This window comes from Arthrobacter sp. MDT1-49-2 (assembly GCF_059090185.1).
The window spans coordinates 1-57671 of sequence record NZ_JBNHFK010000011.1; the positions used below are offsets into that span (position 1 = coordinate 1).

The window sequence follows — 57671 nt, forward strand, 5'->3', positions numbered from 1 at the left end:
CCGGGAGGATGTGGGAGAGTAGGTCACCGCCGGACAAAATTTGATGGTTGAGGGCCCCGCATGGTTGCGGGGCCCTCACCTGTTTAACCCGCGAACCCAGCCCCGCCAGGACCGGAAAACGGCCCGGGCTTGCCTGGCTTATTTCGGCTCCGGGCAGCGTGCCGGCACCCTTGGGTGCTGAGTATCACCTCGATTGGACCGGCGTCGGTGGCCGGGGAATCGGTGGCGGAGGGTGCGCTGCACTAGAATTACTCTGAGGCGTTAAGCGCCTCCCTAAACTTTTACATCTCCATTACAGGTACATAGTGACGAGCGACTGCAGTAAATTCCGTTGGTCGGCTCACGACGAGAGGAACTAGCCAGCATGTCAGAGCAGAACAACAGGGACCAGAACCGAAGCGGCGCTCCGCGCCGGGACGCCCAGGGCCGCCCCGCCACCAATGACCGTAATGCGCCCAAGCGCTGGGAAGACCGGAAGCCGGCTGGCGGCGGCCAGCGCTCCGGCTCCAACGAGCGTAAGCCGTTCTCGCGTGATGATCGTCCGCAGCGGGATAGCCGTCCGTCCCGTGACGGTGAGCGTAAGCCGTTTGGTGACCGCGGTGCATCTGCCGGCCGTAAGCCGTTTAGCCGTGATGAGCGCCCGGCTCGCGACGGCGAGCGTAAACCGTTCAACCGCGACGAGCGTAAGCCGTTCAGCCGTGATGGTCGCCCTCAGCGTGATGGTGAGCGTAAGCCTTTTAACCGCGATGAGCGTAAGCCGTTCTCGCGTGATGATCGTCCGCAGCGGGATAGCCGTCCGTCCCGTGACGGTGAGCGTAAGCCGTTTGGTGACCGCGGTGCATCTGCCGGCCGTAAGCCGTTTAGCCGTGATGAGCGCCCGGCTCGCGACGGGGAGCGTAAACCGTTCAACCGCGATGAGCGTAAGCCGTTCTCGCGTGATGACCGCTCCCAGCGCGATGGTGAGCGTAAACCGTTTGGTGACCGCGGTGCATCCGCTGGCCGTAAGCCGTTTAGCCGTGATGAGCGCCCGGCTCGCGACGGGGAGCGTAAACCGTTCAACCGCGACGAGCGTAAGCCGTTCTCGCGTGACGACCGCCCGCAGCGGGACGGTGAGCGTAAGCCTTTCAATCGTGATGACCGTCCGCAGCGGGATAGCCGTCCGTCCCGTGACGGTGAGCGTAAGCCGTTTGGTGACCGCGGTGCATCCGCTGGCCGTAAGCCGTTTAGCCGTGATGACCGTCCCCAGCGGGACAGCCGTCCGCCGCGTGGAGACCGCCCTTCGCAGGGCTCGGCCCGTCCCGCATTTGGCCGGGACGATGCCCCGGCTGCGCCGCGGCCCCGTAACGCCAAGGATCTGCGCAGCGCCAACCGGCCGGACCGGGAGCGTTCGCCGGAAATCGATGAGGACGTTACCGGACAGGAACTGGACAAGGTGACTCGCGCCCAGCTTCGCAACCTCGAAGAGGTCAACGGTGAATGGGTTTCCAAGCACCTGGTGATGGCCGGACGCCTGATCGACGACGAGCCGGAGCTCGCGTTCCAGCACGCCCTCGCCGCCAGCCGGCGCGGCGGACGTATGGCCGTTGTCCGCGAGGCAGTGGGCCTGACCGCTTACGCAGCCGGGCACTTTGGTGAAGCCCTCCGTGAGTTCCGTACCTACCGCCGCATCAGCGGGTCCAACGACTACCTGCCGATGATGGCCGACTGCGAACGCGGTTTGGGCCATCCGGAGCGGGCGCTGGACCTTGTCCGGTCCGAGGACGCCAAGGGTCTGGATACTGCAGGCCAGGTGGACCTGGCTATTGTTGCCTCCGGTGCACGCATGGACATGGAGCAGTACGAGGCCGCTGTGACTGCCTTGGAGATTCCGCAGCTGGACCGTAACCGGGCCTTCTCATTCAGCCCCCGCCTGTTCCGCGCCTACGCAGACGCCCTGGAGCTGGCAGGCCGCAATGAGGAAGCCGAGATCTGGCGCAAGCAGGCACTGCGTGCCGACAGCGCCCTGGGCATGGGAGACTTCGCCGAACCGGAGATCTTCGATCTGGCTCCGGAGGAGGAACGCAAGGAGCAGCGCTCCGAGCGCCGTGAGGACCGCTCCGGTGCCTACTTCGCCGCGGACGAGGACTCTGCCCCTAAGGACAACTCCGTCGTTGAACCCGCGGATGACGCCGATGCGCTGCCCAGTGATGAGCAGGAAGGCCTGTTGACCGAGGACGGTGACATCGACGATGACGTGGAGGTTGTTGTGAGCGACTTCTCCATGGATGACGACGACGACGAGGACACCGCCCGCGAAGACGCCGACGAGACGGAACAGTCGCGTATCGATGACTGATTCCTCGCTGGTCTCGGGTTACGACGCGGTCTTCTCCGACCTGGACGGCGTGGTCTACGCCGGCCCGCACGCCATCCCCGGCGCCGTAGAGGCGCTAACCAGGGTGGCGGACTCCCCGGTCCGGCTTGCCTACATCACCAACAACGCCTCGCGCTCCTCGGAGACCGTGGCGGCACACCTGCGCGAACTCGGAGCGCCCGCCACGGCGGAAAACGTCTTCGGGTCCGCGCAGGCCGGAGCCGAACTGCTCGCAGCCAAGGTGCACGCCGGTGCCAGGGTCCTGGTTACGGGCAGTGCCACCCTGCGCGCGGCCGTGGAAGCCCAAGGGCTGGTGTGTGTTGACTCGGCCGACGACGAACCGGACGCCGTCATCCAGGGGTTCGACCCCGGGCTGGGATGGAAGGATTTGGCGGAGGCCGCCTTCGCCGTCGGCAGGGGCGCCGTCTGGGTGGCGACCAACACCGATATGTCCATTCCGCAGGCCCGCGGCATTGCTCCCGGCAACGGCACCCTGGTGGCCGCAGTCGGCGCCGCGACGGGACGCGTTCCCTTCGTAGCCGGCAAACCGGAGGCGCCTCTCTTTACGACGGCGGCGCACCACATGGGCGTTGAACGCCCGCTGGTGGTGGGGGACCGGCTGGATACCGACATCCTGGGCGGGACCAACGCCGGCTTTGACACCGCGCTGGTGCTGACCGGCGTCGATACGCCCATGACCGCCCTTGCAGCGCGCACTCCGGAACGCCCGGTGTACATCGTGGAGAACCTCTCAGCGCTTTTCGAGCCGTACCGGCAACCGGTACGGGACGGCGACAGGTACAGCTGCGGAGACGCCAGCGCCCGGGTGGAGGGGACGGCAGTGCTGATCACCGGCGACTCCTCCGATCTGGACAGCTGGCGTGCTGCCTGCGCGGCATGGTGGGCCGCCTACCCGGACGCCGAAGCAGCCCTGGCTCCGGAGATCCGCTGGAGTGTCACACCCCGCAGCTAGGCTTGTGCCAGCAGTCCCACCCGTTCTACCGCAGCCGCAGGAGGAAGTCCGTTGTTTGAATCGGCGCAGCCTGAATCGGCGCAGCCTGAATCAGTGCAGTTTGAATCAGTGCAGCCTGCATCAGGGATACCTGCAGCATCGGATCCACGGCTGCAGCCTCCGGTCCCCACCGGCGACGCTGCCGTGGATTCCCTGCTGGATGAACTGTCGGCGCTGGACGACGCCCCGGTCTCCACGCACGGGCAGATGTACTCAGACCTGCATGACGGGCTGCTGGCCGCATTAAACGATGAAGGGGACACACCGCCGGAGTCACCGGTGCCTGGACCAGCAAAGGACGCGCGCTGAGCATGCCCAGATTGGATCAGGAGCTGGTGACCCGCGGCCTCGCACGGTCGCGGACCCAGGCCGCCAAGCTCATCGCCGCGGGCCGGGTACTGCGTGCGGGCCGGCCGGCCAACAAGGCCTCTGCGCCGGTAAGTCCGGAGGACCAACTCTCCGTGCTCGATGACGGCCAGCCGGACTATGTCAGCCGTGCCGGACACAAGCTGGCAGGCGCCCTGGCAGCCTTTCCGGCCGTCCGGGCCTCCGGGGCGCGCTGCCTCGATGCCGGCGCCTCCACCGGGGGATTCACTGACGTACTGCTGCGTTCGGGTGCGGCCCATGTTGCCGCCGTGGATGTTGGCCACGGCCAGTTGGTGGACCAGCTCCGGCAGGATCCGCGGGTCAGCGTCTACGAGGGCATGAACGTGCGCTACCTGGACCCCGGGGATATCGGCGGCACGGTAGACCTGACAGTAGGTGACCTGTCCTTCATTTCCCTCACCATGGTGGTGGGTCCGCTGGCAGCGGCCACCCGCCCCGGCGGGAACCTGCTGCTGATGGTCAAACCGCAGTTCGAAGTCGGACGGGAGAACCTGAACCGCACCGGCGTGGTCACTGACCCCGTCAGGCACCGGCAGGCCGTGACCCGGGTGGCGGCCGCTGCCATGGCGGCGGGGTTGCGAATCGGCGGCATAGCACCCAGTCCGCTGCCCGGCCAGGACGGGAACGTTGAGTTCTTTATGTGGCTGCAGGTTCCGGAGCCCGCCGAAGCCCGGCCCGATACCGGTTCGGCGGATACAGCCGCGGCACAGGTGGTTGGTGAGGCGTTCGCTGGGTTCAGCGGGTTTGCGGTGGAGGAGTCTGCCGTAGAAGACTGACGGATGGACGCGTCACAGGACACCGACAAACGACGAGGATGAAGGCGCAGATGAGCAGACGGATATTGGTTTTGGCCCACACGGGACGGCGGGCCGCCATGACCGCTGCCCAGGAGGCCTGCACCCAGCTGCATTCGTCGGGCCTGATCCCGGTTATGCGCCGCCGCGATTTGGAGGATATCCAGGCCGAATACGGCGTCCTCACCGCACCTACCGAAATCCTCGACGAAGACGTAGCCCTGACCGACGTTGACCTGGGCATGGTGCTCGGTGGCGACGGCACGATCCTCCGCGCTGCGGAACTGGTCCGCGGCACCAGCGTTCCGCTGCTGGGCGTGAACCTGGGCCACGTGGGTTTCCTGGCGGAAAGCGAACGCGCGGATCTGGCCCAGACCGTCCACTGGGTGGTGGAACGGGCCTACACAGTCGAAGAACGTATGACCATTGACGTCAAGGTCTGGCACAGCAACAACCTCATCGCCCACACGTGGGCGCTCAATGAGGCCGCCGTGGAGAAAGCCGATCGGCAGCGCATGCTCGAGGTGGTTATCGAAGTAGATGCCCGCCCCATCAGCTCCTTCGGATGCGACGGGGTGGTGCTGGCAACTCCCACCGGCTCCACGGCGTACGCCTTTTCCGCCGGCGGCCCCGTGGTGTGGCCCGAAGTCGAGGCATTGCTCCTGGCACCCATCAGCGCCCATGCCCTCTTCGCCAAGCCGCTGGTGGTGGCACCCACCTCCGTGCTCGCCGTGGAAATCCTGACCCGTACGGACGCCTCCGGTGTGCTCTGGTGCGACGGCAGGCGCAGCCTCGACCTTCCCCCGGGCTCCCGGGTGGAGGTGACACGTTCCCAAACGCCGGTGCGGCTGGCCCGCACCCACCTCACCCCGTTCTCCGAACGCCTGGTCCGCAAATTCCAGCTGCCGACCCACGGCTGGCGCGGGCCGGCAGCGGCCCCGGCGGCGGGAACCGACCTGAGCCCAGGCCGCCCTGATGCAGCCCGCAGGGATGGAAGCCGTGAGGAGACGGCCGGAGCGGGAGCCGGAAGCCCCGAGAGTGCAGCTACCGATAACGCAGTGACGGACCGCGGAGGCTTTGTCGAATGATTGAGGAAATCCGGATCAGGGACCTGGGCGTCATTACCGACGCCACCCTGAACCTGGGGCCCGGCTTTACCGTGGTGACCGGCGAGACCGGTGCCGGTAAGACCATGGTCATCACCGCCCTGGGGCTGCTGCTCGGCGCCCGCTCCGATGCCGGGGCGGTACGCATCGGTGCCAAATCCGCCGTCGCCGAAGCGCTGGTCCATGTGGACCCGCAGAGCCCGGCAGCCCTGCGCGCTGCCGAGGCAGGCGCCGAACTTGAGGACTACGACGGCGCCGCGGAACTTACCCTGGTCCGCACCGTCAACGCCGACGGACGCAGCCGGGCCCACGTGGGCGGGAGGTCCGCGCCGGTGGGCGTGCTCGCCCAGGTGGGGGAGCACCTTGTGGTGGTTCACGGGCAGACGGACCAGCTGCGGCTGAAGAGCGCTGCAGCGCAGCGGGAAGCCCTGGACAAGTACGCCGGAGCGCCGCTGGCCGCAGAGCTCGGATCCTACCGGGAGGCCTATGCCCGCTGGCGTGCCGCCGCCAAGGAACTGGCCGACCTCCGGGACCAGGCACGGGACCGGCTCCGCGAGGCCGAATACCTGACGGCTTCGCTGGAGGAAATTGAAGCGGTGGACCCGCAGCCCGGGGAGGATGAAAGCCTCAAATCCGAGGCCATGCGCCTGGGCAATCTGGAGGAACTGCGGACCGCGGCAGCAGGTGCGCATGCCGCCCTGATTGCAGACGACTTCGCGGACGGTGGTGATGCCACCTCACTGGTGGACGCCGCCAAGCGCCAGCTTGAATCCGCCGGCGAGCATGACCCGGCCCTGGCCTCGGCAGCCCAGCGGCTGGCGGAAGTCGGCTACATCCTCGCGGACATTGCCACTGAACTGGCCAGCTACGGTGCATCGCTGGATTCCGAGGGGCCTGAACGGCTGGCAGAGGTGGAGTCCCGCCGTGCCGACCTGGCCGGCCTGGTCCGCAAGTACGCGCCCTCCATCGACGGTGTGCTCGAATGGGGCGCCGAAAGCGCCAAACGGCTGGCCGAGCTCAGCTCCGACGACACCCGGATCGAAGCCCTCGAGGCGGAAATAACGGCACTCGGCGAACAGCTGGACACCAGCGGTGCGGCCCTCACCAAATTGCGCACCGACGCGGCAGCGGAGCTGTCCCGGCGGGTCAGTGACGAACTCACAGCCCTCGCCATGAAGGACGCCAACCTGGTCATTGAGGTTGAGCCCGCGGGGGAGCCCGGGCCGTACGGCGCGGACACCATCGCCTTCCTGCTGGCCCCGCACCCCGGCGCACCCGCCCGCCCGCTGGGCAAGGGAGCCTCCGGCGGCGAGCTCTCCCGGGTGATGCTTGCCATCGAAGTGGTCCTGGCGGCCGTGGACCCGGTGCCCACCTTCATCTTCGACGAGGTTGACGCCGGCGTGGGCGGTAAAGCCGCCGTCGAAATCGGACGGCGCCTGGCCATGCTGGCCAAGCACGTCCAGGTGATCGTGGTGACCCACCTTCCGCAGGTGGCAGCCTTCGCCGATCACCACATCCGCGTGATTAAGACCTCAACCGCTGCCGACGACGGCTCAGGTGTCACCGCGAGCGATGTGCGGGTACTGGGCCAGGAGGAGCGGATCAAGGAACTGGCCCGCATGCTTGCCGGCCAGGAAGACTCGGCATCGGCCCGTGCCCATGCCGAGGAGCTGCTGGGCTCAGCGGGGCATCTCCAATGACCCGGCCAACTCCCGCCCGAACCCCGCCGGGCAGCGGCAGCGGTCAGAATTCCAGTCCAGGTCAAACCCGAAACGACAAAAGGTGATAGGCTCGAACTCCGTGGTGCAGCGATCAAATTCCAGGTTTCCCAAGTCGTCTTCTACGACCAAACACATCTTCGTCACCGGTGGCGTGGCGTCCTCACTCGGTAAGGGACTGACAGCGTCAAGTCTCGGCCATCTGTTGAGGTCGCGCGGCATAGCGGTGACCATGCAGAAGCTCGATCCCTACTTGAATGTGGATCCGGGCACAATGAACCCCTTCCAGCACGGTGAGGTCTTCGTGACCGACGACGGTGCCGAGACTGACCTCGACATCGGACACTACGAGCGGTTCCTTGACGAGAGCCTCGACGGCTCCGCCAACGTAACCACCGGCCAGGTGTACTCCACGGTCATCGCCAAGGAACGCCGCGGCGAATACCTCGGTGACACGGTCCAGGTCATTCCGCACATCACCGACGAGATCAAGCGCCGGATGCGCCTGCCCTCCGAGGCGAAGAAGACCCCCGATGTCATCATCACCGAAATCGGCGGCACGGTCGGCGACATCGAGTCCCAGCCGTTCCTCGAGGCAGCCCGCCAGGTCCGCCAGGACATCGGCCGCAACAACGTCTTCTTCCTCCACGTCTCCCTGGTCCCGTACATCGGTCCGTCGCAGGAACTGAAGACCAAGCCCACCCAGCACTCCGTGGCTGCCCTGCGCTCCATCGGCATCCAGCCGGACGCCATCGTCATCCGCTCGGACCGCCCGGTGCCGGATGCCATGCGCAACAAGATCGGCCGCATGTGCGACGTCGACGTTGATGCAGTGATCGGTTGCCCGGATGCCCCGAGCATCTACGACATCCCCAAGACCCTTCACTCCCAGGGCCTGGACGCGTACATCGTCCAGCACCTGGACCTGAAGTTCAAGGACGTCAACTGGACCAAGTGGGACCGCCTGCTTGAAGCCGTGCACAACCCGAAGCACCACGTGGACATTGCCCTGGTGGGCAAGTACGTGGACCTGCCCGATGCCTACCTGTCCGTGACCGAGGCCCTGCGGGCCGGCGGCTTCGCGAACAAGGCCAAGGTCAAAATCCGCTGGGTTCCCTCCGATGACTGCGCCACGCCCGAAGGCGCCGCGCAGGCACTGGCCGGCGCGGACGCCATCTGCGTTCCCGGCGGTTTCGGTATCCGCGGCCTTGAAGGCAAACTCGGCGCCCTGACCTACGCCCGGGAAAATAAGCTCCCGACGCTGGGCCTGTGCCTGGGCCTGCAGTGCATGGTCATTGAATACGCCCGCAACGTGGTGGGCCTGGAAGGCGCGTCCTCCTCGGAGTTCGAGCCGGATACCCAGTACCCCGTCATCGCCACCATGGCCGAGCAGAAGGACATTGTCGCCGGCAGCGGCGATATGGGCGGCACCATGCGCCTGGGCCTCTGGGACGCCAAGCTGGAACCGGAATCCGTGGTTGCCAAGACCTACGGCAAGACCGAGGTGGCGGAACGTCACCGCCACCGCTACGAGGTCAACAACCAGTACCGCGACCAGATCGCCGACGCCGGCCTGGTGTTCTCCGGAACCACCACCGACGGCGGCCTGGTGGAGTTCGTCGAGCTTCCCGCCGACGTGCACCCGTACTACGTTTCCACGCAGGCACATCCGGAGCTCAGCTCCCGCCCGACGCGTCCGCACCCGCTCTTCGCCGGACTCGTCAAGGCTGCCCTGGCCCACCAGAAGGCCAAGGCCTAGCACCATGGCAGGGACGCAGGGGTTCGCTGACGAACAAAGCCCGCGGCGGCTGCTGGCATCGGAAACGGTGTACAGCGGTCCGGTGTGGGACGTGGTCAAGGAGAAGTTCACCCTGACCGACGACGGCGAGCCCCTCGTCCGTGACTACATCACCCACCCCGGTGCCGTGGCCATCCTGGCCATGAACGACGCCGGTCGGGTGCTGCTGATCAACCAGTACCGGCACCCGGTGCGGATGACCCTGTGGGAAATCCCGGCCGGCCTGCTGGATGTGGACGGCGAGGACTTCCAAGTCGGCGCCGCCCGCGAACTGGCGGAGGAAGCAGACCTCGTGGCTTCGGAATGGCAGGTCCTGACCGATCTGTTCCTGTCGCCGGGATCCTCCCGCGAAGCCCTGCGGATTTATCTGGCCCGCGGCATCTCCGAAGTCCCCGTCCCGGAGCGTCACACCAGGACCCATGAAGAAGCCGAGATCAAGGTCGAGTGGGTGGACCTGGATGATGCCGTGCAGGCAGCACTGCAGGGGAGGATGCACAGCCCCTCCGCCGTGGCTGCGGTCCTCGCGGCCGCCGTCGCACGTAGCAACGGCTTCCGGGACCTGCGTCCGGCCGACGCCCCGTGGCCCGAGCACCATTCGCAGCATTCCACCTGGGCCAACGGCCCGGTGCGCTAGCTAGGAACCAGGCATGACCACCGCTGACGCCTCACCGGGGAACAGCAACGACACCGTCGCCATCGATCTGAGCGGGTCCCTGAACCCCACCCTCAAACTGGATCTGGACTCCGAAGCTGCCCGGCGGCTGCGGGACGCCGACCTGGCCGAGCTGGACCGGACCGGCCCCTCCCACACACCCCGCACGGCGGACCCCGCACCCGAGGGGGCGCCGGCAACCGAACCCAGGACCCGGACCGCCGCCAAGCAGGCGGCCAAGGCCCCGGCCAGGTCCCGTGCCGCGACGTCCCACGCGGCCGCCGAAGAGCTCCGCTCCACCCCCGCAGGCCGGGCCATCGGCGCCTACCTGCAGCACATGGCCGTGGAACGCGGCCTGGCCGTCAATACGCTGGATGCCTACCGCCGCGACCTGCTGCGCTACGCCCGCTTCCTGGCGGCCAGGGGAGTGGAGGACATTACCCGCATCTCCCGGCACGATGTCACCGCCTTCGCCCAGTCGATTTCCGAAGGATCCGACGGTGCGTCTGCGCTGAGCGTGCGCTCGGCGGCCCGGACCATCGTCGCGGTGCGCGGGCTGCACCGCTTCTGGGCGCTGGAAGGAATGACCGCCGCCGATCCGGCGTCCGACGTGCATCCGCCGATGCCGGGCAAACGCCTGCCCAAGGCCATCAGCGTCAGTGAAGTCACCCGCATCCTCGAAGCCGTGTCCCTGGATACCCCGTCCGGGCTGCGCGACCGTGCCCTGCTGGAGTTCCTGTACTCGACCGGGGCCCGCATCAGTGAGGCCGTGGGCCTGGATGTGGATGACCTGTCCCTGGAACGCATTCCGGCGAAGGGCCCGGACGTCGTGCGGCTTTTCGGCAAGGGCTCCAAGGAACGCCTGGTCCCGCTGGGCTCCTATGCCGCCCGGGCACTGGATGACTATCTGGTGCGCGGCCGGCCTGCGGCTTCGGCCAAGGGCAAGGGCACACCGGCGCTGTTCCTGAATGCCAGAGGCGGCAGGCTGTCCCGGCAGAGTGCCTGGACCATCCTCAAGAACGCCGCGGAGAAGGCAGACATCGGCCGCGACGTGTCGCCGCACACCCTCCGCCACTCCTTTGCGACGCACCTGCTCGAAGGCGGTGCCGATGTCCGCGTGGTCCAGGAACTGCTCGGCCATGCCTCGGTCACCACCACGCAGGTCTACACCCTGGTCACGGCCGAGACCCTGCGCGAGGTCTACGCCGCAGCCCACCCCCGGGCCCTGTAATGCCTGCCGGCGAAGTGCAGGCCTTTCGGGCGTCCCCCGTCGTCCTGTGCTTCCTGTTCCGTGAGGGGGAGCAGGGCATGTCGCAGGTCCTGATGGGCCTGAAAAAGACCGGCTTCGGCCTCGGCCGGGTGGTCACCCTCGGCGGACACATCGAAGCGGGGGAAACCCCCGAGCAGGCAGCCGTCCGCGAGGTGGAGGAAGAGTCCGGCGTCGTCGTCGCCGAACAGGACCTGCTCCGGGCCGGGACCATCGAATGGATCTTCCCCGCCGCCCCCGCCCTGGACATGTCCACCGTGCTGTTCCGGACGCACCGCTGGGACGGCGAACCCGTGGAGACCGACGAGATCCTTCCGGCCTGGTATCCGGCCGCCGGGATGCCCTACGAGCGGATGTGGCCCGACTCGGCCCTCTGGATGCCCCGTCTGCTGGCCGGGGACTATTTCAATGCAGTGGTCACCATCGCGGACGACAACGTGAACGTGGCAAACATCGTTTTTTCCTAAACCGCGGCTGCTTTCCCAGACGGCGTTTCCGGCGGCGTTGCTCCGGGCCGGAAGGAGGGCGGTTCCGGTTGCACGGGCCCGCCGGTAGGCGGCACCTTCTGAGCCTGAAGTTCCTGACGGCACGCCGGCGTGGGGTATTCCTTGGCCATGGCCATGGCCATGGCCACCCTTTCCCCGGCCGTGGACGGATGGCTACCGGCAGCGGACAGGATCGACCCTGTGCGCCCTGTGCCCTGTGCCCGCCGGGACGCAGAGGGGACCCCGGATAAGGCGGCTTTAATATTCCCTGCGAGCTCTGCGAGCGGGGAATTTCGTTGCCGCCGTTCCGGGGCCCCGTAGGTGCCAGTCGGGAGGGCGTGAACCCTACGGCAGGTGCCGCTCCTCCGGGCCGTTGTACTCGCTCAGCGGCCGGATCAGGGAGTTGGCTTCGAGCTGCTCCATGATGTGCGCCGTCCACCCGGTAATCCGCGCCGCAACAAACAGCGGCGTGAACGTGGGCGTATCAAAGCCCATCAGGTGGTAGGCCGGTCCTGCCGGGTAATCCAGGTTCGGCAGGATGTTCTTGCGCTCACCCATGGCCGATTCCAGCGCCGTATACAGGTCGCCCAGGTCCGGCCGGTCGTAGTACTTGACCATGTTGTCCAGGGACGCCTTCATGGTCGGCACCCGGGAATCGCCGTTCTTGTAGACCCGGTGGCCGAAGCCCATGATCTTCTTCTTCTGTTCCAGCGCATCATCGAGCCACGCGGCAGCGTGGGCTGCGACGTCGCCGTCGGCCGCGCTCTGCGTGATCTCTTCGAACGTGTGCATGACCGCCTCGTTGGCGCCGCCGTGCAGTGGGCCCTTGAGCGCACCGATGGCACCGGTGACTGCCGAGTGCAGGTCCGAGAGCGTGGAGGTGATCACGCGGCCGGTGAAGGTGGACGCGTTGAAGGAGTGCTCCGCGTACAGGATCATCGAGACGTTGAACGCCTCCACCACCTCGGGGGCGGCTTCCTCGCCGAACGTCATCCAGAGGAAGTTGGCCGAGTAGCCCAGGTCCTCGCGGGGCTCCACGAGGTCCTGGCCGCGGCGGCGGCGCTGGTCGTAGGCGACGACGGCGGGCATGGCGGCGAACAGGCCGACTGCCTTGTCCATGTTGGCCTGGACCGATGAATCCTCAGCCAGCTCATGCGAGGCGCCCAGGACGGACGCCGCGGTGCGGCAGACGTCCATGGGGTGGCAGGTCACCGGCAGTGCGTCGATGACGGCCTTCAGCTCGGGGGTGAGGGCACGCTGGGCACGTTCCCCTTCGCTGAACTCGGCCAGCTCTGCCTCGGTGGGCAGCTCGCCGTTCCAGAGCAGGTAGGCCACTTCTTCGAAGCTGCACCGGGCGGCGAGTTCCTGCACCGGATAGCCGCGGTAGAGCAGGGAGTTGGTCTCCGGGTTGACCTTGGATATGCGGGTGGTGTCTACGAGTACCCCCGCCAGGCCCTTATGGATCTGGGGTTCTGTCATTGGTGCTGACTCCTTCGTCGTGCGGTTAATGCCTGGCCGGTTCTAGTGGGTGCCCGGAACCTGGAAGTTGAAAACGGACGTGTCGAAGTGGTTGTACGCCTCATAATCCACCAGATCGTACAAACGTGCACGTGTGAGCATGTTGGGCACATCGGACTCCTGCGTGCCGTGCGCCTTGATGGTTTCCAGTGTCCGCTCGGCTGCACCCATGGCGCTGCGGAGCAGGGTGACCGGGTAGATCACCATGTTGACGCCCACCGAGGCGAGCTCTTCATAGGTGAACAGCTCGCTCTTGCCGAACTCGGTCATGTTGGCCAGGATCGGTACGTCGACGGCGGCGCGGATCGCTGCGAATTCCTCCAGCGATTTCATCGCTTCGGGGAAGATCGCATCGGCGCCGGCCTCCACCAGCGCCCGGGCGCGGTCCTGGGCGGCTTCGAGCCCGTCCACGGCGCGGATGTCGGTGCGGGCCATGATCAGGAAATTCGGGTCGCGACGGGCGTCCGCAGCGGCACGGATGCGCTTGACCGCGGTCTCGGTGTCCACCACGTTCTTGCCGTCCAGGTGGCCGCAGCGCTTGGGGTTGAACTGGTCCTCGATGTGGCAGCCCGCCAGGCCGGCGTTCTCGAGTTCCTGGATGGTCCGGGCCACGTTCATCGGCTCACCGAAGCCGGTGTCGGCGTCGACAATGGCGGGCAGATCGGTCATCCGCGCAATCTGCCCGGCACGGGTGGCCACCTCGGTGAGGGTGGTCAGCCCGATGTCCGGCAGGCCCAGGTCATTGGCCAGGACGGCGCCGGAGATGTAGACGCCGTCGAAGCCCTTTTCCTCGATGAGGCGGGCCGAGAGCGGGTTGAAGGCGCCCGGGAACTGCTGCAGGGTGCCGGAGGCCAGTCCTTCGCGGAAGGCGATCCGCTTGGCTTCGGGGGTTACGGAGGAGTACAGCATTTAGAAGAGTCCCTTCGGTGCAGCGGCCGGGTTGATAACGCCGTCGGCGGCCGTGATGTTCAGCTGGTCCAGTTCGCCGGCAGCCAGTTCGGGCAGGCGCTGCACGGTGGCCAGGAAGCGCTCGATCTCCTCCTCGGAGACCAGCCCCTGGGCCAGGGTGCGGAACTTGTTGATGTACTGCTCGCGGGCAAACGGCTTGGCGCCGAGCGGGTGCGCGTCGGCGACGGCAATTTCATCGGTGATCACGGTGCCGTCGGTCAGCACAATGGTGACCTTGCCGCCGAAGGCCTTCTCGCTGATGTCCAGCGAGTGGTAGCGGCGGGTCCATTCCGGATCCTCCACCGTGCTGACCTTGTGCCACAGTTCCACCGTGTCGGGCTGGCCGGCGCGTTCGGGGGAGTAGGAATCCACATGGTGCCAGGATCCGTCCTGCAGGGCGACGGTGAAGATGTACGGGATGGAGTGGTCCAGGGTTTCGCGTGAGGCGGTGGGATCGTACTTCTGCGGATCGTTGGCGCCGGAACCGATCACGTAGTGGGTGTGGTGCGAGGTGGCGATCAGGACGCTTTCCACGTTGGCCGGGTCCGCGGCTTCGGGGTGCTCGCCGTGGATCTTGCGGGCCAGGTCGATCCAGGCCTGGGCCTGGTACTCGGCGGAGTGTTCCTTGGTGTAGGTGTCCAGGATGGCGCGCTTGGCTTCGCCTTCCCCGGGCAGCGGCACTTCGTAGGCGGCGTCGGGGCCGTCCAGCATCCAGGCGATCACACCGTCTTCGCCTTCGTAGATGGGGGTGGGGGAGGTCTGGCCGCGCATGGCACGGTCCACGGCCTCGACGGCCATCTTGCCGGCAAACGCCGGAGCGTGGGCCTTCCAGGTGGAGATCTCACCCTTGCGCGACTGGCGGGTGGCGGTGGTGGTGTGCAGGGCCTGGCCAACTGCCTGGAAGATGGTGTCGACGTCGAGGCCCAGCAGGGTGCCGATGCCGGCGGCGGCGGACGGGCCGAGGTGGGCGACGTGGTCGATCTTGTGCTTGTGCAGGCAGATGGCCTTTGCCAGGTTGACCTGGATTTCGTAGCCGGTGGCGATGCCGCGGATCAGGTCCTTGCCGGAGGCGCCGGTGTGCTGGGCGACGGCGAGAACCGGCGGGATGTTGTCGCCGGGGTGGGAGTACTCGGCGGCCAGGAAGGTGTCGTGGTAGTCGAGTTCACGTACCGCCACGCCGTTGGCCCAGGCGGCCCACTCGGGGCTGGTCTTGGCCAGCACACCGAAGACGGAGGCGCCCTTGCCGTGGGCGGAGGGCGAGAAGGAGAGGGCCTGGGCGCGGGCGGCGACAATGGGTCCGCGGTTCAGGGATGCGACGGCCACGGAGGCGTTGTCGATGATGCGGTTGATGACCATGTCCGTGACGTCTTCGGTGACGTCAACGGGATCGGCGGCCACCTGGGCGATCTTGTAGGCCAGCTGGTCTTCGCGGCCCAGCTTTTCGTCGCTGCGGTAGACGCGCACTTTATGCAGGTTCACTGTGTGTCCTTATCTCAGGGGTGGTGATCTCAGGGGAACCGGTCCGGGCGGACCGAAGATGGTTGAGGCTTTTATGCAGGTGGACGGCGACGGCGGCGGCCGCCAGCTCCGGGTCGCCGGACGCCACGGCGTCGGCGATGGTGGCATGCTCGCTGACGGTTTCAAGCAGGCGGCGGGGATTATCCTTGGCCAGCCGCCGGACGCGCGCCAGATGGAGGCGCACGTTGCCCAGCGCCTGGGTGAGGTAGGAGTTCGCCGCAGCGCAGTCGATGGCCGCGTCCAGTTCGGCCACCAGGGCGTAATAGCCGGCGGGGTCCGCGCCGGGGGCGCCGATCAGTTCACCGGCAGAACGGAACCGGGCGGCCAGCGTCCGGAAGTCGGCGTCGCTTCCCCGCGTGGCCGCGAGCGCCGCTGCTTTGCACTCGAGGGCCTGGCGCAGTTCGAAAAGCTCGGCCACGGTATCCAGCGAAATGCCGGTGACGACGACGCCGCGTCCGCTGTGCGGTGCGGCCAATCCGTCCGCGGTGAGGCGGCTGAGTGCTTCGCGCAGGGGAGTGCGTGAGACCCCGAGCCGGGCCGACTGTTCGACCTCCCCCAAAACGGTGCCGGGCGGCAGCTCCCAGTCCACGATGTCCTGGCGCAAGGCGGCATAGGCGCGGTCGCTTGCCCGCATGGTGCGCCTCCTCACGTCTGATACCTGCGTTACGTTCACCACAGTGTATACACGATCGGGCGAAACGGTGTATCCCGGACCACATTTTCAAAGAAGAATCGATGGTCTGTATACATTTGCCGTCCTGGTTGGCCGCCTGCGAGCGCCGGATCGCCGCGACCCGGCTCCGCTAGTAGCATGGCGCGTACCGCACCGGATCGAGGAGGATTCATGGCACAGCGCAATACCTACGCCGGGGCCTATGCCCGCAGCACGGCAGACCCGGAGGGGTTCTGGCTTGAGGCAGCAGCCCTGGTGGACTGGGACGTGCGGCCTGCGCTCGCACTCGATTCTTCCGCGGCACCGCTGTATGCCTGGTTCCCGGATGGCCGGCTGAATACCAGCTACAACGCGCTGGACCGGCACGTTGCGGCCGGCCGCGGCGATGCCGATGCGCTGATTTACGATTCGGCCATGCTGGGCGTGCAGCGGACCTATTCCTACCGCGAGCTGCTCACCGAGGTGGAAACCTTCGCCGGGGTGCTGCGCGGACTGGGGGTTGAAGCCGGAGACCGGGTCATCATTTACCTGCCCATGATTCCCGAAGCCGTGATCGCCATGCTGGCCACCGCCCGCCTCGGCGCGGTGCACTCGGTGGTGTTCGGCGGCTTTGCGCCCCGTGAGCTGGCAGCGCGGATCGACGACGCCGGGCCCAAAGTCATCGTCACCGCCAGCGGCGGCGTGGAGCCGAAGCGCCGGGTGGACTACCTGCCGGCCGTGGCGGAAGCGCTGGAGACGGCAACCCACCGGGTGGACGCCGTCGTCGTTGCCGAGCGCAAGGGCTTCACCTCCTCCCTGGCTGACTTCGCCGGCGCGGGCGGAGCCTCGTGGCAGGACTGGGCGGAACTGGCTGCTGCCGCCGAACCGGCCGGGACGGTCTCCGTGGCGGCCGGCGACCCGCTGTACATCCTCTACACCTCCGGCACCACCGGTTCACCGAAGGGCGTGGTGCGGGACAACGGTTCCCACGCCGTGGCCATGGCGTGGTCCATGCAGAACATCTACGGCGTCGGTCCGGGACAGGTGATGTGGACCGCCTCGGATGTCGGCTGGGTGGTGGGCCACTCCTACATCGTCTACGCACCCCTGATCGCCGGAGCCGCCACCGTTCTGTTCGAGGGCAAACCGGTGGGGACTCCGGATGCGGGCGCGTTCTGGCGGGTGGCGGCAGAGCACGGCGTGGACGTGTTGTTCACCGCGCCCACCGCGCTGCGCGCCATCCGGAAGGCTGACCCGGAGGCCGCGGAACCGGTCAAGTACGACCTTTCCCGGCTGCGGCACCTGTTTGCTGCCGGCGAGCGCCTGGACCCGGCAACGCTGGAGTGGGCTGCGGCCGCACTGGATGTCCCGGTGATCGACCACTGGTGGCAGACCGAGACCGGATGGGCCATCTGCGCCAATCCCGTGGGGTTGGAGGAACTGCCGGTCAAACCCGGCTCGCCCACCGTCCCGGTGCCTGGATTCGCCGTGCGCATCCTGGATGGAAGCGGTGCCGAGGTGCCTGCCGGAACGGAGGGCAACATAGCGCTGGAACTGCCCCTGCCGCCGGGCACCCTGCGCACCCTGTGGGGGAATGACGAGCGGTACCGCAGCGCCTATCTGGAGGTCTTCGAGGGGTACTACGCCACGGGGGACTCCGGCTACCTGGACGAGGACGGCTACCTGTACGTGATGGGCCGCACGGACGACGTCATCAACGTCTCCGGGCACCGGCTGTCCACCGGCTCCATGGAGGAAGCGGTGGGCTCCCATCCCGCGGTCGCCGAATGTGCGGTGATCGGCGTCGCGGACCCGCTCAAGGGCCAGCGTCCGTGTGCTTACGTGGTTCTCAAGGCCGGCACCGAGATGGACGCGGCGCAGCTGCAGCAGGAACTGGTGGAGCGTGTGCGCTCGCGGATCGGCGCGGTGGCGGACTTCAAGGACGTGCAGCTGGTGGATGCCCTGCCAAAGACCCGCTCCGGGAAGGTGCTGCGCAAGACCTTGCGCCAGATTGCCGACGGAGTGCCGCACACCGTGCCCTCCACCATTGAGGATCCGGCTGTGATCGAGGCCCTGACGCCACTGCTGCGGCCGAACGGGTAGCCGGGGCAGCCTCCCCGGCTACCGCCGCCAGCTGTATTCCAGCTCCGGCCGGCCCCGCGTGCCGTACCTCGGGGCCCGCAGCACTGCACCCTGGTCTGCCAGGTGCTCCAGGTAGCGGCGGGCGGTAATCCGGGACATCTCCAGTTCCACGGCGACCTCCGTGGCGGACAGCGGGGACGGAGCGCGCTTCAGCAGGTCGCCCACGGCGGCCAGGGTTTCCCCGGAGAGGCCCTTGGGCAGCGCGGCGGCAACGGCCGGCCGGAGTGCGGCGAAGGCGCTGTCCACTTCGCTTTGCGTGGTTGCGGTTGCCTGGTCACCCATCCGGCGCCGGTACTCGGCATAGGTGGCGAGCTTCGCGCTGAATGCGGAGAAGGTGAAGGGCTTGATCAGGTAGCCGACGATGCCGCCGGACATGGCGCTGCGGACCACCGCGAGGTCCCTGACGGCGGTGATGGCGATGACGTCGACGGGCAGCCCCGCGCCCCGGATCCGCCGCAGCAGGTCCAACCCGTGCAGATCCGGCAGGTTCATGTCCAGCAGCACCAGGTCGATACCGGGTTCGTCCGCCGTCCGTCCGGCGTCCTTGAGCATAGTGAGCGCTTCCGTGCCGGTCCGCGCGATCCCGGCGAGCCGGAATCCGGGGGTCCGCCGGACGTACTCGGCATGGGCCTCGGCCGGGATCTGCTCGTCTTCCACTACCAGGACGCCGATTCCCGAAGACTGCAGCACCGTCACGGGGCCACATCCGTGAGGCCGGCGGTTTCCCGGGGAGCGGGGGCAGGCAGTTCCACGCTGAAACATGCTCCGTGTCCCGCCAGGACGCGAATACTTCCGCCCAGGCGGGTCACCGCCTGCCGGACGAGTGCCAGTCCTATGCCGCGTCCGGCCAGGGTGCGGCCGTCGTCCGGCTCCTTGGTACTGAACCCCTGTTCGAATATATGTTCGATCATTGTGGGCGGAACACCGGGCCCGTCATCCTGCACTTCAATCAACAGATGCGCTTCCCCGGTATCCAGAAGCAACGAAACGGTCTCATCGGCGGCATCGAAGGCGTTATCCAGCAGGTTTCCGATAATGGTCACCAGCTCCACGGGTTCCACGCCGCCCCCGCTAAACCGGCCGCAGGTCTGCGCCACCTCGATGTGCAGGTCAATGCCGCGCTCGCGGGCCTGGGCGGCCTTGCCCATCAGCAGGGCCGTGACCGCCGGCTCTTCGACCGCCGCCAGGACCTCGTCATTGAGCTGCTGGGACTGCTCCAGATCGGCAGTCGCAAACCGGACGGCATCCCCGGACCGGCCCAGCTCAATGAGTGAGACAAGGGTGTGCACCCGGTTGGCATGTTCGTGGGCCTGTGCGCTCAGCGCATCCGCCAGGGTGCGCAGGGAGGCCAGCTCGCCGGTCAGTGATTCGACGTCGGTATGGTCACGCAGTGTGGTGACCGTCCCGAAGCGGCGGCGCAGCGGAGCGGCAGAGACGGCAGCTGACTGGTTGACCACCAGGACGCGCTCGCCGGTGAGGTGGATTTCCTCCCGGGCGTCCCGCCCTGAATGCAACAGCTCCGACAACGGGCCGGGGAGGTCGGGCAGCTGCTGCGGCCCGGATGCGCCGGGCGGCAGGCCCAGGAGCTTGGCGGCCTCATCGTTGTACAGCACCAGCTGGCCCCGGTTGTTGTGCAGCAGGAGTCCGTCCCGAACCGAGTGCAGGGCGGAATCGTAAAAGGTGAACATGTGTGCCAGTTCGCCGGGTCGCAGGTCATGGGTGACGCGGCGCAGGTAACGGCTGAGCAGATACGCGGCCAGTGCCCCTACCGCCAGGGCCACGGCATCGATGGCGAACAGTTCGGGCAGGCGGGCATCTCGGGCAATTCCCACGCGGTCCACGGTGATCCCGGCAGCCACGAGCGCGATGATGTTCCCGGCGTCGTCCCGTACCGGGGTAATGGCGCGAACCGACGGTCCCAGGGTGCCGGTGTAGGTTTCGGTGAAGCTCTCGCCGGCCAGCGCCTGCTCCACGGACCCGATGTAGGGCTTGCCTATCTGGTCGGGGTTCCGGTGGGTAAGCCGGGTGCGGTCTGTGTCCATGATGGTCACGAAGTCCACCCCGACACGGTCCATGACATCCCGGGCGTACTCCTGCAGGACCTCCGGTTCCGAGGATTCGACGGCGGTGCGCACGGTGTTGCTCGCGGCAACAGTGCCTGCAACCGCCAGCATCCGCTGCGCGGTTTCCTCATACGTGTTGTCTTCAGCCTGGTGGTACAGCCCCCAGCCGATACCGCCGGAGACGCAGAGGATGAATGCCAGCTGTGCCAGGAGGAAGCGGCGGGCCAGGCTCCACTGATGCACGTTCATCCTTTGCGTCGGCCGACAACGGGTCTGTGTCGGGTAATTGATCGAGAACAGTATGAACACAAGGGTGACTGTGATCACACGGAGGCAGAAGATGGGAGCCGATCAAAGCAACTAGGAGTACCGCCATGGCAGCTGCCGCTTCCCCGGCCGCCGGTTCACAGAAGAGCCGCCGGCCGGACAGAACACATTTCCTTTACATCGCCGTTATCGCGGCAGTGGTGCTCGGTGCCGTCATCGGCCTGGCCGCACCCGAGTTCGCCAAATCCCTGAAACCGCTCGGGACCGGCTTCATCAGCCTCATCAAAATGATGATCGCCCCGGTCATCTTCTGCACCATTGTCCTAGGCATCGGTTCAATCGCCAAAGCAGCAACGGTCGGCAAGGTCGGCGGCCTGGCGCTGGGCTACTTCATCATCATGTCCACGTTCGCCCTGGCCATCGGCCTTGTTGTGGGCAACTTCATCCACCCGGGTGAGGGCCTGGATATCCAGGCGTCCTCGGATGCTGCGCCCGCCGCAGCCGAAGACGACGAGGGGATGACGGGCTTCCTGCTCAGCATCATTCCCACCACGCTGCTGGCGTCCCTGACCGGCGAGAGCATCCTGCAGACCCTGTTCGTTGCCCTGCTGGTTGGTTTTGCGCTGCAGAAGATGGGCACCGCCGGCGCCCCCGTCCTTAAGGGCATCGGCTACATCCAGGCCCTGGTGTTCCGCATCCTCATGATGATCATGTGGCTGGCGCCGATCGGTGCGTTCGGTGCCATTGCCGCCGTCGTCGGCGAGACCGGCATCCAGGCGATCGTCAGCATGGCCACCCTGATGGTTGCCTTCTACCTCACCTGCGTCCTCTTCATCGTGGTGATCCTGGGCGGGCTGCTGAAGCTGGTCACCGGTGTGAACATCTTCAAGCTCATGCGTTACCTGGGCCGTGAATACCTGCTCATCTTCTCCACCTCCTCATCCGAAGTGGCACTGCCGCGGCTGATCGCCAAGATGGAGCACCTGGGTGTCTCCAAGCCCGTTGTCGGCGTGACCGTGCCGACCGGCTATTCCTTCAACCTGGACGGCACTGCCATCTACCTGACCATGGCGGCACTGTTTGTTGCCTCGGCCATGGGCAAGCCGCTGGAGCTGGGTGAGCAGATCTCACTGTTGGTCTTTATGATCATTGCGTCCAAGGGCGCCGCCGGAGTTACCGGCGCAGGCCTGGCCACGCTGGCCGGCGGACTGCAGTCCCACCGCCCCGACCTGCTGGACGGCGTCGGCCTGATCGTGGGCATCGACCGGTTTATGTCCGAGGCCCGCGCGCTGACCAACTTCACCGGTAACGCCGTTGCCACCGTGCTGATTGGCACCTGGACCAAGGAAATCGACAAGGAACAGGTCACCGCCGTACTGGACCGCGAGCGTCCCTTCGACGAGGCCAGCATGAACATCGATGCAGGCAGCGACGAGCCGCGCGGGACCGAAGAGTCCCGCGAACTGGCCGAGACTGTTCCCGGCCCCGCCGGAAACACGCCCGCTGCCCCCCGGCACTGACGCCGAACCGCAGAGGAACGCCCCGCCCCGGTACATCCGGGGCGGGGCGTTTTGCATTGCCGGCGCTTTGCCCTGCGCGCCCCCGGCCGCAGTTGCCGGCGCGCAGGGCATAATGGGCGCGGTCCGGCACGGCAGGGGAGGAAGATCATGGCGGCTCTGGGTCCCTATCTGCGGCGTGGCTCGCTCAATGCCTCCCCGCAGCCGTTTCTGCCCGCCGACGGGCTGCTCCTGCGGCCCTGGACCGCGGACGACGCCGCGGTGCTGGTCACTGCCTACAGCCAGCCGGAGATAGCCCGCTACAACCGGCGCACGATGGATGACGAAGCCGAAGCACGCCGATGGGTTACCAGCTGGTCCGCCCGCTGGCAGGAGGAATCCGGCGCCAACTGGGCTGTGTGCAACGGCGGCGGAGACATTCTGGGCCGCGTGGCGCTGAGCCGCCTCAACCTGTATGAAGGCGAGGGGGAGCTCGGGTACTGGGTGCTGGAAGCACGGCGGGGACAAGGCGTGGCGTCCCGAGCCGTTCAGGCGCTCGAGGGATGGAGTTTCGGCGTCCTGGGGCTGAAGCGGCTTCAGCTGTCCCACTCGGTCCGTAACGAGGCGTCCTGCCGGGTGGCCGGGAAGGCCGGTTTTGTCCTGGAAGGGACCCGGCGCAGCGGGCTGCGGCACGGGGACGGCTGGCATGACATGCACCTTCACGCTGCAGTGAATCCGCAAGGTTCGAGTTCTACTTGAGCGTCAAGGCTCGCCGGTGTTCCGGGCGAGGATTCACGGTATGGCGGCGGCCCGGCTGTAACCTTGACACAGACAGCCCGCAGGACAGCTAGATACGGAAGCGTGGATTTATACGTGAGCAGCGATCAGAGTTCGGCGACTCTGCAGGACGCAACCGCAACCGAAACGGCGATGGGTCCCACCGGACGTCCCGTGACGCAATTCCCGGAACCTCCCGTCCTCACCTCACATGGCCCTGCGCGGATCATTGCGATGGTGAACCAGAAGGGCGGGGTCGGCAAGACCACGTCCACCATCAACCTCGGGGCTGCGCTGGCCGAGGCCGGCCGCCGCGTGCTCCTGGTGGACTTTGATCCGCAGGGCGCACTGTCCGCCGGTCTCGGAGCCAACCCCCACGAACTGGACCTCACCGTCTACAACGTGCTGATGGACCGCAAGGTGGACATCCGCGAGGCAATCCATGAAACCGCCATCGAGAACATCCACCTGCTGCCGGCCAACATTGACCTCTCCGCAGCGGAGGTCCAGCTGGTCAACGAAGTGGCACGCGAGCAGGTGCTTGAGCGTGCGCTGCGCCGGGTGAGCGACGAATACGACGTCATCCTCATTGACTGCCAGCCCTCCCTGGGCCTGCTGACCGTCAACGCACTGACCGCAGCCCACGGCGTGATCATTCCGCTGATCTGCGAGTTCTTTGCCCTCCGCGCCGTGGCGCTGCTGGTGGAAACCATCGAAAAGGTACAGGACCGGCTTAACCCGGGCCTGCAGGTGGACGGTGTCCTGGCGACCATGTACGACGCCCGGACCCTGCACAGCCGCGAGGTCATTTCCCGGCTGGTGGAAGCCTTTGGGGACAAGGTCTTCGAAACGGTTATCAAGCGGACCATCAAGTTCGCCGACGCCACCGTGGCTGCCGAACCGATCACGTCCTACGCCGGGAACCACCCGGGTGCCGACTCGTACCGCCGCCTGGCCAAGGAACTGATTGCCCGCGGCGGCGCGCCCTAAGCCGGCCGAGCCTGCCGCCGTGCCCGACGCCGCACTGCCGGCAGCGGAGGAGCGGACCGGTTTCGAAGTACGCCTGACGAACTTCACCGGGCCTTTCGACGTCCTGCTGGGGCTGATCTCCAAGCACGAGCTGGACATCACCGAAATCGCCCTGGCCGCAGTAACGGATGAGTTCCTTGGGTATATCCGCGAGCTGTTCGGAACCGGCCCGGAGGTCGCCTTGGACGAGGCGAGCGAATTCCTGGTCATCGCAGCCACCCTCCTGGACCTCAAGGCGGCACGCCTGCTGCCGGCCGGAGATGTCGAAGACGAAGAAGACGTTGCCCTGCTCGAGGCCCGCGACCTGCTCTTCGCCCGCCTGCTGCAGTACAAGGCATTCCGGGAAATGGCCTGGCTGATGGGGGAGCGGCTGACGGAGGAAGCCCGGCGCTTTCCCCGCCAGGTGAGCCTGGAACCCCGCTTCGCCGCGATGCTGCCCGAACTCATCTGGCGCACCACCCCGCAGCAGTTCGCCGAGCTCGCCGCGCATGCCCTCCAGCCGCGGGATGAGCAACCTCCGACGGTGGGCCTGGATCATCTGCACGCACCCAAAACCAGTGTCCGCGAGCAGGGCCGTATCCTGGCGGACAGGCTGTTCAGCCAGGGCTCGGCCACGTTTGCCGAGCTGGTGTCCGACGCCGACGGACCCGTGGCGGTGGCACGGTTCCTGGCGTTGCTGGAACTGTTCCGGGACGGAGCGGTCAGCTTCGACCAGGAGGCTCCGCTGGGCGAGCTGCGGATCACCTGGACCGGGGGAGATCCGGAATCCGCGGCGGCCATGGTTCCGGCTGACGAATACGGCGGCGCCGGCGACACCGGTACCGGCAGTGAAAGGAGCCCGATATGACGGCAGAGCAGCATGAATCCGCGGCACGCTCCGTTCCCGCAGAGGCCCCGGAGGGGACCGCCCTGTCCGGCGGCGTGAAGCCGGCCGTGGAGGCGGTGCTGATGGTGGTGGACGAGCCGGTGGCGCCTGCCGAACTGGCTGCGGTGCTCCAGGTGCCGGAGGCTGAGGTGCTCCGGGCACTCACGGAACTGCGCCGTGAGTATGACGGCTATACTGGGGATGGACCCGAGGGCGCACCGCGTGGTTTTGAACTCCGCGATGTTGCAGGCGGATGGCGGATTTTTTCCCGCGCTGACTATGCGCCCGTTGTGTCGAAGTTTGTACTGGAAGGCCAGAGTGCACGGCTGTCGCAGGCCGCACTGGAAACATTGGCGGTTATTGCCTATCGGCAGCCCGTCTCCCGGGCCCGGGTCTCCGCGATCCGGGGAGTAAACGTCGATTCGGTGGTCCGCACGCTGGTGCAGCGTGGATTGATCGTCGACGCCGGCACCGAACCGGAAACCGGTTCGCTGCTGTACCGGACTACGCCGTACTTCCTGGAACGGCTCGGTCTGGGCAGCCTCGATGAACTTCCGCAGATTGCACCGCACCTGCCCGGGCTGGAAAACCTGGCCGAATATGAAGACACTACTTATTAACCGCTACACCCAAAGGACTTACTCATGACACCAGCACCCCGTTCCGGATCCGGCCGCAATACCCCGCGCGGCGGCGGACGCAGTGCCGGTGGTCCCGCCGGCGGCAAGGGCTTCGGCCGTGGCTCCAAGCCCTCCTCGCCACGTGCCGGCGGCCCCCGCTCAGCCTCGGGCCTGAAGAAGGGCGAGGAGCGCGCCAACGGCTACCGCCCCGCCCCCGAGGCACGCCCCGAAAAGTTCAAGTCCGACGCCGTGAAGGCCTTCGGTCCGACGCCCGGCAAGTCCGGCGCTCCGAAATCCGGTGCTCCCAAGTCCGGTGCGGGCGCCCGCAGCGGCGGCTCCAAGTCCGGTGCCGGCAAGTTCGGCGGCCCCCAGGCGGGCCAGCGCAAGAGCGGCGACCGCGCGTTCCGCAATGAGCGTTTCGGCCAGAACCTGGGCCCGGTCCGCCGTTCCGCGACCCGGCGCCCGGCGGCCCCGGTCATCTCCGAGCACCACGACCCCGAAGGCATCCGCCTGCAGAAGGTCATGGCCAGTGCCGGTGTCGCTTCCCGCCGTGTCTGCGAGGAAATGATTGCCGACGGCCGTGTGGAGGTCGACGGCGAGGTTGTCACCGAACTAGGTGTCCGCGTTGATCCGGCCACGGTTGCCATCCACGTGGACGGCATGCGCCTGCAGCTGGACGAAAACCAGAAATACTACGTGTTCAACAAGCCCCGCGGCGTCATCTCCACCATGGAGGATCCCGAAGGCCGTCCCTGCATCAGCGATTACCTGAAGCCCAGCAGCAAGCATGAGCGCCTGTTCCATGTGGGCCGCCTGGACAACGAGACCGAGGGCCTGCTGCTGCTGACCAACGACGGCGAGCTCACCAACCGCCTGACCCACCCCTCCTTCGAGGTGCCCAAGACCTACCTGGTCCAGGTCCGCGGCCCGATGGGCCAGGGCGTGGGAGCCCAGATGCGCGAAGGCCTGGAACTTGAGGACGGCTTCCAGAAGGTGGACTCCTTCAAGCTCGTGGATTCCACCCCCGGGCACGTCCTGGTGGAGGTAGTTCTGCACTCCGGCCGCAACCGTATTGTCCGGCGCCTGTTTGATGCCGTCGGCCACCCCGTGGAGCGCCTGGTGCGCACCAAGATCGGCCCGATCAGCCTGGGCGACCAGCGCCAGGGCAGCATCCGTGTCCTCGGCCGCGGCGAGGTGGGACACCTGCTCGCTTCCGTAGGGCTCTAGGGACATGGCTGAAGCCGCCGACGGGGGCACACATCTGTCCGGATCCGTGCTGATCATCGGCACGGGTCTGCTGGGCACGAGCATCGGCCTGGGGCTCCGCGCCCGGGGCATCGACGTTGTGCTCTCGGACCTCTCTCCCTCCACCGAAGCCGTTGCCCGGGACATTGGTGCCGGGCGGCTGCTGCGTGCCGTTGACGCCGGCTTCGCCCCCTCGCTTGTGGTGGTCGCCGCGCCGCCGGACGTTACCGCCTCGCTGGCTGCTGCCGCGCTGAAGGACTGGCCGGACGCCGTCGTCGTTGATATTGCCAGTGTGAAGTCGGCCGTGCTGGCCGATCTGCGCGCCTGCGGTGCGGACCTGAGCCGTTACGTGGGCACGCATCCCATGGCGGGCCGGGAGAAATCCGGACCGGTGGCTGCCCGTGCGGAACTGTTCAACGGCATGCCGTGGGTGATCTGCGCACCGGAGGAAGCAACCCCCGACGCCGTTCGCCGGGCCGAGGCCATGGCCTATGACCTGGGCGCCGTGGTGTCGCGGATGTCTGCGGAAGACCACGATGCGTCAGTGGCGCTGACCTCGCACCTGCCCCAGGTGATGGCCTCCCTGGTGGCCAGCAGGCTGCAGGAGACCCCGGCGCAGTCCCTGGCACTGTCCGGCAACGGGCTACGGGACGTGACGCGGATAGCGGCCAGCGATCCGAACCTGTGGGTGCAGATCCTCAGCGGCAACGCCGGCCGGCTGGTGCCGATCCTGCACGGCGTGCGGGAAGACCTGAACCGGCTGATCCGCACACTGGAGGATCCGGTGGCTGACGGTGCCCGGCTGGACATGGCGCAGCTCATCGCCGAAGGCAATGTGGGCCAGGCCCGGATTCCCGGCAAGCACGGCGGCCCTGCCCAGTCCTTTGTCTCCTTTACCGTCCTGGTGGATGACACGCCGGGGCAGATTGCCCGCCTGCTCACTGAAATCGGTGAGATAGGCGTCAACCTGGAGGATCTGCGCCTGGAGCATTCCTCGGGACGGCAGGTAGGGCGGGCGGAAATTTCCGTGCTCCCCGGCCGGGTAAATGATCTGGTTTCTGAATTAAGCGCCCGCGGGTGGAAGGTAGTGCAGTGAGTTCCAATATTGATCCGGCCCTGTTCCGGCAGGGCAAGCCGCTGGTGGTGGCCATTGACGGGCCGTCCGGTTCGGGCAAGTCCAGCATCAGCCGCGAAGTGGCCCGCCGGCTGCACGCCGCCTACCTGGATACCGGTGCCATGTACCGTGCCGTCACGCTCTCCTGCATGGAAGCGGGCATTGACCTGACCGACTCGGTGGCTGTGGAGGCCGCGGCGGAAGCAGCCGACATTGCCCTCAGCATGTCTCCGAACGAGGAATGGGTCCGGGTCAGCGGCCGCGACGTCACCGATGCCATCCGTGAGCCTTCGGTCTCTTCCTCCGTCAGCGCCGTGGCCACCACGCTGGGCGCCCGCGCCGAGCTGGTCCGCCGCCAGCAGCAGCTGATTCGGGATTCCGGGCTGCGGATCGTGGCCGAAGGACGCGACATTACCACCGTTGTTGCGCCCCACGCCGAGGTGCGCATCCTCCTCACCGCCAGCGAGGAAGCCCGGCTTCGCCGCCGCGGAATCCAGCTCGGCGGGACCCAGAGCGCGGCAGCACTGAAGGAACAGGTGCTGGTCCGCGATGCGAAGGATTCCACGGTGGTGGATTTCCAGCAGGCCGCCGACGGGGTTACCACCATTGACTCCTCCGACCTGGACTTTGAAGAGACCGTCGCAGCCGTGCTCGACGTCGTTTTCGCCAGCACACACTGACACCTGCCGGGGACCCCGGCACCACCCGCGGGCATCCGCCCGTGTTTCAATGGGAGGAGGGCCCCTGCGGCAATGCCGCATGGATCTTCCCTCACACTTACCGGGCTGAACGTCCGGAGACGGCCTGTATGCGCAGTGCTGCAGACCTCAACGGAAAGAAAGCAATTCTATGAACGGCAAACCTCTCAACGACGACACCGCCGGTGACGGGACCTCGACGGAGGAATACATCCCCGTCGGAGAAGATTCGATCAACGAGCGCCTGGCGGCAATGGGCGACGACGAGGCAGAGATCCGTGCCCGCTCGCTTCGCGCCGGGCTCGATGATTACGAACTCGACGAAGAAGACGCCGCGCTGCTCGCCGGCGGGTTCGATGAATTCGATGAAGACGCACCCCTGCGCCAGGACCCCGTCGTTGCCATCGTGGGCCGTCCCAACGTCGGCAAGTCCACCCTGGTCAACCGTATTCTCGGCCGCCGTGAAGCCGTGGTGGAGGATACCCCCGGCGTGACCCGTGACCGGGTGTCCTACCCGGCCACCTGGAACGGCGTGAACTTCACCCTGGTGGACACCGGCGGGTGGGAGCACGATGCCCGCGGCATCCACGCCCGGGTGGCGGACCAGGCCGAGATCGCCGTCGACCACGCAGACGCCGTCATGCTGGTGGTGGATGCCACCGTCGGCATCACCGCCACCGACGAAGCCGTGGTGCGGATGCTGCGCGGCAAGAAGAAGCCGGTCATTGTTGTGGCCAACAAGGTCGATGACATCCAGAACGAAGCCGACGCGTCGGCCCTCTGGGGTCTGGGCTTCGGCGAACCGTACCCGGTCTCCGCCCTGCACGGCCGCGGCACGGCCGACATGCTCGATGCCGTTATGGACGTCCTGCCCGAATACTCAGCCTATGGCGGACTGGACCGCTCCGGCGGCCCGCGCCGCATCGCCCTCATCGGCCGCCCCAACGTGGGCAAGTCCTCGCTGTTGAACAAGCTGGCCGGCTCCGAGCGCGTAGTGGTTGACGACCTTGCCGGCACCACCCGCGACCCGGTGGACGAGATGGTCGAACTGGGCGGGCGCACCTGGCGTTTCGTGGACACCGCCGGTATCCGCCGCCGCCAGCACATGGCCCAGGGCGCGGACTTCTACGCTTCCCTGCGTACGCAGGCTGCACTAGAAAAGGCCGAGGTTGCCGTAGTGCTCCTGGCCGTGGACGAAGTCCTCAGCGAGCAGGATGTGCGCATCCTGCAGCTGGCCATCGAATCCGGCCGCGCACTGGTGCTGGCGTTCAATAAGTGGGACCTGCTCGACGACGACCGCCGCCGCTACCTCAAGACGGAGATCGAGCGCGACCTGGCCCACGTTGAATGGGCTCCCCACGTGAACATCTCGGCCAAGACCGGCTGGCACAAGGACAAGCTGGTGCCCGCATTGGACACCGCCCTGGAAAACTGGGACAAGCGCATTCCCACCGGCAAGCTGAACGCCTTCCTGGGTGAGCTGGTGGCGGCGCATCCGCACCCGGTCCGCGGCGGCAAGCAGCCCCGCATCCTCTTCGGCACGCAGGCGTCTTCCCGCCCGCCGAAGTTCGTCCTGTTCACCACCGGGTTCCTGGACCCCGGCTACCGCCGCTTCATCACCCGCCGCCTGCGCGAAACCTTCGGCTTCGAAGGAACACCCATCGAGGTGTCCATGCGCGTGCGCGAAAAGCGCGGCAAGAACAGCCGCCGCTGATTTCACCGGCGATACGGTAGCGGGCCTTTCCCTAGGGGGACAGGCCCGTTATCTGTATCCCGGGGAGCCCGGATTTTCATAGTGCAGTACATGTCCTCCGGAGCCCGCAGGGGGAGCAGTACCTGCACTATGAACCGGTCCCATCCGTGGCAGCGGACCCGATTCGGGACTTTGGCTGCTTATGATGTAGAGTATTCGAGTTGGTTCGGCCGGAAATAAACCGGCCGGGTAACGGGTTGTGGCGCAGCTTGGTAGCGCACTTGACTGGGGGTCAAGGGGTCGCAGGTTCAAATCCTGTCAACCCGACAACTAGGCCTGATGAAGCGAAAGTTTCATCAGGCCTTTTGTCGTTTTATGGACCGGAGCTTGTTTTGGGGACCGGAATGCCGCTGGGGCCATCACCCGGTCACTCGACGCCTCCCAGGAAACCGCCGTCCAAAAGCCAGTTGTAGCGAAGCCGCAGGGCACGCTCGGTGCTCGCTGCGAGTGTTGCCACCAGCAGCGTGTAATTGGCTGCGGGCGGAACATCGAAGGGGCTGGAGAACGTGCCGAGGCTCTCCGCGATGGGAGGGACCTGCGTGATCTGCTCGAGGACCTGCGGCATGCCGATGACGAGGGCGGCCACCAGTATCCCCACGGACATAATGCCAATGGCACGGCTTAGCGCCGGGTTGTTTTGTTCCAAGCGGGCACGCCGTCCCTCGGCGGACGCGGGATCCGGCACGAGCTGCCGCTGCGATCCGTCCGGCATCACGTAATGGTTGCGCTTGAGCCCGTAGGGCCCGGCTGCCACCTCGATGCGCCCGCCCGGCACCGGAAACACCGCCGGCAGCTTGGCCGTGGCCCTGAGTAAACCGTTGCGGTAGAGCTGAGCGGAAACCTCGCCGTCATCATCACCTCCGAGCCGGACGTCCACGGACCACGTCTCCCGGGCGCCGGTTCCGTCTGCGAGGTGCAGGTGAAAGAGGGAGCGTGAGAACAGCTGCCACCAGTGGTAATCCGGCAGAAGGTGGCCGTCTCCGGGTTTCAGCATATTGTGGGTTGCCACTTCTTCCTCCTCGGAACGCTTAGTCAAACCCCGACCACGAACGTGAGAGCGGCCCAGACTGACACGAGGGTCACGACTGTCCAGAGCACGATCGCCACCGCCTGCCAGAGCAGTACCCAGCCCCGTGATGTTCCACCTGCAATGAGGATCGCGGAGGTGAACTGGGGCGGGATCGCAAGCGGCCCGAGGATACTGGCGCCCGGGACGCCGAAGCGGACCAGCCACTTCCTGAAGCGGAGGGCGCCCTTTGACTCGCGCTTGGGCTGCACCGTCTCGCCCGGCGCCGCCGTTCCCCCGTAGCCCAGGGAAGCCGGGACCGGCACCGCCCGGGCAGCCGCTTCGCGTGCAGCAACCCGGTTCACGACGGACGTGCGGGCCCTGGACGCGAAGAACACCACCAGGACCACCGACAGGAAATTGCCGGTGGCGGCTGCGATGCCGGCAACGACGGGGTTAAGCCCGCCGATCATGCCGATCATTGATGCGCCCTCGGCACCGACGAATGGAACGGCTCCGGCGAGCATCACCACCAGGGGCCTGACGATTTCAGGCACCTGGGCCGAGAGTTCCTGGAAGTTGATGATTAGTTCCTGAATCGGGTTCATGGTTTGGGACCTCTTTCTTGTGCGGATCCTGGATTCGTGGAATTTTCGAAACTGTCCCGATCAGAAAATCGTGCTCTCAGGTCAGGTCAGGGCTGGTTGGTGCCGCGCTGCCACCGGAGTGGCTGCACCGCCGGCGAGTCTTCAGGTTCGCACCGGCGGCTGCCCCGTCGCGTCGGCGGGTATCCCTGCATTCCCGCCGACGCACACCTAGCCCATAGGGCCGACCGGCTTCGTTTGCGTCGGTGACAATTGCCTAATAGGGTGCCGGCATGCTCTGAAGGGAGTGACACTGGTGGACTTCCTCGGCCGGCTGGCCGAACGCGCGACGGTCGACAAGCTCATCTCGCAGGCACGTTCCGGGCCAAGCGGGGTACTCCTGGTGCGCGGTGAAGCGGGTATCGGAAAAACGGTGCTGCTGGAGCATGCCCGCGGCCTGGCTGAAACCTCGGGTTTCCAAGTGGTGTCCTCGGCCGGAGTGGAGTGCGAGACTCAGTTCGCATTTGCCGGTCTGCATCAGTTGTGTGCACAGCTGATGGGTTATATGCCGGCCTTGCCGGAGCCGCAGCAGACGGCCCTGGCGGTGGCATTCGGACAGCAAAGCGGTGCACCGCCGAACCGCTTCCTGATCGGGCTGGCCACACTCAACCTGCTGGCCGAGGCTGCCGAGGAAGGGCCCCTCCTGTGCCTCATTGACGATGTGCAGTGGCTGGACGAGGCTTCCGCCCAGGTCCTGGCCTTCGTGGCGCGGAGGCTCGCCGCCGAGCCGATGGTGTTGTTGTTCGCGCTGCGGGATCCCGTCGACCGCGACGTACCCTGGTTCGACGGTTTGCCTGCCGTGCGCCTGGGCGGGCTCGACGAAGCGGACGCGCAGGCGCTCCTGGCCGCGGCTGTCGAGATGCCCTGGGACGACGGAATCTGCGAACAGGTCATCGCCGAGGCTCGCGGGAACCCCCTGGCGTTGCTGGAATTGGCGCGGAGCGCACGGGGTGCCGGGGTGGCCGGCGGTTTCGAGCTGCCCGAGGTGCAGCGAATCGCGTATCGGATCGAGGAGACCTTCCGGCGTCGTTCGGCCGGCCTGCCGGCGTCGACCCGGCTGTTGCTGCTGGTTGCGGCGGTCGATACCACCGGCGAGGTGGCGCTGCTGTGGCGGGCGGCGGCACATCTGGGGATCCCCGGGGAATCGGCAGCACCTGCGGAAGCTGCCGGACTTCTGGACATCACTTCCCGGGTGCAGTTCCGCCATCCGTTGGTGCGTTCGGCGGTACTGCGCGCAGCCACCCCGTTGGACCGCCGCCGTGCGCATGCCGCACTGGCCGCTGCAACGGACCCGGATGCCGATCCCGACCGGCGCGCGTGGCACCGTGCACAGGCTGTACTGGGTACTGACGAGGGCGCCGCCGGGGAGCTCGCGCGTTCGGCCGGCCGTGCGCGTGCCCGCGGAGGTCTGGCCGCGTCGGCCGCTTTTATGGAGCGGGCAGCCAAGTTGACTCCCGACCCGGGCACCCGTGCGAGCCGGGCGCTGGCTGCCGCGCACCTTTTACATGAGGCCGGGGCGGATGCCTCGGAGCTGTTGACAATTGCGTCGGCCGGACCGCTCGCGCCCCTGCAGCAGGCACGGCTGGAGCTTTTGCGCGCCCAGCTTGCGTTTCAGTCCGCACGTGACGGCGAGGGGCAGGGGATGCTCCTGGAAGCAGCCAGGAGCCTGGCTCCGCTGGACCCGGCGTTGTCCCGTGAGACTTATCTGCGCGCGCTTGAGGCGGCGATCGTCACCGGAGACTTCGGCCGCGGCCGGAGCATGCCGGACGTCAGCGAAGCTGCCCGCGCCGCTCCCTCCCCGATAGGTCCGCCGAGACCGGCCGACCTGTTGCTGGACGGGCTGGTGACGACCTTCACGCAGGGCTACGCGTCCGGCGTGCCCGGACTCCGGCGGGCCGTTGAGGTCTTCGCGGGACAGGGGCCGGATGCTGAGACGGCCAGTGACAGCTACAGGTGGGGATGGCTCGCCAGCCGGGCCGCCATGGCCGTCTTCGACGACGAGCTGTTACATGCGGTGGCCACCCGCCACATCCGGCTGACCCGTGAGGCCGGCGCGCTGGCCACGCTTCCGGATGCGCTGCTCGGCCAGTCAGTCCTGCTGGTGCTGTCGGGTGAATTCGCCCGGGCCGCCGAGGAGACGGCCTTCGCGGCTGCCTGGAGGACTGTGCCCTTGCTGCACGCGCAGCTCCTGCTGTCCGCCTGGCAGGGCAAACCGGACGATACCGCGGAGATCCGCGCGTCCATCCTCGAGAAGGACGGAGGCCATGCTGACAGCACCGAAGACGCCCTGACACAGTACGCCCTGGCCGTTCTGCATAACGGCCGAGGCGACTATCCTGCGGCCTACGACGCGGCGGCTCGGGCTTTCGACGCCGAAGCGCTGAGGTTCAATAACCTGGCCCATTTCGAGCTTGTCGAAGCGGCGTGCCGGTCCGGCCGGCCGGAGGACGCCGCTGAGGCGCTGGAGCAGTTGACGTCCCGTGCCCTCGCCACCGGCACCCCCTGGGGGCTCGGAGTGGCGGCCCGTGCGCGGGCGCTGACCAGCACTGGAGCGGATGCCGAGGAACACTACCTCGAGGCGATCGAGCAGCTCGGGCGCTGCCGGATTGTCGCCCACCTTGCCCGCACCCACCTCGTTTACGGCGAATGGCTTCGTCGTGGAGGACGCCGTCAGGACGCCCGCGAGCACCTGCGTACCGCGCACGGGCTGCTGGTGGACATGGGCGCGGCAGCATTCGCCGACCGTGCCGGCCGCGAACTGCGTGCCACCGGCGAGCAACCCCGCAAGCGGAACGCCCCTTTGGCGGACTCCCTTACCGCCCATGAGCAGCACATCGCCCGGCTGGTGGCCGCCGGTGCCACCTCCCGCGAAGTCGCCACGGAGCTCTATCTCAGCCCGCGCACGATCGACGCGCACCTCCGCAATATTTTCCGCAAGGTCGGCGTGACGTCTCGCCGGCAACTCCGCGAGTTGCCCCTGCCCTGAGTCGTAAAACCGTGCTGCGGGATATCCTGCTCCACATCCTGTAGCGCCGTTCTCGAAACCGGCAGCCGGATAAAGGTGCGGGAAGGACCACGATGTTGCCATCGAAGATCGGACACCGGATGCGGAGCAGTCACGCCGTCACCGCGGCAGCGGCCGCCCTCGCGCTCACAGGGCTTACGGCGTGTACGGAAACCGGCGGGCGGGGACCTGACGCGCCCCTTCCGGTTCCGTCCGGGGTGGCATCGCTTGCAAGCACGGACCCGGCAGTGCCTGCCACCGGTCTGGACGCCCCCTGGGCCATTGCGTTCACTGGGGATACCCCGCTCGTCAGCGAACGGGACTCAGGCCGGATCCTGGAACTCGACGCCGACGGCAACAGCCGCGAGGTAGGCGTGGTCGCGGACGCGGCAGGCAATGGAGAGGGCGGCCTGCTGGGGATCGCAGTCCGGAACGGTTTCCTCTACGCATATCTGACCGCAGGGGAGGAGAACCGGATCGAACGGCGGGAACTGACCGGGACGCCGGGCGCGCTCTCATTAGGGCCGCCGGAGACCGTGGTGGACGGGATCCCCGCCGGCCGGGTCCATAACGGGGGGCGCATAGCCTTCGGTCCCGACGGCATGCTCTACGCGACCACGGGCGACGCCGGAGACCGGGACAGTGCCCAGGACCTGGAATCGTTGGCCGGCAAGATTCTGCGGATGACACCCGACGGCGCGGCCCCCGGAGACAATCCCTTCCCCGGTTCGCTGGTCTACAGCTACGGGCACCGCAACCCGCAGGGCATCGCCTGGGACCCTGAGAGCGTCCTCTACGCCAGTGAGTTCGGGCAGGACACCTGGGACGAGCTCAACATCATCAGGGCCGGAGGCAACTACGGCTGGCCCGAGGCGGAAGGTATTGCCGAAAGGGAGGGGTTCACTGATCCTGTGCAGCAGTGGGTCCCGGCTGACGCCAGCCCCAGCGGCATCGCCGTCGTCCACGGATCCGTCTTTATCGCGAATCTGCGCGGGAAAGTCCTGCGGCAGGTACCGCTGCAGGATCCCGGAAGTGCCGCCGAGTACTTCGCGGGGGACTACGGGCGGCTGCGCGATGTGGTGGAGGCTCCTGATGGCAGCCTGTGGGTGCTGACCAACAACACCGACGGCCGCGGAACACCGGCTCCCGGTGATGACCGCATCCTGCGCCTCGAGCCGCAGGGCTAAATGCTGTCCATACCCGGTCCCGCTCCGTCGCGGCCGGCTGCATCCGCCGTGCTTTCCGCTTCCGCTCTTCCCGCGTCGCAGCCGGCGGTTTAGCCTAACTCTGTTGCCCGGACCACCGCATCGAATGCCCGGCCAGCCGCGACGGCGGAAAGGACCGAGATGCTCCCTGCCACCGCCGACGTCGTGATTGCCGGCGCCGGACCCACCGGCGTGATGCTGGCCTGTGAATTGCGGCTGCGCGGCGTGGACGTGATGGTACTGGACCGGGAAGCCGGACCCACACCGGTGGCCCGCGCCCAGGGCCTGCACGCACGCAGCATCGAAATCCTGGAACAGCGCGGGCTGGCAGCTCCGCTGCTGGAGCAGGGCACCAGATATCCGCTGGGAGGTTTCTTTGCCGGCATCGTCAAGGACGCCCCCGAGGACCTGGACACAACCCACCCATATGTCCTGGGCATTCCGCAGACCGTGACCGAACGGGTGCTGACGGACCGGGCGCTGGAGCTGGGCGTGCCGATCCACCGCAGCTGCGCGGTGACGGGCCTGGAGCAACAGGAAGGCTTCGTGAGGGTGGAAACCGGAGCAAATGCCGGTACCGGGATCCAGGCGCAATATCTGGCGGGGTGCGACGGGGGCCGCAGCACGGTGCGCAAGCTGACCGGTATTGGTTTCCCGGGCGAGCCGAGCCGGCAGGAATGGCTGCTGGGCCAGGTGGAACTCGCCGATCCGGAAGAGACGGTGATGGCCAGGGTGAACGAAGTGCGGCGCACCCACAAAGCCTTCGGGGCGGTACCCCTGGGCAACGGCCTGTACAGCGTGGTGGCACCCGCCGCCGGAGTCTCGCAGCACAGCGGCGCAGCGCCGTCCCTCACGGAACTGAAGCAACAGCTGAAGGTTCTGGCCGGCACCGACTTCGGAGCCCACTCGCCCCGTTGGATCTCCCGCTTCGGGGACGCAACCCGGCTGGCGGAGACCTACCGGTCCGGCCGGGTGTTCCTGGCAGGGGATGCTGCCCACGTCCACCCACCCTTCGGTGGGCAGGGCCTGAACCTCGGCCTCCAGGATGCCTTTAACCTGGGATGGAAGCTCGCTGCCGCAGTGCGGGGCCGGGCGCCCGGCACCCTGCTGGACACCTACGACGCCGAACGCCGTGCCGTTGCCGCTGACGTGCTGCGGAACACCCGGGCACAGTCGGAACTGACCTCAGTAGAGCCCGGCCCGCAGGCCGTCCGGAGCCTGCTGGCAGAACTGATGGATTTTCCGGAGGTGAACCGGTATCTCGTGGAGAAAATCACCGCCACTGCCCTCCGATACGACATTGGCCAGTCGGATGATGCCGCTGGACTGCTAGGCCGGCGGATGCCGAACCTGCCCCTGACGCATGGCAGTCTTTTTGCGCGGATGACCGCCGGCAGGGGAGTGCTCCTTGACCGGACGGGCCGGTTTTCACGCGCCGGATGGGCAGACTGCGTGGACCATCTGGAGGACCCCGTCGCGGAGCTGGAGGCGGCGGCTGTCCTGATCCGTCCCGACGGGCATGTGGTCTGGGCGGGGAACAGCCAGAGCAGCCTTGACCGCGCCCTGGAACGCTGGTTCGGGGCCAGGCAGCGCCCTGCACAGGATGCGGACTGACGGCGAAAACAACTGGAAGGCCGGCCATGAAGATCACATCGTTTGCCGTTTCCCTCAACGTTCCCGACCCCGAAGCCTCCGCCCGATTCCTGATGGAGCATTTGGGGTACGCCGCAGACATGGAGGATGACGGCTTTTTCTCCCTCCGCCACCCCGACGGCGGCTCCAACATCGTCTTCCTCCGCACCGGACTGCCCACCTTCAAGCCTGCCGAAGCCGCCGGCCGTGCGCGCGAGGGCCTGCTGCTGGTGCATGTGGTGGAGAACCTCGATGAAGCCCATGCGCGGTTACGGGACAGCGGGGTGGAGGTGGTCACGCCCCCGGAAACCGAGCCGTGGGGCGAACGCTTTGCCCAGTACCGGGATCCGAACGGCCTGATCATCCAGTTGGTGCAATGGGTGGCTGAGCCCGTCGAAGGCACGGCCGTCCGGCCCGAGCTGGCCCGCGAGGAACTCCTGCGGCTGGAACGAAGGCTGGCGGTAGAGGGGGCACCTGCCTATCAGGAACTGCTGCACCCGGACGCCGTGGTGATAGTGCCGGGAGCGGTGCTGAACAAGGGGGAGTGCATCGCAGCCATTTCCGCCGCGCCTTCCTGGGACAGCGTTCAAATGGACCCATTCCGGCATTGGGTCAGCGCGGATACTGCGACCCTGGCCTACCGCTTCACGGGCCGGCGGGGCGGGGAGCAGTATTCGGCCGTGATGCTCTCCGCTTACCTGGTCCGCGACGGCCGGCCTAAACTGATCCACCATCAGCAGACGCCCGAGCCGGGGTGAAAGGGCGCGGAGAGCGGCAGGGCGTTGCCGGAGGTACGCCCGGACAAGGACACATAGTTTTCCCCAGTGGAATCACCAGTGCCGTCAAAGGCCTGTAGCGGGTAGGCTAATACAGCAGGTAAGGCAGAAACAGTCGCTGGAACCGGATCAGCCAGGGAAACCCAGGCTGATCAGTTTTCATTTTGGGGAGGATTTGCACATGGCGGGCGAGCAGTACAGCGCCGAACGAGCGGGCAACCGACAGGCACCAGGCGGAGAAGACACCACATCCATCAGTCTTCCCCCGATTTCCGACGCCACATCGGTGGAGCCGAAGCTGACCCCGGACGAGCGCGCCGCCGTGGCGGCCCTTCCGGCCGGATCAGCCCTGCTGATTGCCCACAGCGGCCCCAACGCCGGCGCCCGCTTCCTGCTTGACCAGGACGTGACCACCGCCGGACGGCATCCCAACGCGGATGTATTCCTTGACGACGTCACGGTCTCCCGCAAGCATGTGGAGTTCCGCCGCACCCCCGAAGGATTCCGGGTGGTGGATTCCATGAGCCTGAACGGCACGTACGTCAACAATGACCGGGTGGACAGTGTGCTGCTGCGCACCGGCAGCGAAGTGCAGATCGGGAAGTTCCGGCTGACTTTTTATGCTGCCCGCCCCGCATCTGCCCCCGCACAGGCGTAGCACCGGGCGCAGGGCAGATAAGGTAGTAGACATGTCAGCATCACAGTCCGTCAGGCGTACCCCCGGACCGGAGCGGCTGCGCGGCAGGGTGCTGAACATTGGCGAGGTCCTCGGCGAGCTGAGCGGGGATTTTCCTGCCATCAGTGCCTCCAAAATCCGTTTCCTGGAGGAAAAGGGCCTCGTCATGCCTCAGCGCACCGCTGCCGGTTACCGGAAGTACACCACTGCGGACGTTGAGCGGCTTCGGTTTGTCCTGGCACTTCAGCGGGACCAGTACCTGCCCCTGAAGGTCATCAAGGACTATCTGGATGCCATTGACCGCGGCGAACGTCCCGAGTCGCTGCCCGGGGGGATGTCACTGGCCCCGCGTGCGGTTTCGGACCAGCTGGCCGGAGAGCTCTCTGCCCGTGCCCGTGCCCGGACACTGACGTTCGCCGAGCTGGTCCGGGAGTCCGGCGCCAGCAGTGACCTTGTCGCCAGCCTTGCCAGCTACGGGCTGATCAATGCTGAGGATGAGCGCTACGACGAACATGCCCTCAAAGTTGCGAAGGCCTGCGTCCAGCTTGAGGCCCATGGCATCGAGCCCCGGCACCTGCGCCCTTTCCGGGCTGCCGCTGACCGTGAGCTGGGGCTGGTGGAGCGCGTGGTGGCCCCCGTTGCCTCCCGCCGCGACGTGGCCTCCAAGGCACGTGCCGCTGAAACAGCCCGCGAGATCAGTGACCTGTGCCTGAGCCTGCACAGCGCCCTGGTCCAGGGACAAATCGCCCGGATGGAGGCCTAACCCATGCAGGAAATAGAAGTGGTGGGCGTGCGGATTGAACTGCCATCCAACCAGCCGCTGGTCCTCCTGAAGGAACTCAACGGCGAACGGCACCTGCCCATCTGGATCGGCGCCCCCGAAGCCAGCGCCATAGCGTTCGTGCAGCAGGGGATCGTTCCGCCGCGGCCGATGACCCACGACCTGCTCGTAAACCTGATCCGGGCCCTGAAACACACCGTCACCCAGGTCCGGCTGATCTCGGTGGAGGACACCGTCTTCCACGCGGAGATCGTCTTCGAGGACGGCACGGCAGTAAATTCCCGGGCCTCCGACGCCATCGCCGTCGCACTGCGGGTGCCATGCCCCATCTTCTGTGCAGATGCAGTGCTGGATGAAGCAGGAGTGCGGATCGCCGAGACGGATGAATCCGAGGCCAGTGAAGAAGAGCAGGACAACGCCGAGCAGGAGATGCGGCAATTCCGTGAATTCCTGGCAGATGTTGAACCCGAAGACTTCGAACACTAGCCGGCTGCCTGCCCGGTCCGACACGCCGCGGCAAAAACCCCTGCCTCTTTGACCTTGGTGCCAGTCGGTTCTAACGTCGAAGCATAGAGTTCCCATTGCATCGGGGGAGTTCTCGGGGGAGACTGAAAACCCCGACTGCTCCGGCCCGTGCCGACCCCCAGGGGAACCGTTATTAGGAGGCACACGTGAGTCCGAAAGGCGACGCCGGCGAGCGTGCCGGTGTACCAGGGAGCATCCCGCCCCACAGTGCCCAGGGCTTGCTGTTCACCGAAGACCTTCCCATCCTGGATGAAGATGCCGGGTACCGCGGCCCCACGGCCTGCAAGGCAGCCGGCATCACCTACCGGCAGTTGGATTACTGGGCCCGTACCGGACTTGTTGAGCCCGCCGTGCGCGGCGCTGCAGGATCCGGCACCCAGCGCCTCTACAGCTTCCGCGACATTCTCGTCCTGAAGGTGGTCAAGCGCCTGCTGGATACCGGAGTGTCCCTCCAGCAGATCCGTACCGCCGTGGAACACCTGCGGGAACGCGGCGTCGAAGACCTGGCCCAGATCACCCTGATGAGTGACGGGGCGAGCGTGTACGAGTGCACCTCCGCAGACGAGGTCATTGACCTGGTCCAGGGCGGCCAGGGCGTATTCGGCATTGCCGTCGGCCGTGTGTGGCGTGAAGTGGAGGGCAGCCTGGCCCAGCTGCCCAGCGAGCACGTAAACGAGTTTCCCGGGGACGAACTGAGCCAGCGGCGTATTGCCCGCAAAATCAGCTAGCGGTTCCGGCTGACGATACCGAGCCGGAAACACTTACATACAAGGAAGGGCACCCCGCGGGGTGCCCTTCCTTGTATGTGTCTGCGTACCTGCTAGCCCACAGGCCGGCGCATCACGCGGTTGCGGACGCTTCCGGTGTCCATGAGGTTTTTGACCAGGGCGTCAAAAGTGCCTGCCGCCTGCTTGGCCGATTCGCCGGGCCAGTGGTGGACCGAATGCGCGGCACCCTGGATCTGCTGCCAGTTGGCCTGTTCCGCGATGGTCGGGCTCAGCAGGAGGTCGCCGAACATCTGCTTCATTTCGGCCAGGCGGAAGACATGCTCGTTGGAACTGGGACGGACCCGGTTGGCGATGATCCCGGCGGGCGCCAGGTTCGGTGCGAACTCCTCCCGGAACAGGTCGAGGGCGCGCATGGTCCGTTCGGTACCGGCAACTGAGAAAAGGCCGGGTTCGGCAACGAGCAGGACGCGGTTGCTGGCTGTCCACGCCATCCGGGTCAGCCCGTTCAGGGACGGCGGGCAGTCGATCAGGACCAGCCCGTAGCCGGTGACCCGGGACAGAAGATTGGTCAGGCGCCGGAGGTCGCGTTTGCCGAGATCCGGACGATCGTAGATCCCCGAATAGGCGGAGCCCATGGCGACGTCCAGGACAGGCTTGCGATCGGCCGGGTTCCGGGCGAGCCGGCGGGCATTTTCCACCCAGCCGCTGGGTACCACGTTGTCGGCCAGCTGGACCCGGCGTGGGCTGCGGAGCATCTCGCCGATGCCAAGCTGGCTGCCGGCGCTGACGCCCAGGCCGGTGGTTGCATCTGCATGCGGGTCCAGGTCCACGACGAGCGTCGGAATGCCTGCGGCCAGCGCGGCGGATGCCAGGCCCAGCGTGACGGAGGTCTTACCGACGCCGCCCTTCAGGCTGCTGATGCTCACTACTTGCACTTGTTGAACCAAAACCTAACGTGTCTAGGGATCACTGGAGGCTGCACCCTCATTCTATGTGACGGACACCTGTTACCTTGGCAGCGGCCTTTTGCAGGGGTGGCGCTTACACTGGTGGCACACTGTGATATCCAACACGGCGTTCAATGCTGCGCTTACCGGTTTCTGCCGGTGATTTCCAAGCCGGCCCTTAACGGCCGTAGGTAATATCCGTTTAATGGCGGTACTGTCCTGGTGCCCCACCGCAACGATGCAGGAGACCCATGTTCTCGAAGATATTGGTAGCGAACCGGGGCGAAATCGCCATTCGGGCTTTCCGTGCCGCTTATGAGCTCGGTGCGAAGACGGTGGCGGTGTTTCCCCATGAGGATCGAAACTCCATTCACCGGCAGAAGGCCGACGAGGCGTACCTGATCGGTGAGGAAGGCCATCCGGTCCGGGCCTACCTGGACGTGGACGAAATCATCCGTGTGGCAAAGGAATCCGGCTGCGACGCGATCTATCCCGGGTACGGTTTCCTCTCCGAGAACGCGCATTTGGCGCGGGCGGCTGCCGACGCCGGGATCACCTTTGTGGGTCCCGCGGCGGACATCCTGGAGCTGGCCGGGCACAAGGTGCACGCACTGAACGCGGCCCGGGAAGCGGGTATCCCGGTGCTGCAGTCCACGGCACCGAGTGCGGACCCCGAAAAGCTGCTGGCCGAGGCGGACGGGATCGGTTTTCCGATCTTCGTCAAGGCCGTCGCCGGCGGCGGCGGACGCGGCATGCGGCGGGTTGACAGTAAGGACAAGCTCCCCGAGGCCCTCGCGGCGGCGATGCGGGAGGCGGAAACAGCGTTCGGCGATCCGACGGTGTTCCTCGAGCAGGCAGTCCTGCGGCCCCGGCATATCGAGGTCCAGATCCTCGCGGATGCAGAGGGCAACATAGTGCATCTGTTTGAACGCGACTGCTCGCTGCAGCGCCGCCACCAGAAGGTGGTGGAGATTGCCCCCGCACCGAACCTGGATGAGAACATCCGTCAGGCCCTTTACCGGGATGCGGTGAAGTTTGCCAAGGCGCTGAAGTACGTGAACGCGGGGACCGTCGAATTCCTCGTGGATACGGTGGGCGAGCGGGCCGGCCAGCATGTCTTCATCGAAATGAACCCCCGTGTGCAGGTGGAACACACCGTCACCGAAGAAATCACCGACGTCGATATTGTCCAGTCCCAGCTGCGCATCGCAGCCGGGGAAACGCTGGCTGACCTGGGACTGGTCCAGGACGAGCTGCAGATCCGCGGAGCCGCCCTGCAGTGCCGCATCACCACCGAGGACCCCGCCAACGGGTTCCGGCCCGACGTCGGCCGGATCAGTGCCTACCGCTCGGCCGGCGGCGCCGGGGTGCGGCTCGACGGCGGCACCGTTTACGCGGGCGCCGAAATCAGCCCGCACTTTGACTCCCTGCTGGTGAAACTGACGTGCCGGGGCCGTACTTACCCGGTGGCGGTGAACCGTGCCCGCCGGGCGCTGGCGGAGTTCCGTATCCGCGGGGTGGCCACCAATATTTCCTTCCTGCAGGCCGTGCTGGATGATCCGGACTTCGTCGCCGGAGATGTGGCTACGTCCTTCATCGAAGAGCGCCCGGAACTGCTGAACGCCCGCGGTTCCGCGGACCGCGGTACCAAGCTGCTGAACTGGCTGGCGGACGTAACCGTCAATAAGCCGCACGGAGAGGCCGCGGTGCACAGCGACCCGGCGGAAAAACTCCCCGCCGACCTGCCGGAAGCACGGCCCGGTTCACGGCAGCGGCTGCTTGAACTGGGGCCGGAAGGCTTCGCGGCGGACCTGCGCCGGCGCACTGCCCTGGCGGTCACCGACACCACGTTCCGGGACGCCCACCAGTCCCTGCTCGCCACCCGGGTCCGTACCCGGGACCTGACGGCAGCTGCCCCGGCGGTAGCGGCCCTGACCCCCGAACTGTTCTCGGTGGAAGCATGGGGCGGTGCCACCTACGATGTCGCCCTGCGCTTCCTTGGCGAAGACCCGTGGGAACGTCTGGCGGCACTGCGCCGCGAACTGCCCAATATCTGCATCCAGATGCTGCTGCGCGGACGGAACACCGTGGGCTACACGCCGTACCCCACGGAAGTAACCGAGGCATTCGTGGAAGAAGCCGCCGCCACGGGCGTGGATATCTTCCGGATCTTCGATGCGCTCAACGATGTCTCGCAGATGGAGCCGGCCATCCGGGCGGTGCGGAACACGGGAACCGCTGTAGCCGAAGTCGCCCTTTGCTACACGGGCGACCTGCTGGACCCCAACGAAGAGCTCTACACGCTGGATTACTACTTGGAGCTGGCCCAGCGCATGGTGGATGCCGGCGCCCACATTCTCGCCATCAAGGACATGGCCGGCCTGCTGCGCCCGGCAGCGGCCGCCAAACTTGTCTCCGCCCTGCGGGAACGCTTCAACCTGCCGGTGCACCTGCATACCCACGACACCGCCGGCGGCCAGCTGGCAACCCTGCTGGCAGCAGCTGATGCCGGAGTGGATGCCGTGGACGTGGCCAGTGCACCGCTGGCGGGGACCACCAGCCAGCCCTCCATGTCCTCGCTGGTGGCCTCACTGGCGCACACCGACAGGGATACCGGTATCAGCCTGGACGCGGTAGGCGCCCTGGAGCCGTACTGGGAGGCCGTCCGCCGGGTGTACTCACCCTTCGAATCCGGCCTGGCGGGTCCCACGGGCAGGGTTTACCGGCACGAAATCCCCGGCGGCCAGCTGTCCAACCTCCGCCAGCAGGCCATTGCGCTTGGGCTGGGGGAACGGTTCGAAGCCATCGAGGATATGTACTCTGCCGCGGACCGCATCCTCGGCCGCCTGGTCAAGGTCACGCCCTCCTCGAAAGTGGTGGGGGATCTGGCCCTGCAACTGGTGGGATCCAACGTCTCGCCGGAAGACTTTGAAGAGAACCCGCAGAACTACGACATACCCGACTCGGTGATCGGCTTCCTCAGCGGAGAACTGGGCGACCCTCCGGGCGGCTGGCCGGAGCCCTTCCGGACCAAGGCGCTCCAGGGCCGCAAGGTCAGGGCACGCGACGTCGAGCTCACCGAGGTGGACAAGGCCGGCCTGCAGGCGGATTCGGCCACCCGGCAGGAAACCCTCAACCGTCTGCTCTTCGCCGGTCCAGCAAAGGAATTCGCCACAGTGCGGGAGACCTACGGTGACGTCTCCGTGCTGGAGACGCGCGACTACCTGTACGGGCTGCGCCGCGGAGAAGAGCACATCATCGAACTCGAGAAGGGCGTGCGTCTGATCGCCACACTGGACGCCGTGTCCGAACCGGATGAGAAGGGCATGCGGACGGTCATGACGACCCTGAACGGGCAAATGCGCCCGGTCCTGGTCCGGGACCGCAGCATTGAGACCTCGGAAAAATCAGCGGAGCGGGCCGATCCGACTGAGCCCGGACACGTGGCAGCACCGTTTGCCGGGGCGGTTACCGTCACGGCCAAGGAGGGCACCGAGGTTGCTGCAGGGGAGACGGTTGCCACCATTGAGGCCATGAAGATGGAGGCCTCCATTACGGCACCGGTCGCCGGCACCATCGAACGGGTGGCCATTTCGCAGGTGGAACAGGTCCAGGGTGGTGATCTGCTGCTGGTCATTGCCCCGAAGTGAGAACCTCCGGCTGCGTAGACTGGAGGCGTGACCCATTTTGATCTCGCCATCATCGGCTCAGGCTCCGGCAATTCACTGATCACCCCTGACTGGGACGGTAAGCGGGTGGCAATCATCGACGGAGGAACCTTCGGCGGGACGTGCCTGAACGTCGGGTGCATTCCCACCAAGATGTTTGTGTATCCGGCCCAGCTGGCCGCCGCCGCTACCGACGGCGCCCGGCTGGGCGTGGATGCGCCGCTGGCAGGGGTGCGCTGGCGCGACATCCGGGACCGGATCTTCACCCGCATCGATGCCATCTCAGAGGGTGGCCGGCGGTACCGGGCCGAAGAGCTGGAGAACGTCACGCTGTACAGCGAGTACGCCCGCTTCACCTCTCCGCACTCCCTGGTCACCGCGACCGGTGAGAAAATCACTGCGGACCAGATAGTGGTCGCGGCCGGATCCCGGCCGGTCCTGCCCGACACCCCGGGCATGGACCTGCCGCAGGTACATACCTCCGATACCGTGATGCGCGTGGACGAGCTGCCCCGGCGGGTGCTGATCATCGGCGGCGGGTACATCGCCGCGGAGTTCGGGTTCGTCTTCGCCGCCTTCGGTTCGGAGGTGACCGTTGCGGTCCGTTCCGGCGCGATGCTGCGCTCACTGGATGCGACAGTCTCCGAGCGCTTCACGGCCGAAGCGGCCAAGCAGTGGAACCTGCAGCTGAACACCACAGTGGACTCGCTCAAGGAGAACGCGGACGGCTCCGTGCACGCGGTGCTCTCAGGGCCGGCAGGAACGCAGGAAATCGACGTCGATCTGGTGCTGGCGGCCACCGGACGCGTACCCAATACGGACCGCTTGGACGTGGCTGCGGCGGGTTTCGACACCCGGGAAGATGGCCGGCTGGCGGTGGACGGCTTCGGCCGGGTGCTGTCCTCCGGCACTCCGGTGCCGGGCGTCTGGGCGCTGGGGGATGTCAGCAGCGACTACCAGCTCAAGCACGTCGCCAACCATGAGGCGCGGGTGGTTGCGCACAACCTGGTTCATCCGGATGATCTGCGGGAAGCCGATCACCGGTTTGTTCCCGCGGCGGTATTCAGCAGCCCGCAGATTGCCAGCGTGGGAATGACAGAGGAAGAAGCCTGCACCGATACCGAGGCGCGGGGTGTGGAACTGGCATTGGCCGTGCAGGAATACGGCTCGACGGCCTATGGCTGGGCCATGGAGGACTCCACCGGTTTCGTGAAGCTCCTGGCGGAGAAGGAGACCGGCCGCCTGCTCGGCGCGCACATCATGGGCCACGAGGCGTCCATGCTGATCCAGCCCCTCATTCAGGCCATGGAGTTCGGCCTGGACGCCGCAACCATGGCCCGGGGGCAGTACTGGATTCATCCGGCGCTGACCGAAGTAGTGGAGAACGCCCTGCTGTCCCTGAAGACAACGGAAAAGCCGGGCAGGAACCGCCTCTAGTCGAGGGGTCCCTGCCCGGCTTGAAGCCGTGCAGGGTCAGACGCGCTGACCGCTGTAGATCTCTTCGATGACCTCCGAGAAGTCCCTCAGCACCTGGGCGCGCTTGATCTTCAGTGACGGCGTCAGGTGTCCGCTGGTTTCGGTGAAGTCGGTGGGAACCACGCGGAAGACCTTGATTGCCTCAGCCTGGGAGACCTTCTTGTTGGCCCGGTCCACAATGCCCTGCAGTTCCGTCTGCAGCTCGTCAGTGGTGGCGACTTCGCTCACCGTCATGCCGGCAGGGAGCTTGTGCCGCTCCAGCCAGCCCGGAAGTGCCTCCTCATCGATGGTGATCAGTGCGGAGATGAACGGCTTGGCATCGCCGACCACCACGCACTGCGAGACGATGGCATTGGAGCGGATGGAATCCTCCAGCTGGGACGGCACGACGTTCTTTCCGCCGGCCGTCACGATGATTTCCTTCTTGCGGCCGGTGATCTTCAGGAAGCCGTCGGCATCCAGTTCGCCGATATCACCGGTGTGGAACCAGCCGTCGGTGAAGGTTTCACCCATGAGGTCGGGACGCTTGTAGTAGCCCTTCATCACGCTGATGCCCTTGGCGAGGATCTCGCCGTCGTCGGCAATCCGAACGCTGTTGCCGGGAAGCGGGGCTCCCACCGTGCCCAGCTTGACCAGCTGCGGGGTGTTGGTGGTGAGCGGTGCAGTGGTTTCGGTCAGGCCGTAGCCTTCCAGGACCAGGAGGCCGATACCGTGGAAGAAGTGTCCCAGCCGTTCGCCCAGCGGAGCTCCGCCGGAGACGGCGTACTCCACCCGTCCGCCCATGGCTTCGCGGATCTTTCCGTACAGCAGCCGGTCGAAGAGGGCGTGCTTGAGCTTCAGGCCCAGCGGCACCTTCCCTTCCTGCTTGGCCCTGGACCATTCCACGGCGGTGGCAACGCCTGCATGGAAGATCTTGCCCTTGCCGCCGTCCTCAGCCTTGAGCATGGAGGCGTTGTAAACCTTTTCCAGCACACGGGGCACTACGAGGATGAAGCTGGGTTTGAAGCTCTGGAGATCGGGGAGCAGGTTCTTGACGTCCGGCGTATGCGCAACGGTGGCACCGGTACCCACGCTAAGCACTGAGATGAACCGGGCCAGCACGTGGGCCAGGGGAAGGAACATGATGGTCTGCGAGCCTTCGCGGGCCACTTCGGGCTCCGCCAGTTCGGAGTTCTTGGTCAGGTCCACGAAGTTGCCGTGTGTGAGCTCGCAGCCCTTGGGCTTACCCGTGGTGCCGGAGGTGTAGATGATGGTTGCAAGGTCATCCATGTGTGCCGTGGCCCGGCGGGCTTCGAGATCCTCGTCACTGATCGAGGCGCCGGCGGTCCGCAGTGTATCGAGGCCGCCGCCGTCAATCTGCCAGACGTTGGCAACCCCCGAAAGGTCTTCATCTGCTGCAGCCTGCCGGACAATGTTCTCGTGCCGCGCAGCTTCCACGACAATGCCGACGGCGCCGGAGTCGCTGAGGATCCAGGCGACCTGGGAAGGGGAGGAGGTTTCGTAGACCGGAACCGATACGGCGCCGGCGAACCAGAGGGCGAAGTCCACCAGGGTCCACTCGTACCGGGTGCGGGACATAATGGCCACGCGGTCCCCGGCCTTCACACCCGAGGCCATGAAGCCCTTGGCGAGGGCGCGGACATCCTTGGTGAACTCGGTGGCGCTGATCCGCTGCCACTCGCCTTGCCCGTCCCGCACGGCGAAGAGCGCCGGATTGCTCGGCTTTGCTGCCTGGTCCAGCAGCATGTTGGTGATGTTTGTCTGCGGCGGGGATTCCGCTAGGACGGGAACGCTGAATTCTCGCACGATAGCTCCTTTGATATCCGGGTGGGCCCGTAGGCACTGTCAGCCTATAACCTAGATCACACTCTTGTACCCGTCGGTAACCTTGCGGATCTATAACTTTTGCGTCACTGCTCTTGCTGTTTCCTTAGAATAGGTTTCTGATGCGTCCAGTAACCCCAGTTTCCGTGCCCCGTTCCGTTTCCAGCCCCCTGCAGCGCCGACTGGCGCCTTCCGAGCCTTTCCGGACCGGCCGGCCCATGCGCCTGCACAACCGGATGCGGCGGCGGGGGCTGGCCATCGGCATCGATATTGGAGGAACCAAAGTGGCCGCCGGACTGGTGGACGGCGACGGCAGGGTCCTGAAGCAGGCTCGCCGCTCCACTCCCGGCCATGACCCCCGCGAGGTCGAGGCGGTCATTGTCGATCTGGTCCGTGAACTCTCCGCAGAGCACCACGTGTGGTCCGTCGGCATAGGCGCGGCCGGATGGATGGACCTTGCCGGCAGTACGGTGCTGTTCAGTCCGCATCTTGCCTGGCGCAACGAGCCCCTGCGCGAGAATCTCGAACGGCTGCTGCGCCGCCGGGTGTTCCTGGTCAATGACGCCGACGGCGCCGCCTGGGCGGAATACCGTTTCGGCGCCGGTGCAGGGGAGTCCCGGTTGGTGTGCGTGACCCTGGGAACCGGGATCGGGGGAGCCATGGTGCTTGACGGACGCCTGGAGCGCGGACGGTTCGGTGTGGCGGGCGAGTTCGGCCACCAGATCATCATGCCCGGAGGGCACCGCTGCGAATGCGGAAACCGCGGATGCTGGGAGCAGTATGCCTCGGGCAACGCGCTGGGAAGGGAAGCGCGTGAACTGGCGGCCGCGAATTCGCCGGTGGCCCAGGAACTGCTTCGTGCCGTGGACGGCAATACGGAGGCCGTGACGGGCGCCGTAGTGACCCGCCTGGCTCTGGAAGGCGATCCGGCAAGTATTGAACTGCTGGAGGAGGTGGGCCAGTGGCTGGGACTCGGCCTGGCGAACCTGGCAGCTGCCCTGGACCCGGGAATGTTCGTCATTGGCGGCGGATTGAGTGATGCCGGCGATCTGCTGCTCGAACCGGCGCGCCGTTCCTTTGCCCGGAACCTCACCGGACGGGGTTTCCGGCCCGCAGCCCGGATGGAACGCGCAGCCATGGGACCGGCAGCGGGAATGATCGGTGCCGCCGACCTTTCCCGGATCGCCACCCGCCGCTAAGCCGGGGTAAAGACGGCTGCGCCCCTTCAACGGGGCACGGGCTGGCCGCCCCTGGACCTCCGCCCCTGGACCTCGGCGCCTGAACCTCCGCGCCTGAACCTCCGCGCCTTAACCTCGGCGCCTAGACCTTGGCGCCTAGACCTCGGCGCCGTCGTCGTTCTCGTCGCGATGTGCCGGGAGCCGGAAGAGCAGGTACGCCGCCGAGCCCGCGAAGAGCGCGATGGTGCCCAGCACCATGGCCAGGGGTGCGCCGCGCCAGAACATCGCGAACAGCAGCAGCATTAGCGGCCCGCCCAGTGCGCCGATCCAGGCCAGCACCACCAGCGGTTCACCGCTGCCCAGGGGCGGTGGTTCCGGCGGAGTGAAGCCGCCGTCGTCCTCGTCTTCCTCCGGCGCTGCGTAGTCCCTCGGGCCGGACATCGAAAGCGGCTGGTTCTCGAAGATGGCCCGGGTCCGCTCGGCAGGCGTGCCGGCCGGACCCGGAGCACCGTGTCGGGGACCGGAGTCCTCCTTCGGTGCCGGGGATTCCCGCTCGGCGGTACCGTCGCGACTGGTCCCGTCTGCGTCCATGTGTTCCAGCCGGGCGACCAGGTCCAGCCAGACTTCCTCGTCGGTGGATCCGCTGTGGTCGGGTTCGCGGTCAGTCATGAGCGGACTCCGGTGCTCGCCCGTTGGATGAATTGGTGGGACTGCTCGAAGATCAGCGGCGCGTCGTGGTCCATGGTGGCCACGTGGTAACTGTTCTCAAGCGGCACCACCTCAAGGTCGGTGTTGATCAGCCCGGACCGCAGCACATCCATGCTGGATTCGGGGACAATCGCATCCACGCGGGACCGGAAGGCCAGGACCGGTGCGGTCACCGACGGCAGCGACGCCGCGGTGTCACGGAAGAGCCGTCCCAGCTGGTGCACGGCCGCTACCGGCGTCCGCGGATAGGCTCCCTCGTCCTGTCCCTCCAGGCGGATGTCGTTGCCAATGGCAGGCACGGATCGGAGCACGTATTTCAGCACGCCCGCGTACCGGGCCCGCGGGTCGCCGATGGTCAGCCCGGGATTTACGACGACGACGCCGGCAACGGGCTGCCTCGCCGCGAGCCGCAGTGCCAGCGCGCCGCCCATGGACAGCCCCGCCGCGACGATAGTTCCGGCCCGCTTCCGCAAGGAGTGGTAGGCCAGCTCATATTCCCCGTACCACCGCTGCCAGGGGGTTCGTGCCAGTTCCTGCCATGTGGTCCCGTGTCCGGGCAGCAGCGGCAGGCTCACCGCGTAGCCCTGATCGGCCAGGTGACGGGCCCAGGCAGCCATGCTTACCGGGGAGCCGGTGAACCCGTGGCTCAGGAGCACACCCACGCCGGCATTGGCGCCGTGTCCCGCATAGTGAAAGGCGTCAGCGCCCGGGAGGGAAGTCATATCTCTATGGTTGCATTGCAGCGGGCATTTTCCACCCCGCAGGTAGCAAACTATTAGGGGGCGCGCACGCCGGAAATTCACCTGCAGTGCGCCGCCCGCATACAGTAGAGTCTGCGGAACCAACAGGTTCCCTAGTTTTGTTTGTCCGGACGGGAGATCAGGCCGCGTGTTCTATTGGGTGATGAAGACGATATTCATCGGGCCGGTGGTTAATCTTCTCTTCAGGCCCTGGGTGAAGGGGATGGATAACATTCCCGAGTCCGGTCCTGCCGTCCTGGTGAGTAACCACCTCTCATTCTCGGACTCGATCTTCCTGCCGCTCGCCGTGCCCCGCCCGGTGAGCTTCCTCGCGAAGAGCGACTACTTCAACGGCAAGGGCATCAAGGGCAAGCTCACGGCTGCGTTCTTCCGGCTCGCCAACCAGCTGCCCATGGACCGCTCCGGCGGTGCGGCCTCCGCCAGCTCGCTGAAGGCCGGTGTTGACGTACTTGAAAACGGCGGCCTGCTGGGCATTTACCCCGAGGGAACCCGCAGCCCGGACGGACGCCTCTACCGCGGCAAGACCGGTGTGGCCAAGCTGGTGCTCACTACCGGTGTCCCGGTGATACCCGTTGCCATGATCGGTACCGACAAGGTCCAGCCGATCGGACGCCGGATTCCCAACATCCGCCGGATCGGCATCATTGTGGGCGAGCCATTGGATTTCTCCCGGTACGCCGGACTGGAGAATGACCGCTTCATCCAGCGCTCGGTAACTGACGAAATCATGTATGAACTCATGCGCCTGTCCGGCCAGGAATACGTCGACGTATACGCCAGCACCGTCAAGGAGAAGAACGCCGCACGCAAGGGCGGCAAAGCCGCCGAAGCCCGCAGCGCCGCAGTCCGGCTCGGCACTGCGACGGCAGGGACCGATGCCCGCACCGATGCTCCCGCCGTCGATGTGCCGGACGGCGGTAAGGTGCCCGGCACGGTGACCGTTATTGGTGCCAAGGCCGCAGGCCCGGATGAGACGCCGAAGGACGCGAAGGCAGCCAAGGCTCCGCAGGGGAGTACGGCAGCGAATAAGGCCGCACGTGGTGAGCGTGCCGGAAAACGCCGGACACCCAAGGGCGCCTCGGACATCACCGGCTCCGGCACGGATGATGCATCAGCTACAGGCAACGGCAGCTCGTCCGCTGAACAGGACCGCCGCCCGCACTCGGCGTAATCTCGGCGTAATACCGCTGGGCGTCATACCGGTTTGCGGGAGCCCCCGCGCCGCCTATCCCCGTCCCTCGCCTCGGTCGGCCGGAACCGCCCGTGGGTTACGTTGCACGGCATCCGGCTAATATGACGCCCTTGTTTGTTCCGAGCAGGCAGCCAGTAGGCTTAAGCCGTGACGAACACACCCGTAAACAGCGATTCCCTTCCAACTACGCTCTCCGGAGCGGCCGCTACTGCTGCGAGCCACCCGGAACTGGATAACTGGCGTTCCCTGCCTATTGCCCAGCAGCCCACCTGGCAGGACGATCCCGGGTATAGCGCTGCCATAGCGGAACTGTCCATGGTGCCGCCGCTGGTATTTGCCGGTGAAGTGGACGTGCTCCGTTCCCGCCTGGCCGAGGCGGCGCAGGGCAAGGCCTTCCTGCTGCAGGGCGGCGATTGTGCAGAGACCTTCGAAGCCGCCACTGCGGACAAGATCAGTGCCCGTGTACGCACGTTGCTGCAGATGGCTGTGGTGCTCACCTACGGCGCCTCGGTGCCGGTGATCAAGATGGGGCGGATGGCGGGCCAGTTCGCCAAGCCGCGCTCCTCCAATGATGAGACCCGCGATGGCGTCACTCTGCCCGCCTACCGCGGCGACATGGTCAACGGCTTTGAGTTCACGCCGGAGTCCCGCCGGCACAATCCTGCCCGGATGGTCCGCGCGTACCACACCTCCGCTTCCACCTTGAACCTGATCCGTGCCTTTACCCAGGGCGGTTTTGCCGACCTGCGGCTGGTGCATCACTGGAACAAGGGCTTTACCTCGAACCCTGCGCACTCCCGGTACGAGTCCCTGGCACGCGAGATCGACCGGGCCGTCCGTTTTATGGATGCCTGCGGCGCGGATTTCGAGGCCCTCAAGCGGGTGGAGTTCTTTGCCAGCCATGAAGCCCTGCTGCTGGACTACGAGCGTGCCCTGACGCGCGTGGATTCCCGGACCGGGCAGCCCTATGACACGTCCGGGCACTTCCTCTGGATAGGGGAGCGGACGAGGGATCTCGACGCCGCCCACGTGGACTTCCTTTCCAAGGTGCGCAATCCCATCGGCGTCAAGCTCGGGCCGAAGACCAGTGCCGAGGATGCCCTCGCCCTGATCGACAAGCTGGATCCCAACCGCGAGCCTGGCAGGCTGACCTTCATCACCCGGATGGGGGCCAACAACATCCGCGAGAAGCTGCCGCCGCTGGTGGAGAAGGTCACGGCGTCCGGCGCCAAGGTCCTGTGGGTCACCGATCCGATGCACGGAAACACCGTGACATCGCCGAACGGCTACAAGACGAGGAACTTCGACGACGTGATGGACGAGGTCCGCGGGTTCTTCGAAGTGCATGATTCCCTGGGCACCTTCCCGGGCGGACTGCACGTGGAGATGACCGGTGACGACGTCGCCGAGTGCCTGGGCGGAGCCGACCCCATCGACCAGGATGCGTTTGTGGAGGGCTACGAATCGGTCTGTGACCCGCGGCTGAACCACATGCAGTCCCTCGAAATGGCGTTCCTGGTCGCCGGAGCCCTTTCTCGCCGGAGCTAGGTCAGAGACCTGAAAGGAGGGCTGCAGGAGATCTCCTGCAGCCCTCCTTTGTTCCTTGGCGCTGTTCCTTTGTGCGGCGGGTCCTAGACGACCTTGAGGATCACCGTGGACCCCTCGGGAGCCGTCCCGGCGCCGGGGTCCTGATCCCGGACCAGGCCCAGGAGGCCGCCGAGCAGGTTCTCCACCTGGACAGTGAATCCCCGGCCTTCGAGGTCGGCCCGTGCTTCCTCGGCGCGGCGCCCCACATAGTTCGGCACTTCCACCATCCGCGGCCCGAGGGAGATAGTCAGCGTCACGGTCTGACCTCTCTCCAGCAGTCCTGCTTCCGGCGTCTGGGAGACGACGGCGCCGGCCGGCACCGTGGCACTGTTGACCTTCTCGGGGGCAACGGCGGCGCTGAGGCCCGAATCCTCAATGGCCTTCACCGCGGCGTCCTCGTTCTGCCCGATTACCGACGGGACCTCGACCGGTGCTGGCCCCTTGGAGACCGTGACATCCACCGCGGCGCCGAGCCGGAGCATGGTGTCCGGGGTGGGCCACTGGCTGATGATCGCCCCGGCGGCCACTGTCTCGCTGTGTTCCTCCGTGACGCCGCCGAGGGTCAGCTCAGCGTCCGCCAGGTCCGATTCGGCGGCTTCCAAGGTGCGCTGGACAATGTTGGGTACTGCGAAGAGCTGGGGCCCCTTGGACACCAGCAGCGTCACCGGCTGATAACGGCGCACCTCGCCGGGTGCCGAAGGGTCGGTGCCGACGGCGAATCCGGCGGCCACCACTTCGTCATAGACCTCACTCGTGGTGAAATTCAGGCCTGCCCCGCCCAGTTGCTCACCGGCGTCGTCGGCGGCGGCATTACTGACATCCGGGATGGCAACCAGGGCGCCGGGACCGGCGCCGAAGAACCAGCCGGCGAATGCCGCGGCGCAAAGCAGGACGGTCAGCAGCAGGGCCAGCAGGACTCCCCGGCGGCCGGTCCTGCCGCTGCGCAGACCTACCTGCGGACGGTGGGCCTCGCGGTCGCTGTCGCGGAGCCGGTTACGGTCGGCACGCTTGGCCGCCCTGCGGCGCGCGCGGGCGCTTGCCGGCTCATCGCCGGTCCCGCCGTCCTCCTCCTCGTCCTCGAAGCCTTCGTCCGGATAACCGTCGGCAGTGCCGTCGCCTGCATCGCTGCCGGCGCCGAGTCCACCCGGAAATACCGTGGTGGCGTGCTCGCTGCGGCTGATTACTTCGGTGGAGTTCGCAGTGGGGCCGGCGGTGCCGTGCCCAAGGGCGGAGGCGTCAATGATGCTGGTGGGATCGGAGGTGCCCAGGACTTCCGTGGCACCGGCAGGTGTTGCGGTGCTCGTCAGGGCCTCTGTGGGGGCGTCCGGGGACGCGGAGCCGTCGCTGCACCGGAAGTCGAGTTCCTCGTCGCTGAGAGTGGCACGGATATGCCGGAGTTCACCCAGCAGTGCCCGCCCGTTGACCGGGCGTTCTTCGGGGTCCCGTGCAGTGCACCACCGCACCAGCTCGTCCAAATCCTCCGCCAGCCCCGGGCACAGGGCTGAGGGCGCCGGTACTGCCGAATGCACGTGGGCAAAGGCGACCTGGATGGGCGAGTCGCCGGTGAACGGCTGCCGTCCGGTCAGCATTTCATAGAGCATGATGCCCGCTGAATAGACATCGCTGCGTTCGTCGCCGCCGTCTCCGGTCACCAGTTCCGGGGCGAGATAGGCCACGGTCCCGACGAGGGTTCCGGTGTTGGTGCTGGTGGACACTGCGCGGGCGAGGCCGAAGTCGGCGATTTTGATCCGGCCGTTGTCTGCCAGCAGCACGTTCTCGGGTTTGACATCACGGTGGACCAGGCCGGCGTCGTGGGCCGCGGCCAGGCCCTCGACCACCGCATCCATCAGTGCCAGCGCAAGCCGGGGGGAGAGGGCCCGGCGCTCGTCCAGCAGTCCCCGCAGGGTTCGTCCGGGGACATATTCCATGACCAGATAGGCGAGGGAGTCGGTGATGCCCTGATCCAGTACGCCCACCACATGGGGATGCGAAAGGCGTGCCGCCGACTTGGCCTCGCTCTCGAAACGCCGAAGGAAACCTCGGTCGGCGGCCAGATGAGGGAACAGCACTTTCAGCGCTACGTCGCGGTCCAGCCGGCGGTCGGTAGCGAGGTAGACACTGGACATGCCGCCGCGCGCGATCAGCGACCGGACGAAGTAGCGGTCATCCACCAGCGTGTCTACGAGGGAGTCTTTCACGGGATCATGCACTCTTCGATCCTAGTGGGGACAGACGGAAGGGTCCGGATCGACACCCGATCCGGACCCTTCCGCTGCACCCTGCGGTTCTTCCGGTTACTGGAAGGTGGCCCGGTGTGCCAGCACGGAGCTGACGTAGCTGCGTGTGTCGGAGAACATGCCGTTGGTGGTCACGGAGTACTGGCCCTGGTAGTAGGACGCAATGGCGTTCTCCAGGCTGTCGCTGGTCCGGATCAGCGCGCTGATAATGGCGACGCCGGCCGTGGCGTTGTCATACGGATCCAGCAGGTTCAGCTCGCGGCCCACCAGCTGGGAGGCCCACTCGCCCGAGGACGGGATGACCTGCATGGTGCCGATGGCGTTGGCGGGGGAGACAGCGCGCTGATCGAAACCGGACTCCTGCATGGCGAAGGCCTGGGCGAGAGCGGGATCGACACCCATCTGCGCAGCGGTATTGGCAACGATCTGCTGCATCTCGGCGCGGCTGGGCACGGGCAGGGAGTTCAGGGTCTGCTTGTTCAGGTTGGCACCGGCCACCACGTGCTCGGGGTAGGTGTAGTGCAGGAACGTGCTGGGCACCAGATCCGTCGGGGCCGCTGCTACCGGTGCCGAGGAGGCAATGCTTACGGTCCCGACGCCGCTGACGCTGATCTGCTGTCCGGGACGGATGACGGAAGAGGAGTTCAGGCCGTTGGCGGCGAGGACGCTCGACAGGCTCACGCCGTGTTCCGCGGCGATGGCGCCGAGCGTATCGCCGGGCTTCACTGTGTAGGTATCGGCGGTCGCGCCGCCGGCCTGGACCTCGGCGGGTGCCGGTGCTGCGGGCGCAGCGGGAGCGGCGGGCGGCGCCGACGGGGCTGCTCCCTTCACCACGATGG

General features: G+C 66.6%; 47 protein-coding genes, 1 tRNA gene and 1 pseudogene (1 of these 49 running past the window's edge). 34 read left to right on the forward strand and 15 right to left on the reverse strand.

Features of this window, described 5'->3' with window-relative positions:
* Positions 1 to 367: 367 nt before the first annotated feature.
* The gene (locus tag AC5RTS_RS14550; RefSeq protein ID WP_493992727.1) at positions 368 to 1492 is read right to left on the reverse strand and encodes a hypothetical protein; all 1125 of its coding nucleotides are present in this window, start codon (positions 1490 to 1492) and stop codon (positions 368 to 370) included.
* Here AC5RTS_RS14550 and AC5RTS_RS14555 point away from each other — a divergent pair.
* The 10 genes from AC5RTS_RS14555 (at position 1433) to AC5RTS_RS14600 (ending at position 11554) form a co-directional block, all read left to right on the forward strand.
* The gene (locus AC5RTS_RS14555; RefSeq protein ID WP_493992728.1) at positions 1433 to 2335 is read left to right on the forward strand and encodes a hypothetical protein; all 903 of its coding nucleotides are present in this window, start codon (positions 1433 to 1435) and stop codon (positions 2333 to 2335) included. The two genes, AC5RTS_RS14550 and AC5RTS_RS14555, sit on opposite strands and share 60 nt — an antisense overlap.
* Entirely contained in the window at positions 2328 to 3326 is a 999-nt protein-coding gene (locus tag AC5RTS_RS14560; protein ID WP_493992729.1) for an HAD-IIA family hydrolase, read from the forward strand. Before AC5RTS_RS14555 ends, AC5RTS_RS14560 begins: the two co-directional genes overlap by 8 nt.
* Before the next feature lie 93 nt (positions 3327 to 3419).
* Positions 3420 to 3674: a hypothetical protein gene (locus AC5RTS_RS14565; RefSeq protein ID WP_493992730.1), complete on the forward strand. Its 255-nt coding sequence runs from the start codon at positions 3420 to 3422 to the stop codon at positions 3672 to 3674.
* 2 nt (positions 3675 to 3676) lie between these two features.
* Complete coding sequence (locus AC5RTS_RS14570; protein ID WP_493992731.1) at positions 3677 to 4528, forward strand: TlyA family RNA methyltransferase; 852 nt, start codon at positions 3677 to 3679, stop codon at positions 4526 to 4528.
* 50 nt (positions 4529 to 4578) lie between these two features.
* A complete protein-coding gene (locus AC5RTS_RS14575; protein ID WP_493992732.1) occupies positions 4579 to 5634 on the forward strand; it encodes an NAD kinase in 1056 nt (351 codons plus the stop codon).
* Complete coding sequence (recN, locus tag AC5RTS_RS14580; protein WP_493992733.1) at positions 5631 to 7352, forward strand: DNA repair protein RecN; 1722 nt, start codon at positions 5631 to 5633, stop codon at positions 7350 to 7352. Before AC5RTS_RS14575 ends, recN begins: the two co-directional genes overlap by 4 nt.
* 82 nt (positions 7353 to 7434) lie before the next feature.
* Complete coding sequence (gene pyrG, locus AC5RTS_RS14585) at positions 7435 to 9129, forward strand: CTP synthase (RefSeq protein WP_493992734.1); 1695 nt, start codon at positions 7435 to 7437, stop codon at positions 9127 to 9129.
* Positions 9130 to 9133: 4 nt separating this feature from the next.
* Positions 9134 to 9802, forward strand: coding sequence for an NUDIX domain-containing protein (locus AC5RTS_RS14590; RefSeq protein ID WP_493992735.1), 669 nt, complete (start codon positions 9134 to 9136; stop codon positions 9800 to 9802).
* A gap of 355 nt (positions 9803 to 10157) precedes the next feature.
* Positions 10158 to 11051, forward strand: a complete 894-nt coding sequence (xerD, locus tag AC5RTS_RS14595) for a site-specific tyrosine recombinase XerD (protein WP_493992813.1) — start codon at positions 10158 to 10160, stop codon at positions 11049 to 11051.
* Positions 11051 to 11554: an 8-oxo-dGTP diphosphatase gene (locus AC5RTS_RS14600; RefSeq protein WP_493992736.1), complete on the forward strand. Its 504-nt coding sequence runs from the start codon at positions 11051 to 11053 to the stop codon at positions 11552 to 11554. Before xerD ends, AC5RTS_RS14600 begins: the two co-directional genes overlap by 1 nt.
* A gap of 363 nt (positions 11555 to 11917) precedes the next feature.
* Here the strand turns inward: AC5RTS_RS14600 and AC5RTS_RS14605 are convergent, their stop codons facing one another.
* From AC5RTS_RS14605 to AC5RTS_RS14620, 4 genes are read right to left on the reverse strand one after another with little or no spacing between them, the layout of a single operon-like run.
* Entirely contained in the window at positions 11918 to 13051 is a 1134-nt protein-coding gene (locus AC5RTS_RS14605) for a bifunctional 2-methylcitrate synthase/citrate synthase (RefSeq protein ID WP_493992737.1), read from the reverse strand.
* A gap of 42 nt (positions 13052 to 13093) precedes the next feature.
* On the reverse strand, positions 13094 to 13999 hold the full coding sequence (gene prpB / locus AC5RTS_RS14610) for a methylisocitrate lyase (RefSeq protein WP_493992738.1): 906 nt from the start codon (positions 13997 to 13999) through the stop codon (positions 13094 to 13096).
* Positions 14000 to 15517, reverse strand: coding sequence for an MmgE/PrpD family protein (locus AC5RTS_RS14615; RefSeq protein ID WP_493992739.1), 1518 nt, complete (start codon positions 15515 to 15517; stop codon positions 14000 to 14002).
* On the reverse strand, positions 15504 to 16190 hold the full coding sequence (locus AC5RTS_RS14620; RefSeq protein ID WP_493992740.1) for a GntR family transcriptional regulator: 687 nt from the start codon (positions 16188 to 16190) through the stop codon (positions 15504 to 15506). Before AC5RTS_RS14620 ends, AC5RTS_RS14615 begins: the two co-directional genes overlap by 14 nt.
* Before the next feature lie 210 nt (positions 16191 to 16400).
* On the opposite strand from AC5RTS_RS14620, the gene AC5RTS_RS14625 reads away from it, so the two are divergent.
* A complete protein-coding gene (locus AC5RTS_RS14625; protein ID WP_493992741.1) occupies positions 16401 to 18311 on the forward strand; it encodes an AMP-binding protein in 1911 nt (636 codons plus the stop codon).
* A gap of 18 nt (positions 18312 to 18329) precedes the next feature.
* On the opposite strand, the gene AC5RTS_RS14630 is transcribed toward AC5RTS_RS14625, so the two are convergent.
* Positions 18330 to 19040 carry a response regulator gene (locus AC5RTS_RS14630; RefSeq protein WP_493992814.1) on the reverse strand — a complete coding sequence of 237 codons (711 nt, stop codon included), beginning with the start codon at positions 19038 to 19040 and terminating at the stop codon, positions 18330 to 18332.
* A gap of 2 nt (positions 19041 to 19042) precedes the next feature.
* Positions 19043 to 20662, reverse strand: coding sequence for a sensor histidine kinase (locus tag AC5RTS_RS14635; protein ID WP_493992742.1), 1620 nt, complete (start codon positions 20660 to 20662; stop codon positions 19043 to 19045).
* Positions 20663 to 20787: 125 nt separating this feature from the next.
* On the opposite strand from AC5RTS_RS14635, the gene AC5RTS_RS14640 reads away from it, so the two are divergent.
* The 10 genes from AC5RTS_RS14640 (at position 20788) to AC5RTS_RS14685 (ending at position 30544) form a co-directional block, all read left to right on the forward strand.
* The gene (locus AC5RTS_RS14640; RefSeq protein ID WP_493992743.1) at positions 20788 to 22200 is read left to right on the forward strand and encodes a cation:dicarboxylate symporter family transporter; all 1413 of its coding nucleotides are present in this window, start codon (positions 20788 to 20790) and stop codon (positions 22198 to 22200) included.
* Positions 22201 to 22347: 147 nt separating this feature from the next.
* Complete coding sequence (locus AC5RTS_RS14645; RefSeq protein WP_493992744.1) at positions 22348 to 22935, forward strand: GNAT family N-acetyltransferase; 588 nt, start codon at positions 22348 to 22350, stop codon at positions 22933 to 22935.
* Between the two features lie 114 nt (positions 22936 to 23049).
* Complete coding sequence (locus AC5RTS_RS14650) at positions 23050 to 23943, forward strand: ParA family protein (RefSeq protein ID WP_493992745.1); 894 nt, start codon at positions 23050 to 23052, stop codon at positions 23941 to 23943.
* Between the two features lie 19 nt (positions 23944 to 23962).
* Positions 23963 to 24829 (forward strand): segregation and condensation protein A, encoded by an 867-nt coding sequence (locus tag AC5RTS_RS14655; RefSeq protein ID WP_493992746.1) that lies wholly within the window; start codon positions 23963 to 23965, stop codon positions 24827 to 24829.
* Positions 24826 to 25467 carry an SMC-Scp complex subunit ScpB gene (scpB, locus tag AC5RTS_RS14660; RefSeq protein ID WP_493992747.1) on the forward strand — a complete coding sequence of 214 codons (642 nt, stop codon included), beginning with the start codon at positions 24826 to 24828 and terminating at the stop codon, positions 25465 to 25467. The genes AC5RTS_RS14655 and scpB overlap by 4 nt, the downstream gene beginning before the upstream one ends.
* A gap of 24 nt (positions 25468 to 25491) precedes the next feature.
* Entirely contained in the window at positions 25492 to 26694 is a 1203-nt protein-coding gene (locus tag AC5RTS_RS14665) for a pseudouridine synthase (protein ID WP_493992748.1), read from the forward strand.
* A gap of 4 nt (positions 26695 to 26698) precedes the next feature.
* The gene (locus AC5RTS_RS14670) at positions 26699 to 27808 is read left to right on the forward strand and encodes a prephenate dehydrogenase (protein ID WP_493992749.1); all 1110 of its coding nucleotides are present in this window, start codon (positions 26699 to 26701) and stop codon (positions 27806 to 27808) included.
* Positions 27805 to 28506 (forward strand): (d)CMP kinase, encoded by a 702-nt coding sequence (cmk, locus tag AC5RTS_RS14675; protein ID WP_493992750.1) that lies wholly within the window; start codon positions 27805 to 27807, stop codon positions 28504 to 28506. The genes AC5RTS_RS14670 and cmk overlap by 4 nt, the downstream gene beginning before the upstream one ends.
* Before the next feature lie 169 nt (positions 28507 to 28675).
* Positions 28676 to 30238, forward strand: a complete 1563-nt coding sequence (der, locus tag AC5RTS_RS14680) for a ribosome biogenesis GTPase Der (protein WP_493992751.1) — start codon at positions 28676 to 28678, stop codon at positions 30236 to 30238.
* A 232-nt stretch (positions 30239 to 30470) separates the two neighbouring features.
* Positions 30471 to 30544 (forward strand) — tRNA-Pro (locus tag AC5RTS_RS14685).
* 100 nt (positions 30545 to 30644) lie between these two features.
* On the opposite strand, the gene AC5RTS_RS14690 is transcribed toward AC5RTS_RS14685, so the two are convergent.
* Positions 30645 to 31286 (reverse strand): hypothetical protein, encoded by a 642-nt coding sequence (locus AC5RTS_RS14690; RefSeq protein ID WP_493992752.1) that lies wholly within the window; start codon positions 31284 to 31286, stop codon positions 30645 to 30647.
* A gap of 23 nt (positions 31287 to 31309) precedes the next feature.
* On the reverse strand, positions 31310 to 31891 hold the full coding sequence (locus tag AC5RTS_RS14695; protein WP_493992753.1) for a small multidrug efflux protein: 582 nt from the start codon (positions 31889 to 31891) through the stop codon (positions 31310 to 31312).
* 283 nt (positions 31892 to 32174) lie between these two features.
* Here AC5RTS_RS14695 and AC5RTS_RS14700 point away from each other — a divergent pair, with 283 nt between their 5' ends.
* The 8 genes from AC5RTS_RS14700 (at position 32175) to AC5RTS_RS14735 (ending at position 41254) form a co-directional block, all read left to right on the forward strand.
* Entirely contained in the window at positions 32175 to 34913 is a 2739-nt protein-coding gene (locus AC5RTS_RS14700; RefSeq protein WP_493992754.1) for an AAA family ATPase, read from the forward strand.
* Between the two features lie 266 nt (positions 34914 to 35179).
* Positions 35180 to 36118 (forward strand): PQQ-dependent sugar dehydrogenase, encoded by a 939-nt coding sequence (locus tag AC5RTS_RS14705; RefSeq protein ID WP_493992755.1) that lies wholly within the window; start codon positions 35180 to 35182, stop codon positions 36116 to 36118.
* Between the two features lie 159 nt (positions 36119 to 36277).
* Entirely contained in the window at positions 36278 to 37750 is a 1473-nt protein-coding gene (locus AC5RTS_RS14710) for an FAD-dependent monooxygenase (RefSeq protein ID WP_493992756.1), read from the forward strand.
* 26 nt (positions 37751 to 37776) lie between these two features.
* Complete coding sequence (locus AC5RTS_RS14715) at positions 37777 to 38526, forward strand: VOC family protein (protein WP_493992757.1); 750 nt, start codon at positions 37777 to 37779, stop codon at positions 38524 to 38526.
* A 199-nt stretch (positions 38527 to 38725) separates the two neighbouring features.
* On the forward strand, positions 38726 to 39202 hold the full coding sequence (locus AC5RTS_RS14720; protein WP_493992758.1) for an FHA domain-containing protein: 477 nt from the start codon (positions 38726 to 38728) through the stop codon (positions 39200 to 39202).
* A 31-nt stretch (positions 39203 to 39233) separates the two neighbouring features.
* Complete coding sequence (gene ftsR, locus AC5RTS_RS14725) at positions 39234 to 39983, forward strand: transcriptional regulator FtsR (protein ID WP_493992759.1); 750 nt, start codon at positions 39234 to 39236, stop codon at positions 39981 to 39983.
* Between the two features lie 3 nt (positions 39984 to 39986).
* Complete coding sequence (locus tag AC5RTS_RS14730) at positions 39987 to 40487, forward strand: bifunctional nuclease family protein (protein WP_493992760.1); 501 nt, start codon at positions 39987 to 39989, stop codon at positions 40485 to 40487.
* Between the two features lie 185 nt (positions 40488 to 40672).
* A complete protein-coding gene (locus tag AC5RTS_RS14735; RefSeq protein ID WP_493992761.1) occupies positions 40673 to 41254 on the forward strand; it encodes a MerR family transcriptional regulator in 582 nt (193 codons plus the stop codon).
* Positions 41255 to 41346: 92 nt separating this feature from the next.
* Here AC5RTS_RS14735 and AC5RTS_RS14740 read toward each other — a convergent pair whose 3' ends face one another.
* On the reverse strand, positions 41347 to 42189 hold the full coding sequence (locus AC5RTS_RS14740) for a ParA family protein (protein ID WP_493992762.1): 843 nt from the start codon (positions 42187 to 42189) through the stop codon (positions 41347 to 41349).
* A gap of 263 nt (positions 42190 to 42452) precedes the next feature.
* Between AC5RTS_RS14740 and AC5RTS_RS14745 the strand changes: the two genes are divergently transcribed.
* Positions 42453 to 45851: a pyruvate carboxylase gene (locus AC5RTS_RS14745; protein WP_493992763.1), complete on the forward strand. Its 3399-nt coding sequence runs from the start codon at positions 42453 to 42455 to the stop codon at positions 45849 to 45851.
* Between the two features lie 27 nt (positions 45852 to 45878).
* Positions 45879 to 47306, forward strand: coding sequence for a mycothione reductase (locus AC5RTS_RS14750; RefSeq protein ID WP_493992764.1), 1428 nt, complete (start codon positions 45879 to 45881; stop codon positions 47304 to 47306).
* 36 nt (positions 47307 to 47342) lie between these two features.
* Here the strand turns inward: AC5RTS_RS14750 and AC5RTS_RS14755 are convergent, their stop codons facing one another.
* A complete protein-coding gene (locus AC5RTS_RS14755) occupies positions 47343 to 49151 on the reverse strand; it encodes an AMP-dependent synthetase/ligase (protein WP_493992765.1) in 1809 nt (602 codons plus the stop codon).
* Positions 49152 to 49387: 236 nt separating this feature from the next.
* Between AC5RTS_RS14755 and AC5RTS_RS14760 the strand changes: the two genes are divergently transcribed.
* Positions 49388 to 50368 (forward strand): ROK family glucokinase, encoded by a 981-nt coding sequence (locus tag AC5RTS_RS14760; RefSeq protein WP_493992766.1) that lies wholly within the window; start codon positions 49388 to 49390, stop codon positions 50366 to 50368.
* 135 nt (positions 50369 to 50503) lie between these two features.
* Here the strand turns inward: AC5RTS_RS14760 and AC5RTS_RS14765 are convergent, their stop codons facing one another.
* Both AC5RTS_RS14765 and AC5RTS_RS14770 read right to left on the reverse strand, forming a co-directional pair.
* Complete coding sequence (locus AC5RTS_RS14765) at positions 50504 to 51016, reverse strand: hypothetical protein (RefSeq protein ID WP_493992767.1); 513 nt, start codon at positions 51014 to 51016, stop codon at positions 50504 to 50506.
* Positions 51013 to 51777 carry an alpha/beta hydrolase gene (locus AC5RTS_RS14770; protein ID WP_493992768.1) on the reverse strand — a complete coding sequence of 255 codons (765 nt, stop codon included), beginning with the start codon at positions 51775 to 51777 and terminating at the stop codon, positions 51013 to 51015. The genes AC5RTS_RS14765 and AC5RTS_RS14770 overlap by 4 nt, the downstream gene beginning before the upstream one ends.
* A 166-nt stretch (positions 51778 to 51943) precedes the next feature.
* On the opposite strand from AC5RTS_RS14770, the pseudogene AC5RTS_RS14775 reads away from it, so the two are divergent.
* Together AC5RTS_RS14775 and AC5RTS_RS14780 are read left to right on the forward strand one after the other, a co-directional pair.
* Positions 51944 to 52624, forward strand: a pseudogene (locus tag AC5RTS_RS14775) (lysophospholipid acyltransferase family protein); the annotation flags it as partial.
* A 531-nt stretch (positions 52625 to 53155) separates the two neighbouring features.
* Positions 53156 to 54556, forward strand: coding sequence for a class II 3-deoxy-7-phosphoheptulonate synthase (locus tag AC5RTS_RS14780; protein ID WP_493992769.1), 1401 nt, complete (start codon positions 53156 to 53158; stop codon positions 54554 to 54556).
* A gap of 83 nt (positions 54557 to 54639) precedes the next feature.
* Here AC5RTS_RS14780 and AC5RTS_RS14785 read toward each other — a convergent pair whose 3' ends face one another.
* Positions 54640 to 56805 carry a Stk1 family PASTA domain-containing Ser/Thr kinase gene (locus AC5RTS_RS14785; protein ID WP_493992770.1) on the reverse strand — a complete coding sequence of 722 codons (2166 nt, stop codon included), beginning with the start codon at positions 56803 to 56805 and terminating at the stop codon, positions 54640 to 54642.
* Between the two features lie 84 nt (positions 56806 to 56889).
* Positions 56890 to 57671 carry the 3' portion of a LysM peptidoglycan-binding domain-containing protein gene (locus AC5RTS_RS14790; protein ID WP_493992771.1) on the reverse strand. 523 nt of this gene lie beyond the right edge of the window, so 782 of the gene's 1305 nt are visible here — the last part of the coding sequence; its start codon lies beyond the right edge, outside the window; its stop codon occupies positions 56890 to 56892.

What these genes read in the sequence shown, in the direction of transcription:
- AC5RTS_RS14560 (WP_493992729.1), top strand. Translation starts at nt 2,328, where the DNA reads ATGACTGATTCCTCGCTGGTCTCGGGTTACGACGCGGTCTTCTCCGAC.
- AC5RTS_RS14570 (WP_493992731.1), top strand. Translation starts at nt 3,677, where the DNA reads ATGCCCAGATTGGATCAGGAGCTGGTGACCCGCGGCCTCGCACGGTCG.
- AC5RTS_RS14575 (WP_493992732.1), top strand. Translation starts at nt 4,579, where the DNA reads ATGAGCAGACGGATATTGGTTTTGGCCCACACGGGACGGCGGGCCGCC.
- recN (WP_493992733.1), top strand. Translation starts at nt 5,631, where the DNA reads ATGATTGAGGAAATCCGGATCAGGGACCTGGGCGTCATTACCGACGCC.
- AC5RTS_RS14590 (WP_493992735.1), top strand. Translation starts at nt 9,134, where the DNA reads ATGGCAGGGACGCAGGGGTTCGCTGACGAACAAAGCCCGCGGCGGCTG.
- xerD (WP_493992813.1), top strand. Translation starts at nt 10,158, where the DNA reads ATGGCCGTGGAACGCGGCCTGGCCGTCAATACGCTGGATGCCTACCGC.
- AC5RTS_RS14600 (WP_493992736.1), top strand. Translation starts at nt 11,051, where the DNA reads ATGCCTGCCGGCGAAGTGCAGGCCTTTCGGGCGTCCCCCGTCGTCCTG.
- AC5RTS_RS14605 (WP_493992737.1), bottom strand. Translation starts at nt 13,051, where the DNA reads ATGACAGAACCCCAGATCCATAAGGGCCTGGCGGGGGTACTCGTAGAC.
- prpB (WP_493992738.1), bottom strand. Translation starts at nt 13,999, where the DNA reads ATGCTGTACTCCTCCGTAACCCCCGAAGCCAAGCGGATCGCCTTCCGC.
- AC5RTS_RS14620 (WP_493992740.1), bottom strand. Translation starts at nt 16,190, where the DNA reads ATGCGGGCAAGCGACCGCGCCTATGCCGCCTTGCGCCAGGACATCGTG.
- AC5RTS_RS14625 (WP_493992741.1), top strand. Translation starts at nt 16,401, where the DNA reads ATGGCACAGCGCAATACCTACGCCGGGGCCTATGCCCGCAGCACGGCA.
- AC5RTS_RS14635 (WP_493992742.1), bottom strand. Translation starts at nt 20,662, where the DNA reads ATGAACGTGCATCAGTGGAGCCTGGCCCGCCGCTTCCTCCTGGCACAG.
- AC5RTS_RS14640 (WP_493992743.1), top strand. Translation starts at nt 20,788, where the DNA reads ATGGCAGCTGCCGCTTCCCCGGCCGCCGGTTCACAGAAGAGCCGCCGG.
- AC5RTS_RS14645 (WP_493992744.1), top strand. Translation starts at nt 22,348, where the DNA reads ATGGCGGCTCTGGGTCCCTATCTGCGGCGTGGCTCGCTCAATGCCTCC.
- scpB (WP_493992747.1), top strand. Translation starts at nt 24,826, where the DNA reads ATGACGGCAGAGCAGCATGAATCCGCGGCACGCTCCGTTCCCGCAGAG.
- AC5RTS_RS14665 (WP_493992748.1), top strand. Translation starts at nt 25,492, where the DNA reads ATGACACCAGCACCCCGTTCCGGATCCGGCCGCAATACCCCGCGCGGC.
- AC5RTS_RS14670 (WP_493992749.1), top strand. Translation starts at nt 26,699, where the DNA reads ATGGCTGAAGCCGCCGACGGGGGCACACATCTGTCCGGATCCGTGCTG.
- der (WP_493992751.1), top strand. Translation starts at nt 28,676, where the DNA reads ATGAACGGCAAACCTCTCAACGACGACACCGCCGGTGACGGGACCTCG.
- AC5RTS_RS14695 (WP_493992753.1), bottom strand. Translation starts at nt 31,891, where the DNA reads ATGAACCCGATTCAGGAACTAATCATCAACTTCCAGGAACTCTCGGCC.
- AC5RTS_RS14710 (WP_493992756.1), top strand. Translation starts at nt 36,278, where the DNA reads ATGCTCCCTGCCACCGCCGACGTCGTGATTGCCGGCGCCGGACCCACC.
- AC5RTS_RS14715 (WP_493992757.1), top strand. Translation starts at nt 37,777, where the DNA reads ATGAAGATCACATCGTTTGCCGTTTCCCTCAACGTTCCCGACCCCGAA.
- AC5RTS_RS14720 (WP_493992758.1), top strand. Translation starts at nt 38,726, where the DNA reads ATGGCGGGCGAGCAGTACAGCGCCGAACGAGCGGGCAACCGACAGGCA.
- ftsR (WP_493992759.1), top strand. Translation starts at nt 39,234, where the DNA reads ATGTCAGCATCACAGTCCGTCAGGCGTACCCCCGGACCGGAGCGGCTG.
- AC5RTS_RS14730 (WP_493992760.1), top strand. Translation starts at nt 39,987, where the DNA reads ATGCAGGAAATAGAAGTGGTGGGCGTGCGGATTGAACTGCCATCCAAC.
- AC5RTS_RS14745 (WP_493992763.1), top strand. Translation starts at nt 42,453, where the DNA reads ATGTTCTCGAAGATATTGGTAGCGAACCGGGGCGAAATCGCCATTCGG.
- AC5RTS_RS14760 (WP_493992766.1), top strand. Translation starts at nt 49,388, where the DNA reads ATGCGCCTGCACAACCGGATGCGGCGGCGGGGGCTGGCCATCGGCATC.
- AC5RTS_RS14765 (WP_493992767.1), bottom strand. Translation starts at nt 51,016, where the DNA reads ATGACTGACCGCGAACCCGACCACAGCGGATCCACCGACGAGGAAGTC.
- AC5RTS_RS14770 (WP_493992768.1), bottom strand. Translation starts at nt 51,777, where the DNA reads ATGACTTCCCTCCCGGGCGCTGACGCCTTTCACTATGCGGGACACGGC.